Here is a 56,941-nt window from a genome sequence, read left to right as displayed (position 1 = left end):
ACCACGGTGCTGGCGCCGACCGGGAAGTCGCTGCCCCACGCCGCGAGCGGGCACAGTTCGAGGAACGGCGAGTCCGGGTCGAGGAGCAGTTCGATGCGCTCCCTGGCGAGGAGTTTGCCGCGCTTCTTGTGCCGCTCGGTGTACTTCTCGCCGCCGCCCGCGAGCGCCTTGGCGTGCTCGGTCTCGATCTCGGCGAGCTTTTCCGTCATGGTCCGGGCCGCCGCGGCGTACTCCTCCGAACCGGTGTCCAGGGCGGATTTCAACGTGGTCATGACTGATACCCCAATCGCTTGGCCGCGAGCCCCGTCAGGATCTCGGTGGTGCCGCCGCCGATCCCGAGGATGCGCATGTCGCGGTACTGCCGTTCCACTTCGCTCTCGCGCATGTAGCCGAGTCCGCCGAACAGCTGGACGGCCTGGTTGGCCACCCATTCGCCCGCCTCGACGGCGGTGTTCTTCGCGAAACAGACCTCGGCGATGAAGTCCTCGTTCGACACGAGCGACCGCTCCACCAGCGCCCTCGTGTAGACGCGGGCCACGTCCGTTCTGCGGGCCATCTCGGTGACCGTGTTCTGCACCGACTGCCTGCTGATCAGCGGGCGGCCGAACGTCTCCCGGTCGCGCACCCACGCCAGCGTGAGGTCGAGGCACCGCTGCGCGCTCGCATAGGCCTGCGCGGCGAGGGCGATGCGCTCGGTGAGGAAGGCCTGCGCGATCTGCGCGAACCCGCTGTTCTCCACGCCGACCAGGTTGGCCGCGGGCACCCGTGCGTCGGCGAACGACAGTTCGGCCGTGTCCGACGCGCGCCAGCCCATCTTGTCGAGTTTGCGTGCCACCTCGAATCCGGGTGTGCCCTTTTCGATCACGAGCAGGGAGACCCCGGACGCGCCGGGGCCGCCGGTGCGCACGGCGGTGACCACGAAGTCGGCGCGGACGGCGGACGTGATGAATGTCTTGGACCCGTTGACGACGAAGTGGTCGCCGTCGCGGACCGCGGTGGTCCGCAGGTGCCCGACATCGGAACCGCCGCCGGGTTCGGTGATGGCGAGCGAGCCGATGAGTTCCCCGCGCAGGGTGGGCCGAACCCACTTCTCGATCTGCTCGGGATCGCCCGCGGCGGCGAGGTGCGGCAACGCGATTCCCGACGTGAACAGCGACGCGAACACGCCACCCGACGCACCCGCCTGGTGGAATTCCTCGCAGATCAGGACCGCGTCGACGAGGTCGCCGCCCTCGCCGCCGACGGATTCGGGGAAGCCCGCGCCGAGCAGTCCCAGTTCGGCGGCCTCACGGTGGAGAGTGCGGGGCAGTTCGCCGTCGCGTTCCCACTCGTCCAGGTTGGGCAATATCTGCCGTTCGACGAAGCTGCGCACCGTCTTGCGCAGCTCCTGCCGCTCCGGTGTGTCCCACACGCTCACAACGTTGTCCCTTCGGGGAGGAGTGCTTTCGGTATGTCGAGGTGCCGGGATCTGAGCCATTCGCCGAGTCCCTTGGCCTGCGGGTCGAACCGGGCCTGGGACGCGACGCCCTGCCCGAGGATTCCCTCGATCACGAAGTTGACGGCGCGCAGTTGCGGCAGCACGTACCTCGTGACGGTGAGATCGGCGGCCTCGGGGAGCAGGCGCTTCACTTCGTCGACGGTCAGCGCATGGACCAGCCATCGCCACTGCTCGTCGGTGCGCACCCACACGCCGACGTTCGCGTTGCCGCCCTTGTCGCCGCTGCGCGCCCCGGCGATGCTGCCGAGCGCGACCCGGACCGTGGGTTCCGCCGCCCGCGGCTCCGGGAGCGCGGGCTCGTCGAGGTCCGCGAGTTCCCGGACGTCGGTGGCGGGTTCGATGTCGACGCGGGTGCCGTCGGGTAGCACCGCGACGTGCGGCACCTCCTTGGCGTACACGTAGCCAGGGGTGAACACGCCGTAAGGCTGCCCCTGCCCGGGTGGCGCCGTCAGCGTGAATCCGGGATAGCTGGCGAGCGCCATTTCGACTGCGACCGAGGAGAATCCGCGACCGACCGCGTTCGCGTCGGGGTCCCGGACCACGCAGCGCAGCAGCGCGCTGGCCGCCTCCTCGGTGTCGGCGTCCGGGTGGTCGGTGCGGGCGAGCGACCAGTCGAGCTCGGCGGGCCGGGTGGGCAGCCAGCCTTCGAGTTGCCGCTTCACCAGTGCCGCCTTGGCGTCGATGTCGAGGCCGGTGAGCACGAACACGGCCTCGTTGCGGAAACCGGCGAGGGTGTTCAGCGACACCTTGAGCTGCGGCGGCGGAGCCTCCCCGGTGACACCGCTGATCCGCACCCGGTCCGGGCCGTCCTGCGACAACGCGGCGGTGTCGATCCGCGCGGTCACGTCGGGTCCGGCGTACCGGCCGCCGGTGATCTCGTACAGCAACTGCGCGGTGACGGTGCCGACGGTGACGGCGCCGCCCGTGCCGGGGTGCTTGGTGATGACGGACGATCCGTCCGAGTCGATCTCGGCGATCGGGAACCCGGGGCGGTCGAGGTCGTCGATCTCGGTGAAGAACGCGTAGTTGCCGCCCGTCGCCTGGGTGCCGCACTCGATGACGTGTCCCGCGACCACGGCGCCGGCGAGCTGATCGACATCGTCTCGCTGCCAGCCGAAGTGCGCGGCCGCCGGGCCCACGATCACGGACGCGTCGGTGACGCGTCCGGTGACGACCACGTCGGCGCCGGCGTCCAGGCAGCGGACGATGCCCCACGCGCCGAGGTAGGCGTTGGCGGTGAGCGGGCTGCCCAGCCCCAGTTCGGCTGCCCTGCCGATCAGGTCGTCGCCTTCGACGTGGGCGATCTTCGCCTGCAGCCCCAGCTTGTCGTTCACCTCCCGCAACGCGTCCGCGAGACCGGCCGGGTTGAGCCCGCCCGCGTTCGCGACGATGCGCACACCACGGTCCAGGGCGAGCCCGAGGCAGTCCTCCGCCTGACGGAGGAATGTCTTGGCGTAACCGCGGTTCGGGTCCTTCATGCGATCGCGGCCGAGGATCAGCATGGTCAGTTCGGCAAGGTAGTCGCCGGTCAGGTAGTCGAGTTCGCCGCCCTCGAGCATCTCGCGCATCGCCGACAGGCGGTCGCCGTAGAAGCCGGAGCAGTTGCCGATCCGCACGGTCATCGGGTTCCCGCCTCGCGGCCGCCGCCCGCCGGGCCCGCGAAGGCCTGCGCGATGTTCAGCCACGCGTCGGCGTCCGCGCCGGTGGCTTCGAGGGCGAGGTCGGCACGGTTCGCGCGCTGGGTGACGAGGAGGCAGAAGTCTTCCGCGGGTCCGGTGACCTTCTGCGCGGCGTCCTCGGGACCCCACGTCCAGACGGACACTCCGTCGGGGGCGGTGAGTTCGACGCGGAATTCCTCGGCGGGCGGGGCGAGTTCGTTGACGGCGTAGGCGAAGTCGCGGGTGCGTACGCCGAGGTGGGCGATGCTCTTCACCCGTTCGGTGGGTTTGCGGGGCACTCCGAGTGCGTCGGCGACGTCCTGGCCGTGCGCCCAGGTTTCCATCAGCCGGGCGGTGGCCATGGACGCCGCCTTCATCGGCGGGCCGTACCAGAGGATCTTCTGCCCGGGCGGTACCGCCAGGAGTGCCTCCGCGAGCCGAGTCCGCGCCGAACGCCACGCCGCCAGGAGTTCCGCGGGCGCGCGCCGGGCGTGTTCGGCGGCGCCGGCGTCGACGAATCCTCCGGGGTTCGCGGCGGCGACGGTCAGTTGTGCGGTGAAGCCGTCGGGGTCGGTGATCGCGAGGAGGGCGGCCTCGTCGGTCCACAGCAGATGCCCGATCTGGTGGGCGATGGTCCAGCCCTCGGCCGGTGTCGGATCGGCCCAGCGGGTGTCGGGGAGGTCGGCGACGAGTGCGTCCAGGGAGTCGCTCTCGGCGCACAGATCATCGATGAACCTCTGCAGTTCAGCCATGCGACCAGCATCACACCGGCCCGATAAAAAAGCAAGCACGATTGATTGTTATTCGGCTGCAATTCGCTCGGCGAGCTGACATCCTGGTCACGTGATCCGACAGATGCTCACCCAGGCCGCGCTCAACCCACTCCCTACCCCGCGCACCCTGGCAGCCCGACTGGTCCCGGGAACCGGCCACACCGTCGCCGGGAAGCGGATCCTCGTCACCGGCGGTTCCTCGGGAGTCGGCGAAGCGGCCGCCCGCAGGCTCGCGACCCTCGGCGCGGAGGTCGTCCTCGTCGCCCGCGGCTCCGACGCCCTGGAGTCCGTACGCGACGACATCCTGCGATCGGGTTGCGACGCCCACGCCGTCCCGTGCGACCTCACCGACCCGGAGTCCGTCGACGCCCTCGTCGCACGGGTACTTGGGGAGATCGGACCCGTCGACGTCCTCGTCAACAACGCGGGACGGTCGATCCGGCGGACCGTGGAGGACTCGCTGGACCGCTTCCACGACTTCGAACGCACCATGGCCGTCAACTACTTCGGCTCGACGCGGCTGACCCTGAAGTTGCTCCCGTCGATGCTCGAGCGCGGCGGGGGGCACGTCATCAACGTCGCGACGTGGGGTGTGCCGGCCGGGGTCATGCCCAAGTTCTCCGCCTACCACGCGTCCAAGGCGGCCGTCGGCGCGTTCGGCCGGAGCCTCGGCGCCGAACTGCGCGACCGCGGGATCTCGGTGACCACCCTCGACTTCCCGTTGGTCCGGACGCCGATGATCGCGCCCACCACGGACTACGACGCGATGGCGGCACTGACTCCCGAACAGGCGGCGGAATGGTTCGTCACCGCTGTGCGCACCCGGCCGATCGAACTGCTCCCCGGTTACGCCGAACTGTTCCGGGTGCTCGGCACGTTCGCGCCGTCCGCCACCGACGCACTGGTGCGGCGCACCGGCATCTGAGCGCAATGACAGACTGGGACGGTCCCGAATCCGCGCTCACACCCGAGGGAGTCGTCCATGACCGACGCCGTGCTCACCACCCGCGAAGGCGACATCGTCACCTGGACGCTCAACCGCCCGGAGGCCCGCAATCCCATCTCCGAGCCGGACGTGATCGAGGCGCTCGAGAATGCGGTGGCCGACGTCAACGGTGATCCCAGTGTGCGCGCCGCGATCGTCACCGGTGCCGGCTCGGCGTTCTCCTCCGGCGGCAACGTCAAACACATGCGCGACCGCGCGGGAATGTTCGGCGGCTCCCCCGCCGACCTGCGTCAGGGCTACCGGCACGGCATCCAGCGGATCCCGCTCGCCCTCTACCACTGCGAGGTGCCGACCATCGCCGCCGTCAACGGACCCGCGATCGGCGCCGGCTGCGACCTGACGCTGATGTGCGACATGCGGATCGCCTCGACGGCCGCCGTGTTCGCCGAGAGCTTCGTCAAGGTCGGACTCGTTCCCGGCGACGGCGGCGCCTGGTTCCTTCCGCAGGCCGTCGGGATGGCCCGGGCCAGCGAGATGGCCTTCACCGGCGACGCGATCGACGCGGCGAAAGCCCTCGAATGGGGACTCGTCTCGCAGGTCGTCGAACCCGGGGAACTCCTCGACGCGGCGCGAGCGCTCGCCGACCGGGTGGCGGTCAACCCGCCGCAGGTCCTGCGGATGACCAAGAAACTGCTGCGCGAGGGCCGTCACCAGAGCCTCGAGAGCCTCCTCGAACTGTCGGCGGCCATGCAGTCGCTCGCCCACCACACCGAGGACCATCACGAGGCCGTCGGCGCGATGCTCGACCGCCGCACTCCGAACTTCACCGGCCGGTGACCCCGGGCAGCGCACACCCGTGACAGCCGAGCCGCGCAGTCAACTCCTGCCCGTCGTCTCGGTCCTCGGGTCGGTGCTGTCCGTCCAGTTCGGTGCCGCGTTCGCGAGCACCCTGTTCGACGCGGTCGGCGCAGGCGGCGCCGTGTCCCTGCGCCTGACGATCGCGGCGATCATCCTCGGGGTGATCGTGCGACCACGGTGGCGACGGTGGACACACTCGCAGCGGCAAGGTGTTCTCGCACTCGGACTGGCACTCGCCGTGATGAACTCGGCGTTCTACGAGGCCCTCGCGCGGCTCCCGCTCGGCACCGCGGTCACCATCGAATTCCTGGGTCCGCTCACCCTCGCCGCCGTGCTGTCGCGGCGACTGCAGGACGGCGTGTGGGTGCTCGCGGCGCTGATCGGCGTGGTTCTGCTCGGTCTGCGCGAGAACTCGGGCGCCGAGTCTCTCGACCTCGTGGGGGTGGGGTTCGCACTCGTCGCCGGTACGGCCTGGGCCGGCTACATCGTCGCCGGCTCCCACCTCGCCGCGAGGGTACCCAGCGCGGACGGCCTGGCCGGGGCGAGCATCGTCGCAGCGGTGCTGACGATTCCGCTCGGCGCGGTATCGGGCGGCACCGCACTGTTCGACCCCCGGACCCTGGCCGTCGGCGCGGCGGTGGCCCTGCTGTCCTCGGTGATTCCCTACTCGCTCGAACTGCGGGCGCTGCAGGTGATGAGCAAGAAGGTGTTCGCCGTTCTCATCGCGCTGGAACCCGCGGCCGCGACCCTCGCCGGGGTGATCGTGCTCGGGCAGGTCCTCGGACTGCAGTCGCTCGCCGCGATCGCGCTCGTCGTCGCGGCGGGCGTCGGATCCGTGCTGAGCAACCGGTAGCGGCACGGACGACGGGCCCGGCTGGCAGGATCGACCCGTGAGCACCGCGAACCTGACCCGAGCCGAAACCGCCGAACGTTCCCGCGCGATCGAGGTTCTCGGCTATCGAGTGGAACTGGACATCCTCGGCGCCGTCGATCCGGAGGTCGCGACGTTCGCGACCACGACCACCGTCGAGTTCACCGCGCGCACGTCCACGACCTGGCTCGACTTCCTCGGGGCCGGCGTGGAGTCGGTGACCGTCAACGGCGCGAGCGTCCCTGTCGACTACGACGGCGCCCGCATCGCGTTGACCGGGCTGCGGGAGTCGAACGTCGTGACCGTCGCCGCCCGGGGCGAGTACAGCCGTTCCGGTGAGGGACTGCACCGGTTCCTCGACCCGGCCGACGGCCGGACGTACCTCTACACACAGTACGAACCGGCGGACGCGCGGCGGGTGTTCGCGTGCTTCGAGCAGCCGGACCTGAAGGCGCCGTTCACGTGCGTCGTCACCGCGCCGCAGGAGTGGGAGGTGATCTCCAACCAGCAGGTCGCCGAGCGGGACGACACCGCAGGCGGGCAGGTCGTCACGTTCGCGCCGACCCTGCCGATCTCCACGTACATCACCGCGGTCGTGGCCGGGCCGTACCACCGGGTGGACTCGGAGTGGAGCGGCGGCGACCTCACGATCCCGCTGGGCGTCCTCTGCCGGGCGTCGCTCGCGCAGTATCTCGACGCCGACACGATCTTCGAGATCACCCGGCAGGGGCTGGGGTTCTTCGCCGAGGGCTTCGACTACCCGTACCCGTTCGGCAAGTACGACCAGGTGTTCGTCCCCGAGTACAACCTCGGGGCCATGGAGAACCCGGGCTGCGTGACGTTCACCGAGGCGTACGTGTTCCGCGGGGCCGCCACCGATTCCCAGTACGAGGGCCGGGCGAACACGATCCTGCACGAGATGGCCCACATGTGGTTCGGCGACCTCGTGACGATGGTGTGGTGGGACGACCTGTGGCTCAAGGAATCGTTTGCCGACTACATGGGCGCACTGGCGAACGCGGAGGCCACCCGGTGGACCGACGCGTGGGTGGCGTTCGCCAACCGCCGCAAGGCGTGGGCGTACCTGCAGGACCAGTTGCCGACGACGCATCCGATCGTCGCGGACATCGTCGACCTCGAGGCCGCGAAACTGAACTTCGACGGCATCACGTACGCGAAGGGCGCCAGCGTCCTCAAGCAACTCGTCGCGTACGCCGGACGGGACGCGTTCTTCGAGGGGGCGCGCCGCTACTTCCGTGCCCACGCGTTCGGGAACACCACCCTCACGGATCTGCTGACGGAACTGTCGGCGACGTCGGGCCGGGATCTGACGAGCTGGGCGCGCGCCTGGTTGCAGACCACCGGGGTGTCCGCGCTGAGCCTGGAACGGGACGCCGACGGCGGAGCCACGATCGTGCAGACCGATCCGCGCCCACATCGGCTCGGCGTGGGCCGCTACGACTTCGACGCGGCCGGCGATCTGGTGTGCGTGCAGCGGGTCGAGGTCGACCTCGCGGACGCCCGCACCCCGATCGACGTCGACGACGCACCGCTCATGGTGCTCAACGACGCCGACCTGACGTACGCGAAGGTGCGGCTGGACGAACGATCGCTGAGCACCGTCGAGCAGTCCCTCGACCGGGTGCGGGACCCGCTGACGCGCGGCCTGATCTGGTCGTCGCTGTGGAACACGACCCGCGACAGTGAACTCGGCGCGCAGCGGTACCTGTCGATGGCCCAGCGGTTCTCCCCGGCGGAGTCGCACCTGACCCTGCTCACCTCCGTGCTGGCCAACGCCCCGTACGCGATCGAGCACTACCTGCCCGAGGCCGCGCGCGGCGCCGCTCGCCGCGGGTGGCTCGACCACACGTGGCGTGCGTTGTGGGACGCGCCGCCTGCGTCGGGGAGCCAACTCGCCTGGGCACGCGCGGTGGCGGCCGCCGCCGAGGTGGACGACAGTCGCGCGGACGACATCCGGTCGCTGCTCGACACCGACGGCAAGGCGCCGGCCGGGTTGTCGCTCGACCCGGACCTTCGGTGGGCGCTGAGGGGCGCGCTGGCCACCACCGGGCACGCCGACATGGCGGACCTCGACGGTGAACTGCGCCGCGACGACACCGGTTCCGGCCGCACCGCGTACCTGCGTGCGACGTACTCGCGACCTGCCCCGGACGTGAAGGCGAAGGCCTGGGACGCGATCTTCCACGACCGCACCCTGTCCAACGACCACCTCGGCGCGATCATCGCCGGGTTCCGCGCAGGCGCCCGGCACGACCTCGTCGCGGGATACGCCGCCGACTACTTCGCGTCGATCCGCTCGGTGTGGGAGACGCGCAGCATCGAGATCGCGCGGCGGATCGTGGTCGGGCTGTTCCCCGCCGACACGAGCCTCGACGCGGCCGACGGATGGCGGGACGCCAACGCCGATGCGCCCGCCGCGCTGCACCGGTTGGTGCGCGAGCAGCGGGACCATCTCGCGCGGGACCTGCGGGCGCAGGCGTTCAACAGCCGGCCGGACGTCACGGGCTGACCGGCCCGGCCGAGGCCGCGGTGCGGGCGGTCCACCGGTCCAGGGCGCCGCGCCACAGTCCGGACGCGCTGTCGCCCGCCCACGCGATGTAGCCGTCGGGACGGACGAGCAGTGCCGGTCCGTCCGCGGTCCGGGTCACCGCGTGAATGCCGTCGGGAACGGGCGCCTCCGGCTCGGTGACCAGGACGAACCCGCCCGAGCGCAACACCTCGTAGAGTCGGCCGGCATCGGTGGGCAGGTCTTCGGCGCGCCGGCCCACCAGGGCGCTCTGGCCGGAATCATGGTCGTAGCCGATTCCGATGCCCGAGAACATCCGCGCCACCGTGTCGCCGATCGGCGGGAATCCGAGAAGCGCTGCCACCGCGCCGTTCCGGAGCTTCCGCAGAATCCACGGCCGCACGGTCATCATGCGCATCGTGGCACCGCTCGACCGCAGCACCAGCCGCCCCACCGGGTGCCGCTCGGAGTGGTAGGTGTCGAGCACGGTGTCGTCCGCGCCGCCCAGGACGGCCGCGAGTTTCCAGCCGAGATTCATCGCGTCCTGAATGCCGGTGTTCATTCCCTGGCCGCCCGCCGGTGAATGCACGTGGGCGGCATCGCCTGCGAGGAACACCCGGCCCGTCCGGTACTGCGGGACCTGCCGTTCGTCGCTGTGGAATCGCGACTGCCACCGCACGGCGCCGAGTCCATAGTCCGTGCCCATCGCGATCCGGATGGTGCTGCGCAGTTCCTCCCGGTCCACGGGGGCGCTGTCGTCCACCTGATGCCTTCGGTTCCACGCGATCACGCGAAACAGGTTGTCGCCGTACGGTGCGATGAAGGCGAATCCGTCGCGGACGGCATTGACGGTCACGAGGTTGTCCGGTGGGTTCTCGAGTTCGACGTCGGCGAGCATGATCGACCGCAGCACGGCCTTGCCGGGGAACGATTGCCCGATCATCGTCCGCACGACGCTGTGTGCGCCGTCCGCACCGACCGCATACGCCGCGTGGAACGTGCCGTCGCGTCCCGATCCGTCGTGGCCGTGCACGCGGACGCCGTCCCCGTCCTGCTCCACCCCGGTGACCGTGAATCCCCGGACGAAGTCGGCGCCGCGCTCCCGGGCGTGCGCCTCGAGGAGGGTGTCGACGTTCTGCTGCGGGGTGACGAGGACGTACGGGAAGCGGGACCGCAGGCGCCCGAGGTTCAGCGCCGCGCCGCGCCACAGTTTCAGACCGGGCGAGGGGGCGCCGGTGGCCACGAGACGGTCGGCGAGTCCGCGGGCATCGAGCAGTTCGAGAGTGCGGGCGTGGACGCCGAATGCGCGGCTGAGGGTCGACGGAGCGGCGCGTTTGTCGAGCACCGTCACGGATCGGCCCGCCGTCGCCAACTCGGCCCCGAGCATGCATCCGGTGGGTCCCGCGCCGATCACCACCACGTCGATGTGCTTCATGACGCCCGCCTCCGATCGAGGGATTCCCATCAAGTCAACAACTGTTGACTTCGACGGTAGACGCACCTCTGCGCCAGGTCAACAGTTGTTGACTACACTTCGGGAATGCCCGAACGCCGCGCCCGCTCCGCCGTCGCCACCCGCGCCGCGATCCTCGACGCGGCCCGTGCCCGATTCGGCACGAACGGCTACGACCGCACGACGATGCGCGCCGTCGCGTCGGACGTCGGCGTCGACCCCGCACTCGTGGTCCGGTACTTCACCAACAAGGAATCACTGTTCGCCGAGGCCGCCGAATTCGACCTGCACCTCCCCGATCTCCACGACGTTCCGGTGCAGGAACTCGCGACCGTGCTGATGCCGCGCTTCTTCGCGGTGTGGGAGAACGACGGCGCGTTCCTCCCCCTTCTCCGCGCGGCGGCCAGCAGCCCGCGGGCCGCCGAGGCGATGTTGCAGGTCTTCGCCCGCCAGGTGGCGCCCGCGCTCACAGCCGTCGCGGCCGATCACGCCGACGAGCGCGCGGCCCTCGTCGGCTCGCAGGTCCTCGGACTCGCCTTCTCCCGCTACGTACTTCGGGTGCCGCCCCTCGCGGACATGACGCACGAACAGCTGATGCGGTGGGTCGGGCCCGTGCTCGAGTACTACCTCACCACGGAACCGCAGTAGCCCCTACCGGTGATGCCTGCCGCCGTTCAGCATCCAGCGGGCGTCGAGTTCACTCGTGCTGCGGCGGTGCCGCCGGATGGTGAACGACGTGATCGGCAACCGCTCGACCACGCTCGCGTCGGCCCGCGGATCGCCCGCAATCCCCTGTTCGAGAACCGAATACGCGGTGTGGTTGACCGAATGGACGGCCAGGCGGAGGGCGTCGAGCGCCGTCGGCCTCGGCCCGAACGCGGCGAGCGTGTGACCGCCGTCCACCGCGGTCTCCACCACCGCGTAGAAATTCCAGTCTGCGCCCGAATCGCCAGTCATGTTGTGCCTCGCTCGATGTGCTTCTGTGAGCTGTGCCATGACCGTATCGCGAGGGTACGACACGTTTTCCGGCGGCGCGCCGTTCAGGCCACGGACCGGCGGCCGATCCCGAAAAGCTTCTGGGGTGCGTCGATACCCTCGAGCCGGTGACTGCCCGCCGGTTCGCCCCAGAACTCGTCGCTGTCCAGTTCGTCGTAGAACTCCCCCGTCACGACGACCTCCTGGGACGGCGCCACCGTGACGACGCGACCGGCCATGGCGACGGGCCTGCCGAACCAGTCGCCTGCACTCGGTACCGCCGTGCCCCAGGCGATCCCGGCCCGCAACTGCGGAAGCCCCTCGGCGCGCGCGGCCTGCACGAGGTCGAGCGCGACGTGGGCCAGCGCGTTGGGATCGGGCGAGACCATCATGACGGCGTCCCCGATCGTCTTCACCAGACGCACCGGGGGCGACACCAGATCGGTGGCCACCCGGTCGAGGCGCTCGGCCACCCGGCCCAGATCGGCGGGCTCCGCCTGCTCCCCGAGCAGCGTGAATCCGGCGAGGTCCGCGAAACAGACCCCGACCTCCTGCGCTCCCCGCACCTGGAGGTTCGAGTCGCCCGCGATCCCCACCGCATCGGACCGCAGTTGATGCCGCAGAGCGGTGGCGATGAGATGAGCCAGGATCTGCGCCTCGAAATCCACGATGCGGCGCATCTCCACCGCATACCGCAGGGCCACCTCGGGGTGCTCGCGCGTCGCCTCGAGTCTCTCCTGCAGGAGAGAGTCCGCGGCGCCGGCGACCGTCCAGAGGTTTCGGCCGAGGACCCGGGCCGCCGCGAAGATGGCGCTCTCGTCGAGCCCCAGATCCCGGTACTGCTCGAGTCCGCGCGCCAGGTCGAGGTCGCCGTCGTCGTAGAACGTGCCATCCGCCGACGCACCCCGGCCGATGGCCCGGAACCACCGGCGGGCGTCGTCGACGGTCACGCCCACCTTCCGGGCGATGTCGTCGATGCTGTACCTGCCTTTCGGCGACAGCGCGTGATCGAGCAGCAGGTGCGCGAGGCGATCGCCCCGCGCGGCGCCGCGTAGGTCGTCGATCGAGGCCCCGTCCTCGATGAGAGTGTTCAGCACCCCCATGCGCGCGGACCGGTCCGGCCCGCTGAGCCCGTCGAGGAGGCCGGCGCGCTCGAACTCGTGGAGCAGCGACGGCGGCGGACCGGGACGTCGCAGCGGGCGGGTCGGTGGGGACACCAGACGTCCCGTCCGGGGCGTGATCCGTCGGGGCTGTCGCGGAGTGCGCACGTCCTCATCGTCCCAGGAACGACGTCGCCCTTCGCCGGAATCCTCCGAACTCACTGTCCCCGCGACCGGGACCGAACTATATTCGGTATGTGCCGATTCAAAGTCTGTTGCTGGATGTGGCGGAGGGCCATTTCGCCCGCCGCGGCGTCCTCGGCACCCGGTTGGCGGACATCCGGCAGGAGGCCGGGGTCAGCGTGGGAGCCGTCTACCACCACTTCCCGAACAAGGAAGAGCTGTACCTGCAGGTCTGGTTGCGAGCGCTCGCCGACTACCAGGCCGGATTCCGGGCCGCACTCGCGGAATGCGCCGATGCCCGGTCCGGGGTGGAAGGTGCCGTCGTCCGCCACCTGCACTGGGTCTCCGGCAACCCACAGCGGGCCACCATCCTCGCCGCGCCCCGCCCCCCGGGCCTCGACGAGCGGGCCGACACCACCAATGCGGCGTTCTTCCGCGACGTCACCCACTGGTGGCGAGTCCACGAACACTACGGAACGGTCCGCCGGTTCGACTTCGACGTGCTCTATGCGTTGTGGCTCGGCCCGGCTCAGGAGTACTCGCGCCAATGGCTCGCGGGCGCCATGACCACCGATCCCACCGCGGTCGCGCCCGAACTGGCACGCGCCGCGTGGGACTCGCTACGGAATCAGGAGTAGAGGGATGACAGTCGACGTCGCACTCACCGCCGACACCGCGCAGGCCGTGCTGGAGGCCCAGCCGTTCAGCGTGCTCGTCGGCGCACGGATGACGCAGTTCGGCGAGGGCGGCACCACCCTCGAGATCCCCGTCCGGGACGAACTGCGGCAACAGAACGGCTTCGTGCACGGCGGTGTCCTGTCGTACGCGGCCGACAACGCCCTGACGTTCGCCGCAGGCACGGTCCTCGGCGCGAACATCATGACCGCGGGCTTCACGATCACCTACCTCCGGCCCGCCCAGGGCGTGCTGCTCCGGGCGGACGCCCGCGCCGACGCATCCACTCGCCGCCAGGCGCTGTGCCGGTGCGACATCTACGCGGTGCAGGAGGACGGCTCGGAGGTACTGTGCGCCGCCGCCCAGGGCACGGCAACCGTCAAGCAGCCGCGGTAGCCGCGGCCGCACGGGATGAAACGATGACACCATGGCTGACTCCGTCGATCGCGCATCCGTGGACAGGGCGCGTGAGCGCATCACCGGCCTGATCCGCAGAACACCCACATTCCGCACCACCGTGCCCACCGTCCACGGCGCCGTGCCGGTGATCTTCAAACTCGAATTCCTGCAGTACGGCGGCTCGTTCAAGGTGCGCGGCAGTCTCAACGCGCTGCTGCATGCCGAGGAGGACGGACGCCTCGACGACGCAGGCGTCGTCATCGCGTCCGGCGGGAACGCCGCCATCGGCGCGGCCTGGGCGTCGCGGCTCCGGGGTGTGAAGTGCACCGTCGTCGTCCCGGTCACGGCACCCGACGTCAAGATCGACAAGCTGATCGCACTGGGCGCGGACGTGCGCAAGGTCGGCGACCGGTACGCCGAGGCGGCCGAGTACGCGAAGGAACTCGCGTCGTCCGCGAATGCCCTTGCCCTGCACGCCTACGATCTCCCCGACATCGTCGCCGGGGCGGGCACCATCGCACTCGAGATCCAGGACGACGTCGCCGAGCCGCTGTCCTACGTGATCGCCGTCGGCGGCGGCGGACTGCTGTCCGGTGTCATCGCCGGCAGCGGCGAGGACGACCTCATCTTCGGCGTGGAACCGAGCGGAGCGGCGACGCTGCACTCCGCGGTCGCCGCCCGGCAACCCGCGGACATCGACATCGACAGCATCGCCGGCGACTCCCTCGGCGCCACCCGGATCGGGTCCATCGCCTGGGAAACGGTCCGGTCGCGGCCCGTCTCCAGCCTGATCGTCGACGACGACGCCCTGATCGACGCGAGAACGCTGCTGTGGGAGGAGTTCCGGATCGTCGTCGAGCACGGCACCGCAGCGGCGCTCGCCGCGATCGTCACCGGACAGCTCCGCCCCACCGGCGACAAGCCGCTCTGTGTAGTGCTGTGCGGCGCCAACACGTCGCTGACCAGCTACTGATCCGGCCGGGGCCTCTCAGCCGCGCGGTTTCAGGCGGCTGTTCGGCAGTTCCGGGGCGGGCAGCGGATCGCCGTCGTAGCCCTCGACCGTGCCGAACCGGGGGTCGGCGGGCGCCGCGCCCCGGAGTTCGGACTGCCACTCGCGGCGGTAGCCGACGATGTCCTCGTGGCTGCGGCCCAGGAAGTTCCACCACATGATCACCTGCTCGCCGAGCGGCTCGCCGCCGAGCACCAGCAGCCGCGCCCGGGTTCCGCCCGTGTTGCGCAGCACCACCAGCGCCTCGCCGGGCGGCTGATAGCCGAGTTCCGCCCACTTCAGCGTGGTCCCGCGCAGCTGCACCTCGCCCTCGTCCACGAGCACCCCCACCTCGAAGCCGCGCTCGATGTCGAGGGTGATGTCGGCACCCGGCTCCAGCAGGATTTCCGCACCGAGCAGCGGCGTGAACGTGCGCACCGGCGACGTGGAGCCCACCGTGCTTCCGAGGAACACCCGCACGGTTGCCCCGCCCCGGACGACCGGGTCGGGCGCGTACGTCTCGAACGCCGGCTCCGCATCCTGCGCCGACGCCGGCAACGCCACCCACAGTTGCGCGCCGTGCAGGATCCGCGTCTGCGGTGTCGAGACCTCGGAGTGCGCGATCCCCCGGCCCGCAGTCATCAGGTTGACCTCACCGGGACGCACCATCGCGTGCGAGCCGATGCTGTCGCGGTGTTCGATCTCGCCGGTGAACAGCCAGCTCACCGTCTGCAGTCCGGTGTGCGGGTGCGGCGGCACGTTCATCCCGCCCGTCTTAGCGACGTCGTCCGGACCGTAGTGGTCGGCGAAGCACCAGGCTCCGATCAGCGAACGGTCCCGCTGCGGGAGGGTGCGCCGGACCGGCATCGCGCGGGGGCCGCCGAGCGGGACCTCGCGCGCGCCGAGCACCTGGATGCCGCCGCCGTCGGGGTGCGACTCGCACCGCTCTTCCACCGTGTTCGTCTCCAGATTGCTCACTGCTCCATCGTGCCTTTCGTCAGTCCTGTGCGCCGCGCAGTTTCGCGCAGAGTTCGGTGAGCGTGTCGAGTTCGTCCTCGGACAGTGCCGGGCCGACGTGCCGCCGAATGCTCGCCGCATGCCTGCGTCCGACGGACTTCTGCACCCGCGCACCCTCCGCGGTCAGTGCGACGACGGTCCCGCGGCGGTCGCCGGGATCGCCCTCCCTGGTGACGTACCCGGAGCCGGCCAGCCGCTCGACGAGCCTGCTCAGCGACGGCTGACTGAGCAGGATCTCCCGATTGAGGTCGTGCAGGCGCAGTCGGCGTCCGGGCGCCCGGCCGAGCGTGAACAGCACGTCGTATTCGCGCATGCTCAGCTCGTCCCACACGTCGTCGGCGGCGAGGTTCCGCATCACCGCGACCTGTGCGCGGAACAGCGCCTCCCACGCCTCGGCCGCCCGCTCGGTCCTACTGACGGGCGGCATCGACCGGCTCACGATCGGACTTCAACGACGCGTGCGTCGGCGGGTTGTCCGGCACCCCGGCAGGCCGCCGGGCGGCGAACTCCTTGCGCAGCACGGGCACGACCTCGCCGCCTAGCAGGTCCAACTGCTCCAGCACCGTCTTCAGGGGAAGTCCCGCGTGGTCGACGAGGAACAACTGCCGCTGGTAGTCGCCGAAGAAGTCGGCGAACGTCAGGGTCTTCTCGATCACCTGCTCCGGGGTGCCGACGGTCAACGGGGTCTGGTCGGTGAAGTCCTCGAGGCTCGGCCCGTGGCCGTAGACCGGGGCGTTGTCGAAGTAGGGCCGGAACTCGTCGACGGCGTCCTTGGCGTTGCGGCGCATGAACACCTGCCCGCCCAATCCGACGATCGCCTGGTCCGCGCGGCCGTGGCCGTAGTGCTCGTACCGCTCGCGGTAGAGGTTGATCAGGGCGATGTAGTGCTCCTTGGGCCAGAAGATGTTGTTGGCGAAGAAGCCGTCGCCGTGAAATGCCGCGATCTCGGCGATCTCCGGGCTGCGGATCGACCCGTGCCAGACGAACGGCGGGATGCCGTCGAGCGGGCGCGGCGTGGACGTGAATCCCTGCAGCGGGGTGCGGAACTGCCCCTGCCAGTCCACGACGTCCTCGTCCCACAGCCTGCGCAGCAACCGGTAGTGCTCGAGCGCCAGCGGGATGCCCTGCCGGATGTCCTGGCCGAACCACGGGTAGACGGGCGCCGTGTTTCCGCGGCCCATCATCAGATCCACCCGGCCGTCCGCGAGGTGCTGCAGCATCGCGTAGTCCTCGGCGATCTTCACCGGGTCGTTGGTGGTGATCAGCGTCGTGGACGTGGACAGGATGATCTTCTCGGTCTGCGCGGCGAGGTAGCCCAGCATGGTGGTGGGTGACGACGGCACGAACGGCGGGTTGTGGTGCTCGCCGGTGGCGAACACGTCGAGCCCGACGTCCTCGGCGTGCTTGGCGATGGTCGTCATCGCCTTGATGCGTTCGTGCTCGGTGGGGGTGCGGCCGGTGGTGGGATCGGCCGTGACGTCGCCGACGGTGAAGATTCCGAACTGCATAGCTGTTCCTCTCGCGTCAGAACTCCATGCATTTGCATGAACCTATTGCAACATTCAACCACTTCTGCCTATTCCGGAAACGGCCGAGGGCGGCAAGCGCAGTGCGCTTGCCGCCCTCGGCAACGTTCGGACCGGACGAATCCGATCAGTGCATCATGACCGTCGGGGCACCCTCGGCCTCGAGATGCGGGTTGACCGACTTCTTCCGCGGCAGCATGAACGCCGGGATGAGCGTCAAAGCGATCAGCACGGTGGCGACCAGGAACGTGTTGCCGAACGCGTCGGCGGCCTGGCTCAGGACCTGGTCCACCATTCCGGGAGGCTCCTGTGCGGCGACCTCCGGCACGTGCTGCATCGCGACCGTCTGGCTGTCGAGACCGCGATCGAGCAACTGGTTGGTGAGGACCACCGACATGACGGCGGTACCGATCGAACCCGAGGTCTGCTGGACGATGTTCATCAGCGTGGAACCACGCGCGACCTGATCGTTGGACAGCGTCACGATCGCCGCGGTCATCAGCGGCATCATGGTGCAGCCCATGCCCATGCCCATCACGAACAGCGCACCCATCAGCAGCCACGTCGGCGAATCCGACGCCACCTGCGTGAAGACGCCCAGGCCGATGAGGATCAGCGGCAGACCCGTCAGCACGATCTTGCCGGGGCCCATCTTGTCGACGAGACGTCCGGCCACCGGCATCGTCAGCATCGCGCCGATACCCTGCGGAGCCATCAGCAGACCGGCCGCGAGTGTGGTGTGCCCGCCGACCTGGATGAAGTAGCTCGGGAACAGCAGACCGGCACCCATGAACGCGACGATGAACAACGAAGTCGTGATGACCGCGACCGACAACTGCCGGTTCTTGAACAGGTGCAGATCGATCAGCGGGTGGTCCTTGCGCAGCGCGTGGAAGATGAACGCGACGATCAGGACCAGGCCGACCACACCGGGCACGAGCACGCGGGCCGAGGCGACGGTGCCCACCTCCGGGATGGACGACACACCGAACAGGAACAGCGCCAGACCCGGCGAGAGCAGCAGCATGCCGAGGAAGTCGAAGGACTCGGACGGCGAGGCCTGGTCGGTCGGCAGGATGATGAACGCGGCGGCCAGGGCGATGATGCCGATGGGCACGTTGATCAGGAAGATCCAGTGCCAGCTCGCCGCCTCGATCAGCCAGCCACCGAGGATCGGGCCACCGATGGGCCCGAGCAGCATGGGGATACCGAGAACCGCCATGACCCGGCCGACGCGGTCGGGGCCTGCCGCCTTCGTCATGATCGTCATGCCGAGCGGCATCAACATGCCGCCGCCGAGCCCCTGCAGGACGCGGAAGCCGATCAGCGACGTGATGTCCCACGCGAAACTACACAACACCGAGCCGAGCACGAACAGCACGAGGGCCGTCATGTAGAGGCGTTTGGTGCCGAAGCGGTCGGCCGCCCACCCGGTGACGGGGATGACGGTCGCCAGGGCGAGGGTGTACGCGGTCATCGTCCATGCGACCGTGGCGTACGTGGTGTCGAACTCGGTGGCGAACGTCGGCAGCGCGACGCTGACGACGGTCACGTCGAGGATCGACATGATGGCACCGAGCACCACCACGGACGCGATCTTGAGGACCGTGCCGTCGAGCTTGTCGGGCGCCGCGTTCGCGGCGGTCGGCGATGTCATCCGAATATCTCCTGGTTGAGTTCTCGCAGGGACTCCCCCGCGAGGATCGGTTGTAGTGCCTCGATCAGTCGAGTCCGCTCGCTCTCCGGAACCCGCCATGCGAACCGTCGCAACTGATCACGCTTGCAATCGATGTGCTGGTTGGTGACCTTATGTCCAGCCTCCGACAGAGAGACCCGTTTGACCCGCCGGTCGCGCTCGTCCTCCCGGCGGACGACCAGACCCAGCTTCACGAGTTGATCGACATTTCGACCCGCCGCGGCAACCGAGAGCCGCAACCGCTCGGCCACTTCGTTGATCGGAAGTGGCTCACCGTGCTGGCCCAGTGCGAAGAGCATGCGCACCTGCGAAAACGTGAGGTCCAGCTCGATGAGGTTGTCCATCGACTCCGACTCCCCCGCACTCAACAGTTGGGTGAAGAAATCGTTGAGTAGTTCGAAGAGAAGATCAGGAGAATTGTCGGGCACCCTGCAATGCTAACGCTCATGCAACTATTGCCCAAGAGCAACTAAGGCGCAACCGAATAAATGGTGTCAGGTATCACATTCCCCAGAAGAGCTCACTACCTGCGGGTTCAGTCATGGACGAGCACCGCCTTGCCCTGCACGAGACCGGCGTCGAGATCGCGCAGCGCATCCGCGGCCTGCTCCAGCGGGTACCGGGACGTGACCACCGGGCGCAGTCCGCGCTCCACGTGCCGGATCAGCGCGGCGTGCACCTCTTCCAGCGCATTCACCACGGGAATCGACCGCCGGCGAAACCGATCACCAGACGCCCTTCCGGGGCCAGCACCCAGACGGCCTCGTCGAATGCGTCGCCGCCGGCTCGAACCATTGGACGCGCGAGGGTGGCGGGTGGCGTCAACGAGCGAACAGCCGCTTCCGCCTGCGGGCGACGGTCACCATCTCGGCCTTGTCGGTCATCTTCACGCGCGGCCGTGCCGATCCCGCGGCGCGGGACGTCTCCGCCTTGTCGATGGCGCGCCAGCCGGCGAAGCCGATCTGCTCCGGTTGGCGCCGCTCGACGAGCTTCTTCACGTCCTTGCGGGTGCCGACCGTGCCGAGGAGTTTGCCGGCCTCGAAATCCGCGAGCAGCGAGGAGACTGTTTCCTTGGCACACGCCTTGTTGGTGCCGATGACCCCGCTGGGACCGCGCTTGATCCACCCCGTGACGTACACCCGGTCGGTGACCCGGCCGTGCTCGTTGGGGATCACGCCGCGCTTGTCGTCGAAGGCGACGCCGCCGACGGGATTGCCGCGGTACCCGATGGAGCGCAGCACGAGCGAAGCGTTCAGCGAGCCCTCGTCGCCGCGGGCCCGGGCGGACAGCGCGCCGGATTCGTCGACCACCAGTTCGTTGCGCCCGTAGCGCAGGGCCTCGGCCTTGCCGGTGCCGGTGACCTCGATCGGCGACGTCAGGTAGCGGAACACGATGCGCTTGTGACCGGGGCGGGGCGCGCGCTGCGCGAACTCCCGCGCCAGCCGGACCTTCATCGCGGTCGCCGGATCGTCGAGCAGGGCCGCGCTGGCCGGGTCGAGGGCCAGGTCCGCGTCGTCGATGACGAGGTCCACGTTCTCGAGGTCGCCGAGCGCCAGGAACTCCGGATTGCTGTACGCGGCCTGCGCCGGCCCGCGACGGCCGAGGAGCACGACCTCCTCGATGTTGCTGCGCCGCAGCGCGGCGAGGGCGTGATCGGCGATGTCCGTCCGCTCCAACTCTTCGACGTTCATCGTGAGGATGCGGGCCACGTCGAGCGCGACGTTGCCGTTGCCGACGATCACCGCGCGCTTCGCGGACAGGTCGAACGTGCGCCCTGCGTAGTCCGGGTGGCCGTTGTACCAGGCCACGAACTCCGTGGCAGCGTGCACGCCGGGGAGATCCTCGCCCGGGATTCCCAGCCGCCGGTCGCTCGACGCGCCGACTGCGTAGATGACGGCGTGGTGGTTCTCGAGCAGTTCGTCGTGGGTGACGTGCTTGCCGACCTCGACGTTGAGGTGGAACTCGAAGTTCGGCCGGTCGAGGCTCCATTCGAACATCCGGGTCACCTCCTTGGTGCCGGGATGGTCGGGCGCGACACCGGCGCGAACGAGTCCCCACGGCGTCGGCAGCTTTTCGAACATCTCGACCTCGACGTCCGAACGCTCGAGCAGTTCACCCGCGGCGTAGCAGGCGGCCGGGCCGGCGCCCACGACGGCGACCCGGAGCGTGCCCAGGTCGCGCCGCGGCGGGGTCGCGGGTGTGAGCGGGATCCACCCGGTCGGCATGGGGTTGGTCGTGTAGTACTCGGCGTTGATGTCCTTGTAGCGGGTGAGTGAGCCGAGGAGCTTGTCTTCGGGGAAGATCGCGTCGACCGGACAGGCATCGACGCAGGCCCCGCAGTCGATGCACGTTTCCGGGTCGATGTGCAGCATCTCGGTCTGCGCGAATTCCCGCTCCTCCGGCGTCGGGTGGATGCAGTTCACGGGGCATGCGGAGACGCAGCTCGCGTCGTTGCAGCACGCCTGGGTGATGACATATGCCATTGCGGTTTCCTCACACCTGTCCGGACCATCGAACTCATTTGTGTTACACGTAGTAACAGTTATATGAACTGTACTGAGAATCGCGTCCGCAAACAAGCACCGGCGCCGGATGGGAGAATCAGGGCCCCCGTCCACGAGCGAAGGAACCGCATCTTGGCACTCGACCGACCCCTCGCCGCTCCGCCCTCACGCGGCCGCTTCTTCGAGACCTCCTGGCCGGTCCGCACCGGCGACATCGACGCCGCCAAACGACTCCGCCTCGACGGCATCGCGCGCTACCTGCAGGACGCCGGTCTGGACAACCTCGACGCGGTCGACGCCGCCGACAGCCACCCCCTGTGGATCGTCCGGCGCACCGTCATCGACGTCCTGCGGCCCGCCGTGTGGCCCGAACGCGTCCACCTCCGACGCTGGTGTTCGGCTCTCTCGACGCGCTGGACGAACATGCGCGTGCAGATCCAGGGCGAAGGGGGCGCGCTGATCGAGACCGAAGGGTTCTGGATCCACATCAGCGGCGAAACGGGCATGCCCACCCGCATCGACGACGGGTTCATCGAACGCCTCGGGGAATCCGCGGAGGAACACCGGCTGAAGTGGAAACGGTGGCTCGTCGAGAACGCGCCTGCCGCCGACGAGGACGGGATCGAGGACAGCGAATTCGTCTTGCGCCGCACCGACATCGACCCGTTCGACCACGTCAACAACGCCGTCTACTGGCAGGCGGTCGAGGAACTGCTCGCCGACCACGAGCATCCCGGCGGCGGCCGCCTCGTCGACAACCCGCACCGCGCGGTGCTCGAATACCTTGCCCCCATCGTGTCGACCGACAAGATCACCCTGCGCAGGCGCCGGGACGACACGTCGCTGACCGTGTGGTTCCTGGTCGACGACGCGCTCCGGGCGGTGGCCCACGTCGGGCCGCTCACCACCTGATCACACCATCTGCTGGGTGCCGATCACCCGCAGCAGGTCGAGCTTGGCCCGCGCATCCGAGCCCGGCTGCGGCATGTACACGAGCAGGTGCTGATAGGCGCCCTGCGTCAGCAACGTCTCGCACACGAGGTCGATGCGCCCGACCTCGCCGTGGAGCACGCTCTTGGTGTCGGATCGGCGGACGGCCACGTCGTGCCGGTCCCAGAGCGCCGCGAACTCGGTGCTCGTCTCGTACAGCCGGGCGACGAGTTCGGCGACGTCGGCGTCGCCCGCGCGCCGGGCGGCAGTCGCCCGCAGATCCGCGACGTGCTGTCCGGCGAGGCGATCGTGATCGTCAGCCGGGAACATTCCGCGCTCGGCGGGGTGCGCGAACCACCGCCACGTGATGTACCGGTCGAGTCCCGCATACCGGGTCGCGTCGCCGAACAGGATCACGTGCATCCGGTTCTGGATCAGCACTTCCCCGAGGTCCGAGATGACGCAGCCGGGGGTGTCGTCGAGTTTGTCGAGCAGATGCAGCAACCCCGGCCCGACGTGCTTGTTGCCCGCGGCCCGCATGGGCGGCACCTGCCCGGACAGCAGATACAGGTGATCGCGCTGATCGTCGGTGAGCCGCAGAGCCCGCGCCATCGACGCCAGGACCTGCGTCGACGGGTGCGGACCGCGCGCCTGCTCGAGCCGCGTGTAGTAGTCGGTGGACATTCCCGCGAGCAGCGCCACCTCGTCACGCCGCAGTCCCGGCGTCCGCCGCCGCACTCCCGGCGCCAGGCCGACGTCCGCAGGCACCAGCTGTTCCCTGCGGCGGCGGAGGAAGTCGGCCAGCTCGGAGCGGTCCATGAATCAACTGTGCCGGACCGGCCGGGTCGCTGCCAGGGATCGCCGGTCCCCCGATGAACGGTCTCTGGTTGCCGGGCCCGCCGACGGCGACGCTGGTGTCGGTCAGGAACACACAGCGATCATCGGAGCAGAACATGATCAGCACCACCGCACTCGGAACCACCGGTCCCGCCGTCGGCCGGCTCGGCCTCGGCGCCATGGGAATGTCCGGGACGTACGGCAGGTCGGACGACGCGGAGTCCGTCGCCACGATCCACGCGGCCCTCGACGCCAGGATCGACCTCGTCGACACCGGCGACTTCTACGGGTCGGGCCACAACGAGTCCCTGATCGGCAGGGCCCTGCACGGCCGTCGACGGGAGGACGTGATCCTCAGCGTCAAGTTCGGCGGGCTGCGCGGACCCGGCGGCACGTGGGCCGGTGTCGACACGCGACCCGAGTCGATCCGGAATTTCCTCGCGTACTCACTGCAGCGGCTCGGCGTCGACTACATCGATATCTATCGCCCCGCCCGCCTCGACCCCGACGTGCCGATCGAGGACACCGTCGGCACGATCGGCGAACTCGTCGAGGCCGGGTACGTGCGTCACATCGGCCTGTCCGAGGTGGGTCCCGAGACCCTGCGCCGAGCGGCGGCGGTGCACCCGATCACGGACCTGCAGATCGAGTACTCGCTCGTCTCCAGGGGCATCGAGGCCGAGATCCTGCCGCTCTGCCGGGAACTCGGCATCGGCGTCACGGCCTACGGCGTGCTCTCCCGCGGTCTGCTCAGCGATTCGCTGCGCACGGGTCAAGCGCTCGCGGCCGACGACTTCCGGGCGCACAGTCCCAGGTTCCAGGGTGAGAACCTCCGGCAGAATCTCACCCTCGTCGACTCACTCGCCGCCGTCGCCGCGCAGCACGGGGTGAGCGCCGCGCAGCTGGCGATCGCGTGGGTTCTCGCCCAGGGCGACGACATCGTGCCCGTGATCGGAGCGCGTACCGTGGCCCGGCTCGCGGAGACACTCGGCGCGCTCGACGTCCGTCTCGGTGCCGGCGACCTCGCGGCGATCGCCGCGGCGGTCCCCGACACCGCTGTCGCCGGGGAGCGCTACGCGCCCGCGCAGATGGCCCAGCTCGACAGTGAACGCGCCGGCGTGGGGAGCTAACGTCTAGGCCATGGCCTCGCACCGCCCGTCGCGGACTCGCACTCTGATCCTCATGCGCCACGGCAAGTCGGCGTACCCGGAGGGGGTCGCGGATCACGAGCGGCCACTGGCGCCGCGTGGGCGCACGCAGGCGGGCCTTGCCGGCGAGTGGCTGCGGTCCACTCAGCCGCCGATCGACGCGGTGCTGTGCTCGACGTCGCGGCGGACCCGGGAAACGCTGGAGGCGACACGGGTCGGTGCTCCCGCCCGGTTCGCCGAGGAATCTACGGCGCGTACCCGTCGGAGGTGCTGACGGAGATCGTGCGGATCGAACCGTCGGTGCGCACCCTGCTGGTGGTCGGGCACGCCCCCGGCATGCCGTCCACGGCGCTGGATCTGTCGGGCAACCCCGACACCGGGGACGCCAACCGGATGCGGGAGAAGTTCCCGACGTCGGCGCTCGCCGTCCTCACGGTGCCGTGCGACTGGGACGAACTCACGTCGAGCGCGGCGTCACTCGCCGCGTTCCACGTTCCGCGGTAGCGGCCTCAGAACAGCTTGCGGCCGACGACGGCGACGACACCGAGGATCAGGACCAGCACCAGCGCGGACCAGAATCCGAACAGCCACCAGACCACGCCGAAGACGACCAGTGCCGGCGCGACGGTGATGAGTGCGATCGTCGGGCTTTCCCGCACGACTTCGAGTGCCGACTCGGCCTTGACGCGATCGATCTTCTTCTCGGACATCTCGTCTCCGTTCAGCGAACCACGCATATCGGACAGGTGTGGTCGAGGATAGTCGTCACCGGAGAGTGCCGGTTCGTGCTCGGGGCGACGCTCCTCGGCTAGCTGCCGGGGAACGTCACGACGTCGAGGTACAGCGGCATCTCGTCGGAACGCGATCCGGTCTGCGTCCCCGCCTCGTCGACGACCGGGGCGCCTGCGGTCGCTGCGGCCTCGAGGCTCTCCCCCGTCACCCGACCGTCGAGGTCGAAGTTCTCGAACTCGAACGGAATGCCGTTCGACGCCAGGAAGTCCGGCCCGTCCATCACATGGAAATGCAGGTGCGGCGCGTCGGTGTTTCCGCTGTTGCCGAGTAAACCGATCTGCTCGCCCGCGCGCAGGTTCTGGCCGACGCTGATGTTGTCCACACTGCCGGGCTGCAGGTGCGCGTAGAACGCGAACCGCCCGTCCCCGATCGCCTGGACGACGTGGTTTCCGCCGTACTGGTCGAGCGGCAGTCCCTGCGGGCTGGCCCCCGGAACCTGTTCCGACAGATTGCCCACGACGGCGATGATCTCGCCGTCCGACACGGCGCGGACCGGTGCGCCGTAGTACTCGTAGCTCGACAGCTGCTTTTGGTCGCCGGTGTAGATGCGCCCCTGCTCGTCGAGCTGGACGAAATCGATCGCGAAACGCTCGGCGGACAGCATCCGGCCGTTGATCGGCAGCACGGCGGCGCGGTGGGAGGTGACCGTGCAGCAGCCGGTGCCGTCCAGCCAACGCGGACCGTCGAGGGGTGAGCGGATCCGGACGGCCTCGCGGGTGTCGACGTTCGTGTCCGCCACGTTCTCGGCGAGTTGCTTCGGCACGAGCGATGTCGCCTGCGGGAAGTCGACGTTCACGACGTGGTCGAGGCTGCGCGGCACGTCGTCGGGACTGTCGAGGGTCGCGTCGATCCACACCAGCCCCTGCTGTCCCGGGGCGAGGACGTTGCCGGCCTTCGGGCCGCCGCCGAGGGCCTGGAACCACGGGGTCAGCGCATCGCCGCTCAGATCCACCAGTGTGCGGCCGTCACCCTTCACCTGCAGCGACGTGATCGTCGCCGGCTGCGATCCGGTGTTCGTCAGTCGCAGTTCGTAGGCCAGGTGCACACGGCCGTCGCTGCCCGTCACCGGGATCGGAGGGGCCACCACGTCCGCGACCACCGGGGTGATCACCGCGGGGGTCCTGGACGAGGCCGGCGCCGCAGACGACGTCGCCTCACTCTGCTGTGTGTCCGAGGCCGTGCAGGAGGTCGCGACCCCCACGACGGCGGCGAGTGCGAGCGCGACGGCGAACCTCGACCGGGCCATCATTCGACGCTAGCAACGGCGAACATCCGGCGACAAGGCTCGACACAGGTGGAGGCACCGAAAACAGATGAAGGCCCCACCCCCGAAGAGAGAGGGGTGGGGCCTTCGTCCGTTGGTGAGTGCTCGGCGAGTCCGGAGACTCGTCAATCACTCACAGGCGCGGAGCGCCTACCGGTAATCGTTGCTGAAACCGTAATCGTCCAGCGGCACGGCGGCACCGGTGTTCTGGCCGAAGCCGTCCGGGCTGTAGTACTGGTCGTCGTACGACGGAACCGCGTACGCAGCAGCGCGGGCCTCTTCGGTCGGCTGAACCTGGATGTTGCGGTAACGGTTGATACCGGTACCGGCAGGGATCAGCTTTCCGATGATCACGTTTTCCTTCAGACCGATCAGCTTGTCGCTGCGGCAGTTGATCGCCGCATCGGTCAGCACGCGAGTGGTCTCCTGGAACGACGCCGCAGACAGCCACGAGTCGGTCGCCAGCGATGCCTTGGTGATACCCATCAGCACCGGACGTCCGGCTGCCGGCTCGCGACCCTCGGCGACGACCCGGCGGTTGGCCGCCTCGAAGTCGGCACGCTCGGTCAGCGAACCGGGCAGGAACTCCGTCGCACCCGAGTCGATGATCGTGACGCGACGCAGCATCTGGCGCACGATGACCTCGATGTGCTTGTCGTGGATCGACACACCCTGGCTCCGGTACACCTCCTGGACCTCGTTGACGAGGTGGATCTGCACCTGGCGGGGGCCCATGACACGCAGCACCTCGTGCGGATCGGCAGCACCTTCCATGAGCTGCTGACCGACCTCGACGTGGTCACCGTCGGCCAGAAGGCGTTCGGAGCCGTCGTCGTGCTTGAAGACACGCAGACGCTGACGCTTCGAGAGCTTGTCGTAGACAACCTCTTCGCCACCGTCGTCCGGGACGATGGTGATCTTGTAGAAGCGGTCGCCGTCCTCGAGCTGCACACGGCCGCTGACGTCGGCGATCGGGGCCTTGCCCTTGGGGACGCGGGCCTCGAACAGCTCCTGAACACGCGGCAGACCACCGGTGATGTCGTCTCCGGCGACACCACCCTGGTGGAACGTACGCATGGTCAGCTGGGTACCGGGCTCACCGATGGACTGCGCGGCGACGATACCGACGGCCTCACCGATGTCGACGAGCTTGCCGGTGGCCATGGAACGGCCGTAGCAGGTGGCGCAGACGCCGGTGCCGGTGGTGCAGGTGAGCACCGAACGGACCTTGACCTGCGTGATGCCTGCTTCGAGCAGCGCGTCGATGGCCGGGTCGCCCAGGTCGTGTCCACGCTCGACGATGACGTTGCCGTTCTCGTCGACCGCGTCGGCGGCCAGGGTGCGGGCGTACGTGCTCGTCTCCACGTGGGCGTCGCGGATCATCGATCCGTCGGCCTGCTTCTCGGCGATCGTGGTGACGATGCCGCGCTCGGTTCCACAGTCGACCTCGCGGACGATGACGTCCTGCGAGACGTCCACCAGACGACGGGTCAGGTAACCCGAGTCGGCGGTGCGGAGCGCGGTGTCGGCCAGACCCTTACGGGCACCGTGCGTGTTGATGAAGTACTCGAGAACGGTCAGGCCTTCCTTGAAGGAAGACTTGATCGGACGCGGGATGAACTCACCCTTCGGGTTGGTCACCAGACCCTTCATGCCGGCGAGCGAGCGAACCTGAGTCATGTTGCCGGCGGCGCCGGACTTCACGATCATCGGGATCGGGTTGTCGTCGGGGAAGTGGGCCTCCATGGCCTTACCGACCTCGTCGGTGGCCTCGGACCAGATCTTGACCAGGGCGCTGTTGCGCTCGGTCTTGTTCAGAGCACCACGCTGGTACTTCTTCTCGATCTGATCGGCCTGAGCCTCGAAGGACTCCATGATCTGAGCCTTCTCCGGCGGCACGAGGACGTCGGAGATCGAGACCGTGACACCCGAACGCGTGGCCCAGTAGAAGCCGGCGTCCTTCAGCTTGTCGACGGTCTGCGCGACCACGATCATGGGGTAACGCTCGGCGAGATCGTTGATGATCGTCGCCTGACGCTTCTTCGGCATCTGCTCGTTGACGAACGGGTAGTCCGCGGGGAGCAGCTCGTTGAAGAGCACGCGACCCAGCGTCGTCTCCGCCGTCCAGCCGTCACCGTAGTTCCAGCCCTCGGGGAACAGGTCCGCCTCGATGTCACGGGGCGGGCGCTGCTGCGTGAGCCGCACCTTGATCTTCGCCTGCACGACGAGCGCACCACGATCGACGGCCATCTGAGCCTCGGCGGGCGAGGAGTACACGCCCTGCTCCGCCTCGTCGTTCGTCGACGCTGCGAGCTCGCCGGTGGCACCCGCGTCCAACCGGGTCAGGTGGTACAGACCGGTGACCATGTCCAGACGGGGCATGGCGAGCGGTCGACCCGACGCGGGCGACAGGATGTTGTTCGACGACAGCATCAGGATGCGTGCCTCGGCCTGCGCCTCCGCGGACAGCGGAAGGTGCACGGCCATCTGGTCACCGTCGAAGTCGGCGTTGAAGGCCTCACACACCAGCGGGTGGAGCTGAATGGCCTTGCCCTCGACCAGCTGCGGCTCGAAGGCCTGGATGCCCAGACGGTGCAGCGTCGGTGCACGGTTCAGCAGCACGGGGTGCTCGGCGATGACCTCTTCGAGGACGTCCCACACCTGTGCGCGCTGACGTTCCACCATGCGCTTGGCGGACTTGATGTTCTGCGCGTGGTTCAGGTCGACCAGGCGCTTCATCACGAACGGCTTGAACAGCTCGAGAGCCATCAGCTTCGGCAGACCGCACTGGTGCAGCTTGAGCTGCGGGCCGACGACGATGACGGAACGACCCGAGTAGTCGACGCGCTTACCGAGCAGGTTCTGGCGGAAACGACCCTGCTTGCCCTTGAGCAGGTCGCTCAGCGACTTCAGCGGGCGGTTACCGGGACCCGTGACGGGACGGCCGCGACGGCCGTTGTCGAACAGCGCGTCCACGGACTCCTGCAGCATCCGCTTCTCGTTGTTGACGATGATCTCGGGGGCACCGAGGTCGATCAGTCGCTTGAGGCGGTTGTTGCGGTTGATGACGCGGCGGTACAGGTCGTTCAGGTCGGAGGTGGCGAAGCGGCCACCGTCGAGCTGAACCATCGGACGCAGCTCCGGCGGGATCACCGGGACGGCGTTGAGAACCATGCCCATGGGCGAGTTCTGGTTGACCTGGAAGGCGGCGACGACCTTGAGACGCTTCAGCGCGCGGAGCTTCTTCTGCCCCTTGCCGCTGCGGATGGTCTCGCGGAGGTTCTCGGCCTCTGCGTCGATGTCGAAGCTCTCCATGAGCTTCTGGATCGACTCGGCGCCCATCGCGCCCGTGAAGTACTCGCCGTAGCGGTCGACGAGCTCGCGGTACAGCAGTTCGTCGACGATGAGCTGCTTGACGCTGAGCTTGGTGAACGTGGTCCAGATCTCGTCGAGACGATCCAGCTCACGCTGCGCGCGGTCACGGAGCTGACGCATCTCGCGCTCGCCGCCGTCCTTGACCTTGCGGCGGACGTCGGACTTGGCGCCCTCCGCCTCCAGCTCGGCGATGTCGGCTTCGAGCTTCTGAGCGCGGGCCTCGAGGTCGGCGTCGCGCTGATCGGCGACGGTCTTCTTCTCGACCTGCATCTCGGCTTCGAGCGTGGACAGCTCGTTGTGACGCAGTTCCTCGTCGACACCGACGATGACGTACGCGGCGAAGTAGATGATCTTCTCGAGATCCTTCGGCGCCAGGTCGAGCAGGTAGCCGAGACGGCTGGGCACGCCCTTGAAGTACCAGATGTGGGTGACCGGGGCAGCCAGTTCGATGTGGCCCATGCGCTCACGGCGAACCTTGGCGCGGGTCACCTCGACGCCGCAGCGTTCACAGATGATGCCCTTGAAGCGGACACGCTTGTACTTGCCGCAGTAGCACTCCCAGTCCCGGGTGGGGCCGAAGATCTTCTCGCAGAAGAGGCCGTCCTTCTCGGGCTTCAGCGTGCGGTAGTTGATGGTCTCCGGCTTCTTGACCTCGCCGTAGGACCAATTGCGGATGTCCTCTGCACTGGCGAGGCCAATGCGGAGTTCATCGAAGAAGTTGACGTCGAGCACGTAACTTCCTTTCCCCAGAGGGATTGTGGATCAACGGTCACCCGCCGATTCCTGACTGCCAATTCAAATGTGAACTACGCCCCCGGGTCACGGATTTCCGCGACCCGGGGACCGAAAACTAGTTCGCGAGGTCGTCGACCGTCGCCGCCTCGTTCCGGGACAAGTTGATGCCCAGGTTCGCTGCGGCCCGCTCCAGGTCCTCGTCGTCGCCGTCCGCCATCGCGATGGCCGCGCCGTCCGAGGACAGCACCTCCACGTTGAGGCAGAGCGACTGGAGCTCCTTCAGGAGCACCTTGAACGACTCGGGGATACCCGGCTCGGGGATGTTCTCGCCCTTGACGATGGCCTCGTACACCTTGACTCGACCCACCACGTCGTCCGACTTGATGGTGAGCAGTTCCTGCAGCGTGTATGCCGCGCCGTAGGCCTGCATCGCCCAGCACTCCATCTCACCGAAGCGCTGGCCACCGAACTGGGCCTTACCGCCGAGCGGCTGCTGGGTGATCATCGAGTACGGACCGGTCGACCGAGCGTGGATCTTGTCGTCGACCAGGTGGTGCAGCTTGATGATGTACATGTAGCCGACCGAGACCGGGTACGGGAACGGCTCGCCGGAACGGCCGTCGAACAACGTGGCCTTTCCGTCGGACGCGACCATGACCTCGCCGTCGCGGTTCGGCAGCGTCGAACCGAGGAGACCGGTGAGCTCGTCTTCCTTGGCGCCGTCGAACACGGGGGTGGCGATGTTGGAGTCGGCAGGCGCCGACAGCATCTCCTCCGGCAGCGACTCCGCCCAATCGGGACGGGAGCCGTCGCCGGCGACCTGAACGTTCCAGCCGGTCTTGCCGATCCACCCGAGGTGGGTCTCCAAGATCTGACCGATGTTCATACGACGCGGAACACCGTGGGTGTTCAGGATGATGTCGACCGGGGTGCCGTCGGGCAGGAACGGCATGTCCTCCTGCGGGAGGATCTTGCCGATGACACCCTTGTTGCCGTGGCGGCCGGCGAGCTTGTCGCCGTCCTGGATCTTGCGCTTCTGTGCCACGTACACGCGGACCAGCTCGTTGACACCGGGGGGCAGATCGTCGTCGTCATCACGCGAGAACACGCGGATGCCGATGACCTTGCCGGTCTCACCGTGGGGAACCTTCAGCGACGTGTCGCGAACCTCGCGCGCCTTCTCACCGAAGATGGCGCGCAGCAGGCGCTCCTCGGGGGTCAGCTCGGTCTCGCCCTTCGGCGTGACCTTTCCGACCAGCACGTCGCCGTCACGAACCTCGGCACCGATACGGATGATGCCGCGCTCGTCGAGGTCGGCGAGGACCTCGTCGGAGACGTTCGGGATGTCGCGAGTGATCTCCTCGGCACCGAGCTTGGTGTCGCGGGCATCGATCTCGTGCTCCTCGATGTGGATCGAGGTGAGGACGTCCTCTTCCACGAGGCGCTGCGACAGGATGATCGCGTCCTCGTAGTTGTGGCCTTCCCACGGCATGATCGCGACGAGCAGGTTCTTGCCGAGCGCCATCTCACCGTTCTCGGTGCAGGGGCCGTCGGCGAGGACCTGTCCGGACTCGACACGCTGTCCCTCGTCCACGATCGGACGCTGGTTGGCGCAGGTGCCCTGGTTGGAACGCGCGAACTTGCGCATCCGGTAGGTCTTGCGGCTGCCGTCGTCGGCCATGACCGTGACGTAGTCGGCGGAGACCTCTTCGACGACACCGGTCTTCTCGGTGACGATGACGTCGCCCGCGTCGACGGCGGCACGCAACTCCATGCCGGTACCGACCAGCGGGGCCTCGCTGCGAACGAGCGGCACCGCCTGACGCTGCATGTTCGCGCCCATCAGGGCACGGTTGGCGTCGTCGTGCTCGAGGAACGGGATCATCGCGGTCGCGACGGACACCATCTGCCGCGGCGAGACGTCCATGTAGTCGATCTCGGCGGACGAGACGAACTCGACCTCGCCGCCCTTACGGCGGACCAGAATGCGATCGTCGGTGAAGTGACCGTTGGCGTCGACGGCCGAGTTGGCCTGTGCGACGACGTGGCGGTCCTCTTCGTCCGCGGTCAGGTAGTCGACCTGGTCGGTGACCTGGCCGCCCTCGACCTTGCGGTACGGCGTCTCGATGAAACCGAACGGGTTGACCCGTGCGTACACCGACAGCGAACCGATCAGACCGATGTTCGGACCTTCGGGGGTCTCGATCGGGCACATGCGGCCGTAGTGCGACGGGTGAACGTCTCGCACCTCGAGGCCGGCACGCTCACGGGACAGACCACCCGGGCCGAGGGCGGACAGACGACGCTTGTGCGTCAGCCCCGACAGCGGGTTGTTCTGGTCCATGAACTGCGACAGCTGGGACGTTCCGAAGAACTCCTTGATCGCAGCCACGACGGGCCGGATGTTGATCAGCGTCTGCGGCGTGATCGCCTCGACGTCCTGGGTGGTCATGCGCTCACGAACCACGCGCTCCATGCGGGACAGGCCCACGCGGATCTGGTTCTGGATGAGCTCACCGACCGTGCGCAGGCGACGGTTGCCGAAGTGGTCGATGTCGTCGACCTCGACGGGCACCGCGACGCCGCCGGGGGCGGTCATCTCGGTGTCGCCGGCGTGCAGGCGCACCAGGTACTCGATGGTCGCGACGATGTCTTCCTCGGTGAGGGTCGACGCGACGATCGGCTGCCCGGTGTTCAGGCCCAGCTTCTTGTTGATCTTGTAGCGGCCCACGCGAGCCAGGTCGTAGCGCTTGTCCTTGAAGAACAGGTTCTCCAGGAGCGTCTGCGCGCTCTCCTTGGTCGGCGGCTCGCCCGGACGCAGCTTGCGGTAGATGTCGAGCAGCGCCTCGTCGGTGCCTGCGGTGTTGTCCTTCTCGAGGGTCGCCATGAGGATCTCCGAGAAGCCGAAGCGCTCGGCGATCTGCTCGGTGGTCCAGCCGAGGGCCTTCAGCAGCACGGTGACGGGCTGGCGGCGCTTGCGGTCGATGCGGACGCCGACCGTGTCGCGCTTGTCCACGTCGAACTCGAGCCATGCACCACGGCCCGGGATGACCTTGACGCTGTGCAGGTCCTTCTCGGTGCCCTTGTCGACGGAGTGGTCGAAGTAGACGCCGGGGGAACGCACCAGCTGCGAGACCACGACACGCTCGGTGCCGTTGATGATGAACGTGCCCTTGTCGGTCATCATCGGGAAGTCGCCCATGAAGACCGTCTGGCTCTTGATCTCACCGGTGTTGTTGTTGATGAACTCCGCGGTGACGAACAAAGGCGCCGCGTAGGTCATGTCCTTGTCTTTGCACTCGTCCGTCGAGGCCTTCACCTCGTCGAAGCGCGGGTCCGAGAAGGACAGAGACATCGAGCCCGAGAAATCCTCGATCGGGGAAAGCTCCGCGAGAATGTCCTCGAGACCGCCGGAGATTGCGCTGTCGCCACGAGCGGCGGCGCGTTCGCGCCAGCTCTGCGCACCGATCAACCACTCGAACGAATCGGTTTGTAGATCAAGAAGCCCGGGAACTTCGAGGGGTTCGCGAATCTTTGCGAACGAAACCCTCTTCGGGGCTCCGGGGATTCCGGAAACTGCCTTGGTCTGGCTAGAGACTGCCAAGATGCGTCCTTCCAGCACCTCACGCGGGCCGCTCTTGCTGTTGCGACCGCCGCTGTATCTGCTTCGAATTTCGCTGGTCACAACCCGAACGAAACTCGTCACAGTTGCTGAAGAGTGAATCACTTCGCAGCGGTACGGACGAGAGGTGGACAGGAGGCAGCCAGCGCAACGTCCAAAAGTACACCCAAACTCAGTAGATGTCGAGTCGGGCACCCGAAACAGCACCCAGCCGGGCGCTCGGCCACGCGTCACTGCGCATGTTCACGCATCAGAGTGACGCGTGATCATCGCGGCGTCAAGAGTCTGAGGGCGTGTCGTGTCGTTTCGCGAGGCCCGCGCCCCCTTCCCGGCGCCCCTTCCCAGCTGCGCACGGGCGGTGAACAATATGCCCACGCGATCGCCGTCGATTTCTCGAGGGAAGCAGAGCCGTGACGCGCTGGAGTTCGTTCGTCGTCGCCCGACCGAAGCTGGTTCTCACCGCCACGGTGCTGCTGGTGCTGCTCGGCGGGGCGTGGGGTTCGGGGGTGTTCGACCGGCTCAGCCTCGGCGGGTACACCGACCCGGGCAGCGAGTCCGCGCGTGTCGAGCGCCTGATCGAGGGGGCGTTCGGCAGGCAGACCCCCGATCTGGCGGTGACCTACCACGCGCGCCCGGGTTCGACGATCGACGATCTCGGGCCCGAAGTGGCCGCCCACCTCGCGCGCATCGACCCCGGCGTGCTCGCCGTCACTCCCCTGTCGTACTGGTCCGCGCCGCCGCAGGCAAAGGAGTTCCTGCGGTCCACCGACGGCACCGAGGGACTTGTGGTGATGTCGCTGAGCGGCGACGAGAACAGTCGAATCTCCGCGTACCACGACCTCCGGCCGCTGCTCGTCATCGACGGCACGGACGCGGAGTTCAGCGGTTTCAGCGCGGCCGCCAACGCCTTCAACGAGGTGTCCGAGAGCGACCTGCTGCGGGCCGAGGCGGTGTCGTTCCCGATCCTGCTGCTCCTGCTCCTCGTCATCTTCGGCGGCCTCGTCGGCGCGGCCGTACCGCTGTGCGTCGGCGGTCTCGCGATCCTCGGCGCCCTCGGTGCCCTGCGGGTGATCTCGTACTTCACCGAGGTCAGCGCATTCTCGGTGAACATCGCGAGTCTCGTCGGACTGGGCATGTCGATCGACTACGGACTGTTCGTGGTGACCCGGTTCCGTGAGGAGCTGCGGTCCGGCGCCGCCACCGACGACGCCGTCCGCCGGACGCTCGCCACCGCCGGCCGGACCGTGGGGTTCTCCGCACTCCTCCTGGTGTGCGGTTTCGTAGGCATGCTCGTGTTTCCCCAGGCCATCGTCCGGTCCTTCGCCTACGGCGGGATGGCGGCCATCGCGATCGCAGCGGTGCTGACGCTGTCGGCACTGCCCGCCGCCCTCGCCCTGCTCGGGCCGCGCATCAACTCGCTGACCTGGAGACGGGGAGTGGTCGAACGCGGCGAGGACCGGGCACACCGGTTCTGGGGCGGTGTCGCCGAACGGGTGATGCGGCGGCCCGTCCCGATCGCGACCGGGATCGTCGCGGGACTGCTCGTACTCGCCGCACCCCTGGCAGGCGCGTCGCTGGGTGATCTCGATCACACGGGGCTGCCGGTGGGACACCCCCTCCGGGTCGCCGTCGACGATCTCGCCACAGATTTTCCGCTCGCCAACAACGGGGCGACGCTCGTGCTGCAGGGCAGCGACGGCAAGGCGCCGCCGCCGGCCGCCACGGCAGAGTTCTTCGCCGCGACGGCTGCGGTCGACGGCGTCCAACGGGTGGTCCCGGTCGGCGCCACCGACACGTTCGTCGCCATCCGGGCGGTCTTCGACGACGCGGACCGGACGGCGGGGGCGATGGCGACGGCCGCCACCCTGCGCGACCTCCCCACCCCGGAAGGCACCGAGAAGATGCTGGGTGGGTTGAACGCCCTGACCGCCGACGGACTGGACGCGATGGGCGCCCGGTTGCCGTGGATGATCGGGATCATGGTGGCCGTCACCTTCGTGCTGATGCTGCTCGCGTTCCGGTCCGTGGTGCTCCCCCTGAAGGCGATCGCCATGGCCACCCTCAGCCTCGCCGCCTCGTTCGGTGTGCTCACGTGGATCTTCGAGGACGGTCACGGCGCGGATTTCCTCGGCGTGACGCCGGGGCCCCTGCCCGCGACGATGGTGGTCCTCATCATCGCGGTGGTGTTCGGACTCTCCACCGACTACGAGATCTTCCTCATGTCCCGGATGGTCGAAGCCCACGACGCGGGCGCGTCGACCGAGGAGGCCGTGCGGATCGGCACGGCGCACACGGGGCGCATCGTGACGGCCGCCGCCGCGCTGCTGATCGTCGTCACCGGAGCGTTCACACTCTCGGAACTGACGATGATGCGGTTCATCGGTCTCGGCATGATCGTCGCGCTGATCATCGACGCCACCGTCATCCGCATGATGCTGGTGCCCGCACTGGTGAAGTTGATGGGCGAGGCCAACTGGTGGGCGCCGGGATTCCTCGCACGGAAGCCGGCCGGGCCCGGACCGTCGGACAGTTCGAAACCGTCACCACAGCAAGAGATTCCCATTCAAACGTGAAAACGATCCCTTTTCAGGGATCGATTCACTCTGCCGGAGAACTCAATTCAGGCGTGCCGCCGGCCGGCCGGTCGAATCTCGTTCCGCTTCACTCTTTTCCGGGAGCCGATCACCCTTCACTGTCGGAGATGTCGGACAGCACCCATTTGCCGTCGATCTTCTCCATCTTGATCGACAGCGGCGTGGCGGCGCTGCCCTGAGCGACGGCGTCACCCGTCGCGCTGACATTCATGTGCGCGAGGAGTTCTGCGCGGTCGCCGTCGAGCACCGTGACCCCGATGTCGGTGACGGACGCCTGGGTGGCCGTCTTGGTCTGGATGGCAGCCTGCTTGGTGATGTCGGCGGTCGAGTCGAACTCTTGCCGCTTGGCGTCATTGAGGTAGCCGCGCGCCTTGTCGAAGTCCTGATCGATCGTCTCGTAGCTGTAGGTGTACAGCGTCTCGATCGCCTCGGTGCCCGCCTTGGTCACCTCGGCGGTTGCTCCCGCGTCGACCCACGCGGTGTTCGTGATGTCCGCTCCGGGCTTGAACGCCGCGACCACCGCGAACACACCGAGCACCACCGCGACGGCTCCGAGGATCCCGACGAGCTTCCAGGTGATGCGACCGGTCCCGCTGCCGGCGGCGGGCGCAGCCTCGGCGACAGCGGGCGCCTGTTGCTTGCTGATGCGCGGTTGAAGGTTCGGGACCTTCGCCTTCCCCGCCGACGCAGCCTTCGCCGTCGACACGCTCTTGGCCATGGACACGGTCGTGTCCGTGTCGGCAGTTTTGGTCGTCTCGGGAGCCTTCGCGGTGTCTGTGGAGACCGCGGCGGCCGCGGTCGCCACCGCGGTCGTCTCGGCCTTCTCGACCGGTTCCACCTTCTTCGCGAAATCCGGCGTTTTCGCCGTGTCCGGCTTCTTCACCGGTTCCGCCTTCTTCACCGTGTCCGGCTTGTCGACCGGGGTGTCCGATCGGGGAGGCTTCGGCGTTGCCTGACGGGTCCCCGCCACGCGCGGACGCCTGCCCTTTGCAGCGCTGTCCGGCACGTTGTTTCGGCGCTTGGGGGACATAGTTCACCACTTTCTCATTGCACGACGAACTGTCGTCGAGGTGGACACCGCAGCAGCACGCCGCCGCGGCACATCAGGACTACTGTCCGCCGCTGTCGCCCTCGGGGGCGGGCGCCTGCTCGGCCGGCGCCGGTTCGGCGGGGGCCGGGGCGGGGGCCGCGCCGTCGGCGGGCACCGGACCGCTCTCGAGCGGAATACGTCCGCCCACCGGTTCGACCGACGAGGCCTTCCAGACCCCGTCCACATCCTGGACATCCATCCGCATCGTCACCTTGGCCTTGTCGAAGCGGTCCGGCCACGTGGTGGTGACGGCCACGACGACCAGCGCCTTCGCGGTGCCGTCGTCCGTGTTCAGTTCCGTGAGCGTGCCCTGGATCAGTTCGGCCTTGCTCGCCGCACCCGATTGGCGCATCTGGTCGGTGAACCCGTCCATCGTCGCCTGGAGGTCCTGGTTCATCTTGTCGCCCGTGATCGACGACTTCATGTTCTCGAAGGATCCGTCGAGGTCCGCGGAATCGACCGAGTTGAGGTTGATCGCGGCCTGCTGGGCGCCCGTCAACGCGGAATCGCGTGCGTCGGCGATCGGCTTGTCCACGAAGAGCGCTCGCGCCCACCCGAAGCCGAACCATCCGGCTGCGACAACCGCGATCACCACCAGTGCGGTCACCGCAGCAAACGAGGCCTTCAGAGTTCTGTCCTTCCCCGGAGCCGATTGTCCCGACTCCGGGGGCGTGGTAATTCGCGTCACACCAATACCCTACTGATTGTTTTCTTCAACTCGCCCTCGGCCGGAACCGAATGCTACTTGGGAGTAACCCCGAGGAGCGGCGCGAGCTGCGTTGCGATGGGATTCAAGTTGAGAGTGTCAGGCATGACCTTCGGCTTGAAATCCCACGGCTGGATCGTGTCCGGATCGGCGAACACGATGCGGTCTGCACTTCGCACACCCGTCACGCTTCCCTGGGGAGCGTCGCAATTGGCCTTCGTGTTGAACGGGAAGTCCTGCTGGGTGTCGTCGAAGTTCGGGTCCTGCCGCTTCATCTCGGCCAGGATCTCCTGCGTCCCTTCGTAACCGAGTGTGCACGACGGCGGATTGTTGGTTTCCAGGACGATGCCCTGATGCACCGTGCCGTCGCCGGGGGCCACGGTCGACGCGGACGCCGCGATGGCGGGCAGGAACATCAGGATCGGCCGCAGCGCGATCGCCTGCGGAGCCAGCTTATCCCCGACCGCGGCGAGATTCGTCAGGTCGGTGGTGAGACTCGGGCCGATCTGGTTCACCAGCAGACCGACCTCGTCGCTCGCCGGAATTCCCTTGTCGATGATCGCCCGGAGATCGGGGTCGCTGGTCCGCAGCTGTGCCGCGACCGCGTCGAGGTCCGAACTGAACTGGACGATCGCGGACGACTGATCGGACTGCGTCGCGAGCACCGTCTGACTGTCCCGGACGAGCGCCAGCGTCTGGGGCAGGACGTCGAGTCCGTCCTTCGTCAGCGTCGACAGCGAATCCGCGAGTGTCTGCAGATCCTCACCCTTGCCGTTGAACGCGGTTCCCAGCTGGGTCACGACGGTGCGCAGCGAATCGACCGGAACCGACCGGACCAGACCGTCGGTGGCCATCAGCACCTGCTCCACCGGAACGGGTGTCGACGTGTCGGCCTCGACGATCACGGAGCCGTTTTCGAGGTACGGTCCCTGGTCGCTGTCTGGCTGAAGGTCCACGTACTGCTCACCGATCGCGGACCGGTTGGCGACGACGGCCTTGGCCGACGCCGGGATGTCCGGCCCGCCCGAGGAGATCTTCAACTGGACGTTGATGCCGTCCGCGGTCAGCGAGAGGTCGCCGACGCGGCCGACGGGAACTCCGCGGTACGTGACCTCGGCGTTGGTGAAGATGCCGCCGGAGTCCTTGAACTGCGCGTTTACGTCGAACTCACCGAACCCGAGCAGATTGTCGAGGCGGACGTACTTGGCGCCGACGTAGACCAGCCCGAGCATCGCCACGATGGCGAACGCGACGAGCTGGATCCTGACCAGTCGTGACCTCACTGTCCACCCCCGATTCCGAACTGCTCCAGCAGTCCCCCGAGCGGGTTCTGCGGCGGCGGTGCCGCGCCGTTCCCTGCGCCACCGTTGCCGGCGGGCGCGGTGCCGGGGAGCCCCGGGATCCGCAGGCCGGTCGGGGCGGGGACGATCGGCGGAATCGGCAGCAGGGACACCGTCGGCCACCCCGGCTTCGGACCGTTGCCGTTGTAGTACGGGTTCGACGGATCGACGATCGGCTTGGGCTCACCGAACTTCGGCGGCACGTACACCGGGTCGCCTTGTCCGACGCCGAGTGCGCTCAGCGCATCGCCGATCTGCAGGTCGACCGAGAGGAACAGGTTGACCGATCCGCCGAGCGCGATCTTCTCGACGCCGTCCGGGAACGGGACGGTGGGAATGAACGCGAGCGAATTGGGCAGGTTGTCGCCCGAATCGGCGAGTGCCTTCAGAGTCGGCCGCAGCGCGAGGAGATCCGCGATCAGGTTGTCCTTCGACCGGTTGATCACGTCGGTGCCGACGGTGCCGAGCCGGTCCAATTGGGTGAGCATCTGGGTGAGCTGCGGGCGCTGCTCGTTGAGCACTTCCGCCGCGATCGGCAACTCGTCGAGGATCAGTCCGATCTTCTCGTTCTGTTCGTCCACGCGCGTCGTCAGCGCGTCGAGACCGTCCAGGGCGCGGGTGATGTCGTCGCGCTGCTGGTTGAGACCGTCGATGAGCGTATTCGTCTGCTCCAGAAGACTCCGGACCCGATCCTCACGCCCATCGAGGGCGGTTGTCAGTTCGTGCACGATCGGCTGCAACTGGCCGACGCCGCCGCCGTTGAGCAGCAGCGACAGCGCGCCGAGAACCTGCTCGATCTCCGTGGCGTGACGGGTGCGATCCAGGGGGATCGTGTCGCCGTCCTCGAGCCGCGCGGGATCCTTGTCCTCCGGCGGCTGGGACAGCTGGACGAACTTCTCACCGAGCAGGTTCGTCTGCTCGATGGCGGCGACCGCGTTGGCAGCGAGATCGACCGACGAGTCGAGAACGACCTCCACGTCCGCCGTCCAGCCGTCCGGTGCCACCTTGATCGTTTCGACCCGGCCCACCGGGACACCGTCGACCTTGACCGCGGACTGCGGGACGAGGTCGAGGACGTCGTCGAACTGGATCGTCAGATGCATGGGGTGGTCGCCGACATCGGGACCGCCAGGCAGCGGAACCCCGTAGATCCCCTCCGACGAGCAGGACGTCACTGCGATGGCGACGGCGCACGCACCGGCGCCGAGGATTACCGACCGCTTCATTCGCCCCCACCTCCCGTTGCGCCTTCGAATCGCGGCGACACGACACCGGGCACCGTGCCGGGTGTGACCGTCCGCTGAATGTTGTCTGCACTCATGATTCCGAACGGAAGCACGAGCGACGGAGACTTCGCCGATTGCGTGATCTGCGACGTGATATTGGAGCAGTTGTCGATCAGCGGCTGCATCTGACGTCCGAGCTGCTCGAATCGCGGATCGCCGGGAACCAGCTTGCCGAGGTCGATCAACTTGCAGGCGACGCCGGCCGGGTCCTGCAGGTCCGGGAACGCCAGGCGCGAGGCCAGGTTTCCGGATTCCGCGTCGTAGGAATTGGCCAGGTTGCTGATCGCCAGGGGCAGAAGGGTCAGCGAGTTGACCAGTGACTCCCGGTTGTCCGCAAGGGTCTGCGTCACCGGAACCAGATTGTCCACGTTCTCGGCGAGGATCTCGCGGTTGTCGGCCACGAACTTCGAGACGTCGCCGAGGGCGATCGCCAGCTGGTTCAGGGCGGCACCGAGGTTCTCCCGCTCCCCCGCCAGGAATCCGGACAGGTCGGAGAGTTGCGAGTTGAAGTCGCGGACCTGCTGATCGTTGGCCGCCAGCGCGCCCACGAAGACCTGGAGGTTCTTGACGGTGTCGAAGAGGTCGCCGCGACTCTCGTTGAGAGTGCGGGCAGCGTCGGACAGCTGGGTGATGCTCTGCCCCAGCGCTTCACCGTTGCCGTCGAGGTTGGCGGCGCCGGTCTCGACGAACTGCGACAGAGCGCCGTCCTTGTTCGCCCCGTTCGGGCCGAGCGCGGTGGAGAGTTCCTCGATGCTCGCGTACAACTGGTCGACCTCGACGGGGGTCGCGGTGCGGTCCCGGGAGATCACCGCGCCGCTCGCCATCCTCTCGCCGCCCGTATAGGCGGGCGCGAGCTGGATGTAGCGGTCGGACACCACGGACGGCGTGACCTGCGCGGCTTTCGCGTCGGCGGGAATGTCGACGCCGCGATCGACGCGCATGTCGACCTTCACCTGATCGCCCAGCGGCTCGACACCGTCGACCGATCCGACCTTCACACCGAGGACCCGCACATCCGAGCCTTCGTAGATACCCACCGACTTGTCGAAGTACGCGGTGATCTTGGTGGTGCCCGCGCGGGTGAACACCCACCACAGGGCGCCGGCGATCACCAGCGCGACGATGACGATTCCCGCGATGAGGGCGACCCCGCCGCGTCCTCCGCGGTCGGCTCCGTTGTCGACGTCTGCCATCAGTTACCCCCCAACGTGCGGACGGGTTCGCGCGGACCGGGAATGTCGGGCAGCCCCGGCGGCAGGAGGTTCACCACGACCTGGTCGAACCAGCGACCGTTGCCGACCACGTTCGTGTACAGGCGGACGAACGGCTCGTACAGTTTCATCGCCTTGTCCAGGTTCTCGTTGTTGGCCTTCAGGATCTCGACGACACCGTTGAGCTGTTCGAGCGCGGGACCGATGGCGGCCTCGTTGTCGCGCACGAGTCCGGTCAATTGCTGCGACAGCCGCTGAGTTCCGGTGAGCAGCTTGGAAATCGACTGCTGCCGGCTGTTGAGTTCGCCGAGCAGCAGACCGGCGTCGCTGATCAATCGGTTGAACTCGGCGTTGCGGTCGGCGAGGACCTTGGTGGTCTTGCCGGTCGCGTCGAACAGTTTCTGCAGTTCCTGATCGCGGGTGGCGATGGTCTGCGACAGCCTGCTGACACCGTCCAGGGACGCGCGGATCTCCGTGGGTGTCCCCTCGAACGCCTGCGAGAGCGTCACCATGCTCTGTGCGAGCTGATCGGAGTCGATGTCACCCACCGTCTGCGCGGCGGCCGAGAACGCCTCGATCACGTCGTACGGAGACGTGGTGCGGTCCAACGGGATCGTGTCACTCGGGTTCAACGTGTCCGAGCCGCGGGGGTCGAGGGCCAAATACTTCTGGCCCAGGATCGTCTTGATCTGGATGGACGCGGACGTTTCGTTGCCGACCCACGCATCCGACACCTTGAAGGCGACGTCCACGTGGTCGCCGTCGAGTTCGACGGACGTGACCTTGCCGACTTTCACGCCCGCGATCCGCACCTCGTTGGAGGGCTTGAGACCGGCCGCCTCCGTGAACTGGGCGTGGTAGGTCGACCCGGCGCCGATGAACGGCAGCGAATCGAGGAAGAAAGCCGACAGGGTGGCCAGCAGCACCACGAGGATGCCGAGGGCGCCGGCCACTGCCGGGCTGCGACGTCTGCTCATCGTGTCTGCAACTCCTGTAGGCCGTCCTGCGTGCACCGTTTCGCCGAGTTCGTATAGATCGGCTGGTTGACGGTGGGCAAGCCCGTGGGCAGGTTCAGTTGGGGCGCGGTACCTGGTCCTGCGACGATGTCGACTCCACAGAGGTAGAACTGGAACCAGGATCCGTAACTGGCTGCCCGGCCGAGCTTCTCGAGCTTCACCGGGAGCGTCTGGAGAACGCTGTTGACCGTGTCGGAGTTTCGGTTCAGCGTCGTCGCCAGCGTGTTCAGCGACGTGATGGATTCCTGGATGGACGGTCGGGTGGGTTCGAGCAGATCGGCTGTCGCGTCGGTGAGTCCCGCGAGCGACGTCACCGCCGAACCGACGGTTCCTCGCTCGTTCGCCAAGCCCGTGACGAGTTGCTGGGTGTTGACGATCAGCGAATCGAGTTGATCGTCACGCTGATTCACCGTGGCCAGCACGGAGTTGAGGTTGTTGATCACCGCACCGATCACGCGATCCTTGTCGGCGACGGTGTTGGTGAGGCTTGCCGTGTTCTTGACGAGTTCCGTGATGGTTCCCGACTCACCCTGGAACACCTGGATGATCTGGTACGACAGCTTGTTGACGTCCTCGGCGCTGAGGGTCTGGAACAGCGGGCGGAAGCCGTCGAACAGGGTGGTGAGGTTGACGGCAGGCTTGGTCCGTTCCATCGGAATGGTGTCGCCGCCGTTCATCTTCATGCCCTGCTGGCCCTCGCCCTGTTCGAGCGCGATGTAGCGCTGCCCCACGAGGTTCCGGAAGCGGATGGTCGCGGTGGTGCTGGCGGGCAGCCAGTCCCGTTCTGCCACGGTGAACTGGACTTCCGCCTCACGGTCGTCGTGGATCGCGATCTTTTCGACCTGCCCCACGCGCACACCGGCGATTCGGACCTCGTCGCCCTCGTTGAGCGAGGTGACGTCCGAGAAGATCGCGTTGTACTTGGTGCCACCGCCGCCACCGAGGTTGGCGATGGTGGCGGCCAGCAGACCGGTCGCCAGGATGGTGACCACGGCGAACACGATCAGCTTGACCAATGGTGCGGTCAGGCCCCTCACTTGAAGCTCACCTCAGTCCCCCTCATGGTCGGCGCGCCGACGAGTGTCGTCCAACTCGGCACGTCCTCCGGTGCCATGCCCCCGGCCTCGCCGTAGACGACGTCCAACGTGTCCTGTTCCATCTTCGAACCCGCGTAGCTTGCGGGCGTGACCTGGGCTCCGTACCCGGGGACCTGGTCGGGGACGCCGGCGGGCGCCGGGAAGAAGTCGATGGTCGACGGTCCGGGATTCCTCGAAGGCACCTGGTAGGCACCGTCGTTGTAGGACGAGCCGCCCGGGTACTGCGGGAACTTCCCACCGGGTGCGGTGACGTTGTCGTAGCAAGCCGGTCCGCGGTTGTCGAGCAGGCGCGGCTCGTCCTGGTTGGGCACGTAGCGGCCCTTCGGGTTGACGAACTGCACGCTGGCACGCACGCCCGGGTACGGATCGTCCGGCGCCAGTAGTTCACGGGCAACGGGAGCGGACTTCGCGAAGCCCGCGAACGTGCACTCGAAGCTCGGCGAGTAGCGGCCGAGAATCTGCAGCGCCTCACGTGAATCGGCGGCGATGCTGACGATCGACTCGGCGTTGGTCTGCAGGAGATCCGCGGTGCTCGACGCGGTTGCGGTCAGCGACACGAGCAGCGTGGAGATCTCATTCTGCTTCTCCACCACGGTGTTTCCGGTGGTCCGCAGGTTGTCGAGGGCGTTGACCAGATCGGGCGCCGCCTCGGAGTACGTCTGCGAGAAGTCCGCCAGGCCGCGCAGATCCTCCTGGATGGCGGGAAGTTCGGTGTTCAGCCCACCGAAGATCTCCTCGAGACGGTCGAGCGTCAGCCCGAGTTCGGCGCCGCGGCCGCTCAGACCCTGGGACAGCGCGCCGAGCGTGTTCGCCAGGTCCTGCGGCGGAATGGCCTGCAGGAGCGGCAGCAGACCGTCCAGCACCTCGCCGACCTCGACGGCGTTGCCGCTCTTGTCCTGGCGCAGCGTGTCACCGGCCTGGATCGGCGGAGCCGTATCGCCCTCCGGGACGATCAGCGACACATAGCGTTCACCGAACAGCGTCTTGGGCAGCAGCCGTGCCGTCGCGTTGGACGGGATCAGCGGTGCCTTGTCGGGCTGGATCGCGAGAGCGAGCGTGACCTCACCTTCCTGGGAGGATGCCGAGCGCACCTCGCCGACGATCAGGCCACGGACCTTCACGTCAGCATTGGGCGGCAGGGCGTTTCCTGCGGTATCGGTGAGGAGATCGATCTTGACGACCTTGGTGAAGGTCTTGTTGAACATGCCGATGGTAAAGGCCAGGAACAGCGCGAGGACGAGGAAGAACACCAACCCCAGCACCCGTCGTCCCACAACAGATGTCGTGTTGCTCATCCGGCCACCCTCACTGTGGTCGTCGTGCCCCAGATGGCGAGGCTCAGGAAGAAGTCGAGAACGGCGATGGTGACGATCGCGGTGCGGACCGCCCGGCCCACGGCCACACCCACACCGGCGGGACCACCCGACGCGTGATAGCCGTAGTAGCAATGGATCAGGATCAGCACGAACGCGAAGATCAGCACTTTCGCGAACGAGTAGAGGACGTCCTGCGGTGGCAGGAACAGGTTGAAGTAGTGGTCGTACGACCCGGTCGACTGGCCGTTGAACACGGTGCTGATGATGCGGGAGGCGAGATAGGCCGCGAGCAGACCGACGATGTACAGCGGGATGACGGCGACGAATCCCGCGATCATGCGGGTGGTGACGAGGAACGGCACACTCGGCACCGCCATGACCTCGAGCGCGTCGATCTCCTCCGAGATCCGCATGGCGCCGAGCTGCGCGGTGAAACCACAGCCGACGGTGGCCGAGAGTGCGAGTGCCGCAACGATCGGCGCGATCTCACGGGTGTTGACATAGGCGGACAGGAAGCCGGTGAGGACCGAGCTGCCCAGCTGCTCGAGCGCGGCGAAACCCTGCAGTCCGACGACGACGCCGGTGAAGCCGGACATCATCGCGATGACGCCGATGGTGCCGCCGATGACGGCGAGCGCGCCGCTGCCGAAGGTGACCTCGGCGAGCAGCCGGAGCACCTCCTTGCGGTAGTGCACGAGAGTGTGGGGTGACCAGGCGATTGCCCTGGCGTAGAACGACATCTGCTCGCCGGCCCGGTCGAGCACGTTGAGCGGCGCACGACCGACCCGGCGTGCTGCCATCAGCGTCCGGTCACCGCGTCCCTTGGCGATTGTCATCGGATCACGATCCCTTCGCCGGAACGATCTGGAGGTACACCATGGTCAGGATCAGGTTCGCGAAGAACAACAGCAGGAACGTGATCACCACCGACTGGTTCACCGCGTCACCGACGCCCTTGGGTCCGCCCTTCGGATGGAGCCCCTTGTATGCGGCGATGACACCGGCGATGACACCGAAGACGGCCGCCTTGAGCTCGCCGACCCAGATGTCGGGAAGCTGCGCGAAGGCCGAGAACGATGCCAGGTACGCACCGGGATTACCCCCTTGGAGAATGACGTTGAAGAAGTAGCCACCCGCGATGCCGACGACGGACACCAGGCCGTTGAGCAGGATCGCGACGAGCACCATGGCGAGCACCCGGGGCACGACGAGCCGCTGAATCGGGTTGATGCCCAGCACTTCCATGGCGTCGATCTCTTCGCGGATCGTCCGCGCACCGAGATCCGCCGTAACAGCCGAGCCCGCAGCTCCGGCCACCAGTAGTGCCGTCACCAGCGGGGAACCCTGCTGGATGACGGCGAGCACGCTGGCCGCTCCCGTGAACGACTCTGCACCGAGCTGTTTGATGAGCGATCCGGTCTGCAGTGACACCACTGCGCCGAACGGAATCGCGACCATGGCCGTGGGCAGGATCGTGACGCTGGCGATGAACCAGGCCTGTTCGATGAACTCGCGGAATTGGAACGGCCGTTTGAACGTGTTTCGTGCGACGTCGACGAAGAGCTCGACGATGTTTCCGGCCTGCGTCAGCGCACCGTTGACCGGCCGCAAGACCGAGCTGCGGGTAACCCCCATCCGATATGCCTACCCTTGCCCGTGAGTGGTGTTTTCGTATCCTTCGCCCCGGTATGCGGGGATGACCTGTGTGTCTTCCTGGCTGTATGCGTAGTCGTAACCGCCGCCGCCGTTTCCGCCGGAGGTCTCGTCGAGGCTTTCCTGGATCGCGATCTGGGCGTTCTCCGGCAACGTGTGCATGATGTGCCGGACCCGTTCCTGACGGCGGGCCACGGCCTGCCGGAACGGCATCCCCGGCGTCGCCTTCATCTGCGGAACGATGCCCTCTACGTCGTCGACACCACCAGCATGGTGCCCGGCGTCGACCATCGCCTGCTCCTGCGCCATCTGCGCCTCGTCCTTCTCCTCCGACATCCCGATCGGACCGATCATCGTGCCGCCCAGGAACTGCTTGACCACCGGCTCCTCACTGGTCAGCAGCACCTCCCGCGGACCGAACATCACCAGATGGCGGCGGAACAACATCCCGATGTTGTCCGGCACCGTGCGGGCGAGGTTGATGTTGTGCGACACGATCAGAATCGTCGCATCGATCTCCGCGTTGATATCGATCAACGTCTGCGAAATGTAGGTGGTGCGCACCGGATCCAGACCCGAGTCCGGCTCGTCGACGAGAATGATCTGCGGATCCAGCACCAGCGCCCGCGCCAGCCCGGCACGCTTGCGCATACCGCCGGAAATCTCGCCGGGCAGCTTGTCCTCGGCCCCGAGCAGGCCGACGAGTTCCATCTTCTCCATCACGATCTTGCGGATCTCGGACTCGGACTTCTTGGTGTGCTCGCGCAACGGGAACGCCACGTTGTCGAACAGGTTCATCGACCCGAACAACGCACCGTCCTGGAACAGCACCCCGAACAGCTTCCGGATCTCGTACAGCTCCTTCGAGGAGCACTCCAGAATGTTGGTGCCGTCGATCACGATCGACCCCTGCTCCGGACGGAGCAGACCGATCAGCGACTTCAGGAACACCGACTTACCCGTGCCCGACGGCCCGAGCAACGCACTGACCTCACCGGCCGGAAGGGTCAGCGTGACGTCCTGCCAGATCCTCTGCGAGCCGAAGGACTTGGTCAGTCCCTCGACGGATACCTCGACTCCCACCATTACCTCCGCGACCGTTCGATGCACTCACCCCGTGTGGGTTGGGTCACTCTATCGCATCGACGTGTTACCTGTGACAAGGGATGCTACTCATGAGTAAGGAAGCATGCCAACTGCGGGTCCCACTATGCAAAACAACGCGTCTGAACTGGGATAACGGTAGCGAAATTTTTGATCGCGCGTCCAGCTTTCGGCCAGGAATCTCGACACTCCGAAGCCCCCCGAGGACGCAAAAAGAGGGCCACTCCCCACGGATGGGGAGTGGCCCTCTTCGTCTGCTCGGTGAGCAGCGCGGGTGAGACCGTCTTACTTGACGGTGATCTTCGCGCCGGCAGCCTCGAGCTTCTCCTTGGCGGCGTCGGCCGCGTCCTTGGCAACCTTCTCCAGGATGGCCTTCGGAGCACCCTCGACGAGGTCCTTGGCTTCCTTCAGGCCGAGGCCGGAAACGACCTCACGGACGACCTTGATGACCTGGATCTTCTTGTCGCCGGCCGACTCGAGGACGACGTCGAACTCGTCCTGCTCTTCAGCAGCCTCGGCGGCAGCCGGTGCTCCGCCTGCAGCGGCAACGGCGACCGGGGCAGCGGCGGTGACCTCGAAGGTCTCCTCGAATGCCTTCACGAACTCCGAGAGCTCGAGGAGGGTGAGCTCCTTGAACTGGTCCAACAACTCTTCGGTGCTGAGCTTCGCCATTGTGGCGGTCCTTCCTGTAAGTCCCATGTCGCTGATCCGCGACCGGGCGGGGTTATAGCAGTGATGCGCGGGTGCGGATCAGCTTTCGGCTGCAGCCTCGGCGGGAGCTTCGGCAGCTCCGCCTTCTGCGGCCTTCTTTTCCTGCAGAGCAGCGGCCAGACGGGCCACCTGCGAAGCAGGAGCGTTGAACAGGCCTGCGGCCTTTGCCAAGTTGCCCTTCATCGCGCCGGCAAGCTTGGCCAACAGGATCTCGCGGGACTCGAGGTCCGCGATCTTGTTGACCTCGTCCACGGACAGCGCAGCGCCGTCCATGTAGCCGCCCTTGATGACGAGCGCCTTGTTGTCCTTAGCGAAGTTCTTCAGAGCCTTCGCAGCATCGACGGGCTCGCCCTTGATGAATGCAATGGCGGTCGGACCGACGAAAAGGTCATCAAGGCCCTCGACGCCCGCCTCAGCAGCGGCACGCTTGACCAGGGTGTTCTTGGCGACGGAGTAGGTGGCACCTTCTCCGAGAGCGCGTCGCAGTGTCGTGATGTTGCCCACCGTCAGACCACGGTATTCCGTGATCACAGCAGCGGTCGAACCCTTGAACTGCTCGGTGATCTCCGCAACTGCGGAAACCTTCTCAGGCTTTGCCATACTTCGCCTCCTCTCATGACAGTCGTTATCCCACTTCGGAACCGCTGCGCACCGCCGGGTATCCCGGAGCACACAATCCACGACATGCAAAACGCCCCGGTGCAGGGCACACGGGGCGTGAAAGGAAGCCATTCGGCGAGGGCGCGAGCCCACGACCGATACGCATCCCCCTACCTCGTCCTCCTGCGTGGGCCGCCGGACATTCCCGGACTTTCAATCACACCCTTGCGGGAGCGATCACCAACGGTCTTGGGTAGAACATGATTTGGGGTGAAGCTCGAATAGTGCATCGAACTCCGCAGGACAGATTACGGCATGTCCTGCTCAACCGCCAAATCGCGGCCGGACCCAAGCGTCGGGCCGTGAACGGCATCACTTCCGGTGCGGAGCTGTGACCCATCAGACCGAGGCTGTGGACAATTACCTGTTACGTCACGTAACAGATATGAGTTAGCTTTTTCTCATGACAATCCTCGAAGCCCGAGCCCTCGTGGCCGGGTCCCGGACGCGCCGCTTCCTCGCGCTCGCCGTGATCTGCCTGGCCGAACTGCTGGTGGTGCTCGACAACACCATCGTCAACGTCGCCCTCCCCTCGATCGGCGTCGAACTCCGCACCAGCGTCAGCGGCCTGCAATGGGTCGTCGACGCCTACACATTGACGTTCGCCGGCCTGCTCCTGGCGTGCGGCAACCTCGGCGACCGCTACGGGCGGCGCCGCGTCATGATCATCGGCCTGATCGGCGTCGCCATCATGTCGATCGCCGGCGCCAACGCCGAGAGTCTGGGTCAGGTCATCGCGGCCCGCGCCGCGATGGGTGTCTTCGCCGCCGCGGTCTTCCCCGCGACCCTCGCCCTCGTCATCAACATCTTCACCGACGTGCGGGAACGAGCGCTGGCCATCGCCGCCTGGACCGCGATGGCCGGCTTTGCGATCGCCATCGGCCCGATGGCCGGTGGGTGGCTGCTCGAGCACTTCAGCTGGCACTCCGTCTTCTGGATCAATGTGCCGATCGCCGTAGTGGCGGCGATTGCAACGCTCATGCTGGTGCCGGAATCACGTGCCTCCGTCATTGGGCGCATGGACCTACTCGGCATCGCCGCCTCGATCACCGGCATCACCGTCCTCGTGTGGGCGATCATCGAAGCCCCACACAACGGGTGGACGTCGACTGTCACGGTTGGCGCCGTCGCCGTGTCGATCGCGGTGCTGACCGGATTCGTCCTCTGGGAGTTGCGTACCGAACACCCCATCCTCGACCTACGGCTGTTCCGCAACCGGCGCTTCTCCCTGCCCGCCCTGGCCATCGCCATCGGGTACTTCTCGATGTTCGGCTTCCTGTTCCTCATTACGCAGTACTTCCAGGGTGTCCGCGAGTACACGCCGCTCGAGTTCGGTGTCGCGTCGCTGCCGTTCGCGGTGTCGGTGGCGGTCGGCGCCCCGGTCGCCACACTGCTGGCGCAGCGGATCGGGACGACCCCGGTGATCGTGTTCGGTCTTCTCCTGACCGGGGTCGGCCTATACCTCGGGGGTCAGGTTGCCGTCGACAGCAGTTACCTGACGGACGTGCTCCCGTCGATGGTGTCGATGGCACTGGGCCTGGCCATCGTGCAGGGGCCGGCAACCGAGTCGATCATGGCGTCGCTCCCCCTCGACGAGGCCGGAGCGGGGTCGGCCGTGAACGACACGACCAGGGAAATCGGAGGAACGCTCGGGGTCGCCGTGCTCGGATCGATCGTCGCGTCGTACTACGCGACGACGATGAGTCCGCTGCTCGACCGCATTCCGGCCACATTGATGAACGACGACGAGAAGGGCTTCGCCCGCGCCACGGTCCTGAGTGTGCTCGAGATCCGCAAGCGCGAGATCCCGCCGTTCCTCGAGCAGCAGCGTGAGAATCTCATTTTCACCATGAAGACGACGGTCCTGCAGGGTTCGCACACCGCGTCGCTCGTCGCGGCAGGCGCCGTGGTGGTCTGCGCGGTCGTCGTCGCGATCTTCATGCCCTGGGCGCCGGCCCACACGGATTCCGTGATGCTGGCATGGCGGAAGAAGACCGAACCGGGCACCGTCGACAAGGACTGAACCCGAAAAAGCAGTTCGGCCGGTACGGAAGATTTCCGTACCGGCCGAACTGTGTGTAGCGAGACTTACGCGTCGGCTTCCTCGAGAAGGTTGCGGGTGCGGTTCGGGTCCACCGGGATGCCCGGGCCGGTGGTGGTCGAAACGGTGACCTTCTTGACGTAGCGGCCCTTCGCGGAGGACGGCTTCGCACGCAGGATCTCGTCCAGCGCGGCGCCGTAGTTCTCCACCAGCTTGGCGTCGTCGAACGATGCCTTGCCGATCACGAAGTGCAGGTTGGCCTGCTTGTCGACGCGGAAGTTGATCTTTCCGCCCTTGATGTCCGCGACGGCCTTCGTGACATCAGCCGTCACGGTGCCGGTCTTCGGGTTCGGCATCAGGCCACGCGGTCCGAGGACGCGGGCGATGCGGCCGACCTTGGCCATCTGATCGGGAGTCGCGATGGCGGCGTCGAAATCGAGCCATCCGCCCTGGATCCGCTCGATGAGGTCCTCGGCGCCGACGGCGTCGGCTCCAGCTGCCTCGGCCTCGGCGGCCTTTTCGCCGACTGCGAACACGATGACGCGGGCGGTCTTACCGGTGCCGTGCGGCAGGTTGACCGTGCCGCGGACCATCTGGTCCGCCTTGCGGGGGTCGACGCCCAGACGAACTGCAACCTCGACGGTCGCGTCCATCTTGCTCGACGACGTCTCCTTCGCCAGCTTCGCAGCCTGCAGCGGGCTGTACAGCTTGTCGAAGTCGATCTTCTCAGCGGCGGCGAGATACGCCTTGCTGCGCTTTGCCATTTCTTCTGTCCTAACTTCTCACCGCAGTGTGTGTCTCGTCTGCGGTGGTGAATGGTTCAGTAGTGGTCTGGGCCTGGCCGGCCCTCCCACGCTTTCTTCGACGGCGGTGCCGCCGATCGATCGCGACGGCGGTGCCGTCAGTCGATCTGGCTGACTCAGCCGTCGACCGTGATACCCATCGAGCGTGCGGTGCCGGCGATGATCTTCGCGGCCTGCTCGATGTCGTTCGCGTTGAGGTCTTCCTGCTTGGTCTTCGCGATTTCGCGCACCTGATCCATGGTCACGGAAGCGACCTTGGTCTTGTGCGGCTCGCCGGAGCCCTTCTGCACGCCTGCAGCCTTGAGCAGCAGCTTGGCAGCCGGAGGGGTCTTCAGCTTGAAATCGAAGGTCCGGTCTTCGTAGACCGAGATCTCGACCGGCACCACGTTGCCGCGCTGGGACTCAGTCGCCGCGTTGTAGGCCTTGCAGAACTCCATGATGTTCACGCCGTGCTGACCAAGCGCGGGACCCACGGGCGGTGCAGGGTTAGCCTGACCGGCCTGGATCTGAAGCTTGATGAGCCCTGCGAGCTTCTTCTTCTTGGGGGGCATCTCGATTTCCTAATTCTTGCTGGGTGTGTTTCTTGCTACTGCAGTGCAAGTATGTGGCGCTAGATCTTCGCGACCTGCGTGAAGGACAACTCGACCGGGGTCTCGCGACCGAAGATCGAGACCAGGACCTTGAGCTTCTGCTGTTCGGCGTTGACCTCGCTGATGCTGGCGGGCAGCGTGGCGAACGGGCCGTCCATGACGGTGACCGACTCGCCGACCTCGAAGTCGACCTCGATGAGCGGCTTCGCGAAGCTTTCTCCGCCGGTCTCACCGGCCGCAACGGTTGCCGCGGCAGCCTGCTTCTTCTGCTCCTGCTGCGGGAGCAGGAACTTGATCACCTCGTTGAGGGTCAGCGGGGACGGACGCGAAGTCGCACCGACGAACCCGGTGACACCGGGCGTGTTGCGCACGGCTCCCCAGGACTCGTCGTTGAGTTCCATGCGGACCAGGATGTAGCCGGGCAGAACCTTGCGGTTGACCTGCTTGCGCTGTCCGTTCTTGATCTCGGTGACCTCTTCGGTGGGAACTTCCACCTGGAAGATGTAGTCGCCGACGTCGAGGTTCTGGACACGGGTCTCGAGGTTGGCCTTGACCTTGTTCTCGTAGCCCGCGTAGGAGTGAATGACGTACCAGTCACCGGGTGCGCGACGCAGAGCGGCCTTCAGTTCCGCAACGGGATCCTCGGGCTCTTCAGCGGCAGCAGCCTCTTCGCCGTCAACAGCCTCGTCGGCGTCGACAGCCTCTTCGGCAGGCGCCTCGTCCTCGATGATCTCGTCGGCCGGGGCTTCGTCGGCGACGTCGTCACCGAAGATTTCCGCGGCTTCGGTGCCCTCGTCGGCAGCCTCGACATCCACTTCGGCTGCCGCCTCGGCAGAAACACGCTCTTCGGCCAAGGCCTCATTCGTGTCGTTCTCGGGGGTGCTCACTGGGGCACTCGCTTCCTCTCGTCACTCACATACTTCGGATCCACCGGGGCGGATTCCGTCAACCGAACAACCAGGTGACGCCTTTGATGACCGCCAGATCCAACACGCCGATGAACGTCACCATGAACACCACGAATGCCAGGACGACGCTGGTGTAGGTGATCATCTGCTTGCGATTGGGCCAGATGACCTTGCGCAGCTCGGCGATGACCTCGCGGAAGAACCGGCGCAGGCGCTTGAAGATGTTTTCCTTGCGCGGCTTGTCGGCGCGATCCTTTTTCGCCGGCTTGACCTTGGTCGTCGTGTCCGACTTCGACTGTTCCGGTGCCTTCACGGAACTCGCGGCGACCTCGGTGCCTGCCGGAGAGCGACGGCCCTGGCGCTTACCGCTGGGCTTTCCCGAGGGAGTGGCGGAACGCGTGGTGGTGGCGTCGGCCGCGGTGTCGTCGGCACCGTCCGGGCGCGTAGACCCTGAAGTGTCGCCGTCGCGCTTGGCGCGCTCCTCGCTCACGTCGTTCCTCTCAGTCGCTGGCATCCGGGGGCAGGGGCGACAGGACTTGAACCTGCAACCTGCGGTTTTGGAGACCGCTGCTCTGCCAGTTGAGCTACGCCCCTTTGGTCGGGAGACCTGGTCCGAATCTAGCCTCGGACCAATTCTTGACCGACCTCTCTGTGATTACATGACACGCGCGCCACCCTTGCCGGCCGTACAGCACCGTAGGGCAGCGCGCAGCGCTGAGTAATCCCAGAAATCTCAGTGTACTTCAAAGCCCCGGAACAAACCCAATCCACCCGGCTGTCAGGCCAGACGGACCGTTGCGGTGGCGCGACCGAAGATCTTCTTTCCCTCGGAGCGCGCCACGATCGCGACTACTGCTGTCTTGCTTTCCTCGTCGAGCGACTTCACCTTACCGGTGTACTCGACCTGCGCGGCCTCGTCCTCGCGGACGTAGACCGAGCTCGTGAAACGAACGTTGTATTCCTTGACCGCACCCGGATCGCCGAGCCACGACGTGACGAAACCGCCGCCGAGACCCATAGTGAGCATTCCGTGCGCGATCACATTGTCGAGACCGGCGAGCTTGACGACCTCGTCGCTCCAGTGGATCGGGTTCGGATCGCCGGACACGCCCGCGTAGTTGACCAGGTCGCCACGCGTGAGCTTCACGATGCGCTCGGGAAGTTCCTCACCCACCGAGACGTCCTCGAACTTACGAAGCGCCATGCATGATCACGTCCTTGACTGCGTGAGCGATGTTCTCGTCGACCTCGCCACCGGTGCGCGCGACAAGCGTCGTCCACGTGGTCTGGACGAGTTCGTCGTACTGATCGGTGACGATGTTCTTGGTGACGATGATGTCGCTGCCACCCATCTGCCGGAACGACTCCAGGTAGACGTCGCAGACCAGCCGGTCGCCGACCTTGATCGGCTTGTGGAACTCGAGCCGCTGGTCGGTCTGGAGGATCTGGCTCGGGTCGTAGCCGGTGACGATCTCCTTGAAGAGGCGTCCCTGGGCGATGATGCCGACGAGCGAGATGAACGTCAGAGGAGCGAGGAGACCGTCGTAGCCGAGGCCCTTGGCGGCTTCCTCGTCGTGGTGAGCGGGGTGCCAGTCCTGCACGGCACGCGCGTACTCGCGCACCTTCTCGCGTCCGACCTCGTAGAAATCGTCGACGCGGTAGTGGTGCCCGACCATCGCCAGTGCGTGCGCGGCAGGATCAGCAGGAACAGCCGCGGGCACGTATGCCTCTGTCTCTGTCACAGTGTCAGTCACGCGAAAGAACCTCTTCTACCCTTGACGTCAGCGCGTGAGGGCAGCCTAGAGGACTCCCTTCGCGAACGCAGTCCTTGTCCGGACCGTGTTACTTGGACTCGCGATGCGACTGGTGAGTTCCGCAGTTCGGGCAGAACTTCTTGATCTCCAGGCGATCGGGGTCGTTACGCCGATTCTTCTTGGTGATGTAGTTGCGGTGCTTGCATACCTCGCAGGCCAAAGTGATCTTGGGCCGAACGTCAGTCGAGGAGGCCACGGGATGCCTTCTTTCGGGTGAATCTGATTACGAACAATCAGGGTGGATCATGCATATTGTGTAGCGGTGACCGGACTTGAACCGGCGACGCAACGATTATGAGTCGTTTGCTCTACCAACTGAGCTACACCGCCTCGGTGTCGAGTGTCGCGCACCAGGCGCTCCACTTCAATCCAGCGAGCCCCCTAACGGAATCGAACCGTTGACCTTTTCCTTACCATGGAAACGCTCTGCCGACTGAGCTAAGGGGGCGTGCTTCGCTCGCACATCGCTGCGCGCTGAAGCCTTGACGAGATTACACAGAAGTTCCGACCAGAAACAAATTGGCTGGTCAGCGGCTTTCGTACGCCGCTGCACCCGACACTACGCGTCTCCGGCCCGCTCCGGGCCGGGTCGGCAGGCCGGCGCCGGCCTCCCCCACGAACGACAGAACCCCGGTGAGCTGTCGCTCACCG

General features: G+C 67.1%; 52 protein-coding genes, 3 tRNA genes and 1 pseudogene (1 of these 56 cut by a window edge). 14 read left to right on the top strand and 42 right to left on the bottom strand.

Annotated features, from left to right (window positions below; genetic code table 11):
• The 4 genes in view from MLGJGCBP_RS24405 to MLGJGCBP_RS24390 are tightly spaced (each overlapping or abutting the next) and all read right to left on the bottom strand, a layout consistent with a single transcriptional unit that may run on beyond the window.
• On the bottom strand, positions 1–272 hold the beginning of the coding sequence (locus tag MLGJGCBP_RS24405; RefSeq protein WP_160098696.1) for an acyl-CoA carboxylase subunit beta. It extends 1,327 nt beyond the left edge of the window; 272 of the gene's 1,599 nt are visible here — the first part of the coding sequence; the start codon lies at positions 270–272; the stop codon falls past the left edge of the window.
• A complete protein-coding gene (locus tag MLGJGCBP_RS24400; RefSeq protein WP_160098694.1) occupies positions 269–1,417 on the bottom strand; it encodes an acyl-CoA dehydrogenase family protein in 1,149 nt (382 codons plus the stop codon). The genes MLGJGCBP_RS24405 and MLGJGCBP_RS24400 overlap by 4 nt, the downstream gene beginning before the upstream one ends.
• Positions 1,414–3,120 carry an acyclic terpene utilization AtuA family protein gene (locus MLGJGCBP_RS24395; RefSeq protein WP_160098692.1) on the bottom strand — a complete coding sequence of 569 codons (1,707 nt, stop codon included), beginning with the start codon at positions 3,118–3,120 and terminating at the stop codon, positions 1,414–1,416. Before MLGJGCBP_RS24395 ends, MLGJGCBP_RS24400 begins: the two co-directional genes overlap by 4 nt.
• Positions 3,117–3,908 (bottom strand): TIGR03084 family metal-binding protein, encoded by a 792-nt coding sequence (locus tag MLGJGCBP_RS24390; protein ID WP_160098690.1) that lies wholly within the window; start codon positions 3,906–3,908, stop codon positions 3,117–3,119. Before MLGJGCBP_RS24390 ends, MLGJGCBP_RS24395 begins: the two co-directional genes overlap by 4 nt.
• A 91-nt stretch (positions 3,909–3,999) precedes the next feature.
• Here MLGJGCBP_RS24390 and MLGJGCBP_RS24385 point away from each other — a divergent pair, with 91 nt between their 5' ends.
• The 4 genes from MLGJGCBP_RS24385 to pepN are packed head-to-tail and all read left to right on the top strand — an operon-like array spanning position 4,000 to position 9,134.
• Positions 4,000–4,854, top strand: coding sequence for an SDR family oxidoreductase (locus tag MLGJGCBP_RS24385; RefSeq protein WP_268960773.1), 855 nt, complete (start codon positions 4,000–4,002; stop codon positions 4,852–4,854).
• Positions 4,855–4,911: 57 nt separating this feature from the next.
• A complete protein-coding gene (locus MLGJGCBP_RS24380) occupies positions 4,912–5,712 on the top strand; it encodes a crotonase/enoyl-CoA hydratase family protein (RefSeq protein ID WP_160098686.1) in 801 nt (266 codons plus the stop codon).
• A 19-nt stretch (positions 5,713–5,731) separates the two neighbouring features.
• The gene (locus tag MLGJGCBP_RS24375; protein WP_160098684.1) at positions 5,732–6,586 is read left to right on the top strand and encodes an EamA family transporter; all 855 of its coding nucleotides are present in this window, start codon (positions 5,732–5,734) and stop codon (positions 6,584–6,586) included.
• 37 nt (positions 6,587–6,623) lie between these two features.
• Complete coding sequence (gene pepN, locus MLGJGCBP_RS24370) at positions 6,624–9,134, top strand: aminopeptidase N (RefSeq protein ID WP_160098682.1); 2,511 nt, start codon at positions 6,624–6,626, stop codon at positions 9,132–9,134.
• Here the strand turns inward: pepN and MLGJGCBP_RS24365 are convergent.
• On the bottom strand, positions 9,124–10,566 hold the full coding sequence (locus MLGJGCBP_RS24365; RefSeq protein WP_160098680.1) for an FAD-dependent oxidoreductase: 1,443 nt from the start codon (positions 10,564–10,566) through the stop codon (positions 9,124–9,126). The genes pepN and MLGJGCBP_RS24365 overlap by 11 nt on opposite strands.
• Before the next feature lie 105 nt (positions 10,567–10,671).
• Between MLGJGCBP_RS24365 and MLGJGCBP_RS24360 the strand changes: the two genes are divergently transcribed.
• Positions 10,672–11,232, top strand: coding sequence for a TetR/AcrR family transcriptional regulator (locus MLGJGCBP_RS24360; protein WP_160098678.1), 561 nt, complete (start codon positions 10,672–10,674; stop codon positions 11,230–11,232).
• A gap of 3 nt (positions 11,233–11,235) precedes the next feature.
• On the opposite strand, the gene MLGJGCBP_RS24355 is transcribed toward MLGJGCBP_RS24360, so the two are convergent.
• On the bottom strand, positions 11,236–11,541 hold the full coding sequence (locus MLGJGCBP_RS24355) for a hypothetical protein (protein WP_087557069.1): 306 nt from the start codon (positions 11,539–11,541) through the stop codon (positions 11,236–11,238).
• Positions 11,542–11,624: 83 nt separating this feature from the next.
• Positions 11,625–12,827 carry an adenylate/guanylate cyclase domain-containing protein gene (locus MLGJGCBP_RS24350; RefSeq protein ID WP_087557068.1) on the bottom strand — a complete coding sequence of 401 codons (1,203 nt, stop codon included), beginning with the start codon at positions 12,825–12,827 and terminating at the stop codon, positions 11,625–11,627.
• An 89-nt stretch (positions 12,828–12,916) separates the two neighbouring features.
• Between MLGJGCBP_RS24350 and MLGJGCBP_RS24345 the strand changes: the two genes are divergently transcribed.
• The 3 genes from MLGJGCBP_RS24345 to MLGJGCBP_RS24335 are packed head-to-tail and all read left to right on the top strand — an operon-like array spanning position 12,917 to position 14,889.
• The gene (locus MLGJGCBP_RS24345) at positions 12,917–13,480 is read left to right on the top strand and encodes a TetR/AcrR family transcriptional regulator (RefSeq protein WP_160098676.1); all 564 of its coding nucleotides are present in this window, start codon (positions 12,917–12,919) and stop codon (positions 13,478–13,480) included.
• Positions 13,481–13,484: 4 nt separating this feature from the next.
• Positions 13,485–13,913, top strand: coding sequence for a PaaI family thioesterase (locus MLGJGCBP_RS24340; RefSeq protein ID WP_072940095.1), 429 nt, complete (start codon positions 13,485–13,487; stop codon positions 13,911–13,913).
• 31 nt (positions 13,914–13,944) lie between these two features.
• Positions 13,945–14,889 (top strand): serine/threonine dehydratase, encoded by a 945-nt coding sequence (locus tag MLGJGCBP_RS24335; protein WP_160098674.1) that lies wholly within the window; start codon positions 13,945–13,947, stop codon positions 14,887–14,889.
• Between the two features lie 15 nt (positions 14,890–14,904).
• On the opposite strand, the gene MLGJGCBP_RS24330 is transcribed toward MLGJGCBP_RS24335, so the two are convergent.
• The 7 genes from MLGJGCBP_RS24330 to MLGJGCBP_RS24300 form a co-directional block, all read right to left on the bottom strand.
• The gene (locus MLGJGCBP_RS24330; RefSeq protein ID WP_087557064.1) at positions 14,905–15,882 is read right to left on the bottom strand and encodes a pirin family protein; all 978 of its coding nucleotides are present in this window, start codon (positions 15,880–15,882) and stop codon (positions 14,905–14,907) included.
• Between the two features lie 19 nt (positions 15,883–15,901).
• Entirely contained in the window at positions 15,902–16,348 is a 447-nt protein-coding gene (locus MLGJGCBP_RS24325; protein ID WP_087557063.1) for a MarR family winged helix-turn-helix transcriptional regulator, read from the bottom strand.
• Positions 16,332–17,429, bottom strand: a complete 1,098-nt coding sequence (locus MLGJGCBP_RS24320) for an LLM class flavin-dependent oxidoreductase (protein WP_087557062.1) — start codon at positions 17,427–17,429, stop codon at positions 16,332–16,334. Before MLGJGCBP_RS24320 ends, MLGJGCBP_RS24325 begins: the two co-directional genes overlap by 17 nt.
• Positions 17,430–17,574: 145 nt before the next feature.
• Positions 17,575–19,104 carry a DHA2 family efflux MFS transporter permease subunit gene (locus MLGJGCBP_RS24315; RefSeq protein ID WP_160098672.1) on the bottom strand — a complete coding sequence of 510 codons (1,530 nt, stop codon included), beginning with the start codon at positions 19,102–19,104 and terminating at the stop codon, positions 17,575–17,577.
• The gene (locus MLGJGCBP_RS24310) at positions 19,101–19,571 is read right to left on the bottom strand and encodes a MarR family winged helix-turn-helix transcriptional regulator (protein ID WP_087557060.1); all 471 of its coding nucleotides are present in this window, start codon (positions 19,569–19,571) and stop codon (positions 19,101–19,103) included. The genes MLGJGCBP_RS24315 and MLGJGCBP_RS24310 overlap by 4 nt, the downstream gene beginning before the upstream one ends.
• 107 nt (positions 19,572–19,678) lie before the next feature.
• Complete coding sequence (locus tag MLGJGCBP_RS24305) at positions 19,679–19,840, bottom strand: zinc-binding dehydrogenase (RefSeq protein ID WP_236581340.1); 162 nt, start codon at positions 19,838–19,840, stop codon at positions 19,679–19,681.
• 124 nt (positions 19,841–19,964) lie between these two features.
• Positions 19,965–21,626: an FAD-dependent oxidoreductase gene (locus MLGJGCBP_RS24300; protein ID WP_160098670.1), complete on the bottom strand. Its 1,662-nt coding sequence runs from the start codon at positions 21,624–21,626 to the stop codon at positions 19,965–19,967.
• 153 nt (positions 21,627–21,779) lie between these two features.
• On the opposite strand from MLGJGCBP_RS24300, the gene MLGJGCBP_RS24295 reads away from it, so the two are divergent.
• Entirely contained in the window at positions 21,780–22,559 is a 780-nt protein-coding gene (locus tag MLGJGCBP_RS24295) for an acyl-[acyl-carrier-protein] thioesterase (protein WP_160098668.1), read from the top strand.
• On the opposite strand, the gene MLGJGCBP_RS24290 is transcribed toward MLGJGCBP_RS24295, so the two are convergent.
• On the bottom strand, positions 22,560–23,396 hold the full coding sequence (locus tag MLGJGCBP_RS24290) for a helix-turn-helix transcriptional regulator (RefSeq protein ID WP_087557057.1): 837 nt from the start codon (positions 23,394–23,396) through the stop codon (positions 22,560–22,562).
• A gap of 134 nt (positions 23,397–23,530) precedes the next feature.
• Between MLGJGCBP_RS24290 and MLGJGCBP_RS24285 the strand changes: the two genes are divergently transcribed.
• Positions 23,531–24,544 carry an aldo/keto reductase gene (locus MLGJGCBP_RS24285; RefSeq protein WP_160098666.1) on the top strand — a complete coding sequence of 338 codons (1,014 nt, stop codon included), beginning with the start codon at positions 23,531–23,533 and terminating at the stop codon, positions 24,542–24,544.
• Between the two features lie 10 nt (positions 24,545–24,554).
• Positions 24,555–25,066: pseudogene (locus tag MLGJGCBP_RS24280) on the top strand (SixA phosphatase family protein).
• Positions 25,067–25,071: 5 nt separating this feature from the next.
• On the opposite strand, the gene MLGJGCBP_RS24275 reads toward MLGJGCBP_RS24280, so the two are convergent.
• Together MLGJGCBP_RS24275 and MLGJGCBP_RS24270 are read right to left on the bottom strand one after the other, a co-directional pair.
• The gene (locus MLGJGCBP_RS24275) at positions 25,072–25,272 is read right to left on the bottom strand and encodes a hypothetical protein (RefSeq protein ID WP_043826362.1); all 201 of its coding nucleotides are present in this window, start codon (positions 25,270–25,272) and stop codon (positions 25,072–25,074) included.
• A gap of 98 nt (positions 25,273–25,370) precedes the next feature.
• The gene (locus tag MLGJGCBP_RS24270) at positions 25,371–26,465 is read right to left on the bottom strand and encodes a M23 family metallopeptidase (RefSeq protein ID WP_236581339.1); all 1,095 of its coding nucleotides are present in this window, start codon (positions 26,463–26,465) and stop codon (positions 25,371–25,373) included.
• Between MLGJGCBP_RS24270 and MLGJGCBP_RS52015 the strand changes: the two genes are divergently transcribed.
• The gene (locus MLGJGCBP_RS52015) at positions 26,458–26,613 is read left to right on the top strand and encodes a hypothetical protein (RefSeq protein ID WP_236581338.1); all 156 of its coding nucleotides are present in this window, start codon (positions 26,458–26,460) and stop codon (positions 26,611–26,613) included. The genes MLGJGCBP_RS24270 and MLGJGCBP_RS52015 overlap by 8 nt on opposite strands.
• Positions 26,614–26,768: 155 nt before the next feature.
• Here MLGJGCBP_RS52015 and MLGJGCBP_RS24265 read toward each other — a convergent pair whose 3' ends face one another.
• Together MLGJGCBP_RS24265 and rpoB are read right to left on the bottom strand one after the other, a co-directional pair.
• Positions 26,769–30,725: a DNA-directed RNA polymerase subunit beta' gene (locus tag MLGJGCBP_RS24265; protein WP_087557054.1), complete on the bottom strand. Its 3,957-nt coding sequence runs from the start codon at positions 30,723–30,725 to the stop codon at positions 26,769–26,771.
• A 118-nt stretch (positions 30,726–30,843) separates the two neighbouring features.
• The gene (rpoB, locus tag MLGJGCBP_RS24260; RefSeq protein ID WP_087557291.1) at positions 30,844–34,350 is read right to left on the bottom strand and encodes a DNA-directed RNA polymerase subunit beta; all 3,507 of its coding nucleotides are present in this window, start codon (positions 34,348–34,350) and stop codon (positions 30,844–30,846) included.
• 410 nt (positions 34,351–34,760) lie between these two features.
• Here rpoB and MLGJGCBP_RS24255 point away from each other — a divergent pair, with 410 nt between their 5' ends.
• Complete coding sequence (locus MLGJGCBP_RS24255) at positions 34,761–36,923, top strand: MMPL family transporter (RefSeq protein WP_160098662.1); 2,163 nt, start codon at positions 34,761–34,763, stop codon at positions 36,921–36,923.
• A gap of 109 nt (positions 36,924–37,032) precedes the next feature.
• On the opposite strand, the gene MLGJGCBP_RS24250 is transcribed toward MLGJGCBP_RS24255, so the two are convergent.
• The 13 genes from MLGJGCBP_RS24250 to rplJ form a co-directional block, all read right to left on the bottom strand.
• The gene (locus MLGJGCBP_RS24250; protein ID WP_160098660.1) at positions 37,033–37,974 is read right to left on the bottom strand and encodes a hypothetical protein; all 942 of its coding nucleotides are present in this window, start codon (positions 37,972–37,974) and stop codon (positions 37,033–37,035) included.
• 79 nt (positions 37,975–38,053) lie between these two features.
• Positions 38,054–38,641 carry a hypothetical protein gene (locus MLGJGCBP_RS24245; RefSeq protein ID WP_087557051.1) on the bottom strand — a complete coding sequence of 196 codons (588 nt, stop codon included), beginning with the start codon at positions 38,639–38,641 and terminating at the stop codon, positions 38,054–38,056.
• A 134-nt stretch (positions 38,642–38,775) separates the two neighbouring features.
• Entirely contained in the window at positions 38,776–40,023 is a 1,248-nt protein-coding gene (locus MLGJGCBP_RS24240; RefSeq protein WP_160098658.1) for an MCE family protein, read from the bottom strand.
• Positions 40,020–41,306, bottom strand: coding sequence for an MCE family protein (locus tag MLGJGCBP_RS24235; protein WP_087557049.1), 1,287 nt, complete (start codon positions 41,304–41,306; stop codon positions 40,020–40,022). The genes MLGJGCBP_RS24240 and MLGJGCBP_RS24235 overlap by 4 nt, the downstream gene beginning before the upstream one ends.
• Positions 41,303–42,559 carry an MCE family protein gene (locus MLGJGCBP_RS24230; RefSeq protein ID WP_087557048.1) on the bottom strand — a complete coding sequence of 419 codons (1,257 nt, stop codon included), beginning with the start codon at positions 42,557–42,559 and terminating at the stop codon, positions 41,303–41,305. The genes MLGJGCBP_RS24235 and MLGJGCBP_RS24230 overlap by 4 nt, the downstream gene beginning before the upstream one ends.
• Positions 42,559–43,554 (bottom strand): MCE family protein, encoded by a 996-nt coding sequence (locus MLGJGCBP_RS24225; protein WP_160098656.1) that lies wholly within the window; start codon positions 43,552–43,554, stop codon positions 42,559–42,561. Before MLGJGCBP_RS24225 ends, MLGJGCBP_RS24230 begins: the two co-directional genes overlap by 1 nt.
• Entirely contained in the window at positions 43,551–44,630 is a 1,080-nt protein-coding gene (locus MLGJGCBP_RS24220) for an MCE family protein (protein WP_087557046.1), read from the bottom strand. Before MLGJGCBP_RS24220 ends, MLGJGCBP_RS24225 begins: the two co-directional genes overlap by 4 nt.
• Positions 44,627–45,985 carry an MCE family protein gene (locus tag MLGJGCBP_RS24215; protein WP_087557045.1) on the bottom strand — a complete coding sequence of 453 codons (1,359 nt, stop codon included), beginning with the start codon at positions 45,983–45,985 and terminating at the stop codon, positions 44,627–44,629. The genes MLGJGCBP_RS24220 and MLGJGCBP_RS24215 overlap by 4 nt, the downstream gene beginning before the upstream one ends.
• Positions 45,982–46,842 carry an MlaE family ABC transporter permease gene (locus tag MLGJGCBP_RS24210; RefSeq protein WP_025433123.1) on the bottom strand — a complete coding sequence of 287 codons (861 nt, stop codon included), beginning with the start codon at positions 46,840–46,842 and terminating at the stop codon, positions 45,982–45,984. The genes MLGJGCBP_RS24215 and MLGJGCBP_RS24210 overlap by 4 nt, the downstream gene beginning before the upstream one ends.
• A 4-nt stretch (positions 46,843–46,846) precedes the next feature.
• The gene (locus MLGJGCBP_RS24205) at positions 46,847–47,641 is read right to left on the bottom strand and encodes an MlaE family ABC transporter permease (RefSeq protein ID WP_005252107.1); all 795 of its coding nucleotides are present in this window, start codon (positions 47,639–47,641) and stop codon (positions 46,847–46,849) included.
• A gap of 9 nt (positions 47,642–47,650) precedes the next feature.
• Positions 47,651–48,745 carry an ABC transporter ATP-binding protein gene (locus MLGJGCBP_RS24200; RefSeq protein WP_160098654.1) on the bottom strand — a complete coding sequence of 365 codons (1,095 nt, stop codon included), beginning with the start codon at positions 48,743–48,745 and terminating at the stop codon, positions 47,651–47,653.
• Between the two features lie 303 nt (positions 48,746–49,048).
• Positions 49,049–49,435, bottom strand: a complete 387-nt coding sequence (rplL, locus tag MLGJGCBP_RS24195; protein ID WP_005252104.1) for a 50S ribosomal protein L7/L12 — start codon at positions 49,433–49,435, stop codon at positions 49,049–49,051.
• A 78-nt stretch (positions 49,436–49,513) separates the two neighbouring features.
• Positions 49,514–50,074 (bottom strand): 50S ribosomal protein L10, encoded by a 561-nt coding sequence (gene rplJ, locus MLGJGCBP_RS24190; protein ID WP_087561602.1) that lies wholly within the window; start codon positions 50,072–50,074, stop codon positions 49,514–49,516.
• Positions 50,075–50,537: 463 nt separating this feature from the next.
• On the opposite strand from rplJ, the gene MLGJGCBP_RS24185 reads away from it, so the two are divergent.
• A complete protein-coding gene (locus MLGJGCBP_RS24185; protein ID WP_160098652.1) occupies positions 50,538–52,157 on the top strand; it encodes an MFS transporter in 1,620 nt (539 codons plus the stop codon).
• 65 nt (positions 52,158–52,222) lie between these two features.
• On the opposite strand, the gene rplA is transcribed toward MLGJGCBP_RS24185, so the two are convergent.
• The 10 genes from rplA to MLGJGCBP_RS24135 form a co-directional block, all read right to left on the bottom strand.
• Positions 52,223–52,939 (bottom strand): 50S ribosomal protein L1, encoded by a 717-nt coding sequence (rplA, locus tag MLGJGCBP_RS24180; RefSeq protein WP_087561603.1) that lies wholly within the window; start codon positions 52,937–52,939, stop codon positions 52,223–52,225.
• Positions 52,940–53,094: 155 nt separating this feature from the next.
• Positions 53,095–53,529, bottom strand: a complete 435-nt coding sequence (gene rplK, locus MLGJGCBP_RS24175; protein ID WP_005252095.1) for a 50S ribosomal protein L11 — start codon at positions 53,527–53,529, stop codon at positions 53,095–53,097.
• Between the two features lie 59 nt (positions 53,530–53,588).
• Positions 53,589–54,455, bottom strand: a complete 867-nt coding sequence (nusG, locus tag MLGJGCBP_RS24170) for a transcription termination/antitermination protein NusG (protein ID WP_160098650.1) — start codon at positions 54,453–54,455, stop codon at positions 53,589–53,591.
• Between the two features lie 58 nt (positions 54,456–54,513).
• Positions 54,514–54,966 carry a preprotein translocase subunit SecE gene (gene secE / locus MLGJGCBP_RS24165; RefSeq protein ID WP_072940020.1) on the bottom strand — a complete coding sequence of 151 codons (453 nt, stop codon included), beginning with the start codon at positions 54,964–54,966 and terminating at the stop codon, positions 54,514–54,516.
• Positions 54,967–54,997: 31 nt separating this feature from the next.
• Positions 54,998–55,070: transfer RNA gene (locus MLGJGCBP_RS24160), tRNA-Trp, on the bottom strand.
• Positions 55,071–55,254: 184 nt separating this feature from the next.
• Complete coding sequence (gene hadB / locus MLGJGCBP_RS24155; protein ID WP_005252091.1) at positions 55,255–55,680, bottom strand: (3R)-hydroxyacyl-ACP dehydratase subunit HadB; 426 nt, start codon at positions 55,678–55,680, stop codon at positions 55,255–55,257.
• Positions 55,667–56,230 carry a (3R)-hydroxyacyl-ACP dehydratase subunit HadA gene (gene hadA, locus MLGJGCBP_RS24150; RefSeq protein WP_043824409.1) on the bottom strand — a complete coding sequence of 188 codons (564 nt, stop codon included), beginning with the start codon at positions 56,228–56,230 and terminating at the stop codon, positions 55,667–55,669. Before hadA ends, hadB begins: the two co-directional genes overlap by 14 nt.
• A gap of 88 nt (positions 56,231–56,318) precedes the next feature.
• Positions 56,319–56,486 carry a 50S ribosomal protein L33 gene (rpmG, locus tag MLGJGCBP_RS24145; RefSeq protein ID WP_005252089.1) on the bottom strand — a complete coding sequence of 56 codons (168 nt, stop codon included), beginning with the start codon at positions 56,484–56,486 and terminating at the stop codon, positions 56,319–56,321.
• 61 nt (positions 56,487–56,547) lie between these two features.
• Positions 56,548–56,620: transfer RNA gene (locus MLGJGCBP_RS24140), tRNA-Met, on the bottom strand.
• 45 nt (positions 56,621–56,665) lie between these two features.
• Positions 56,666–56,738: transfer RNA gene (locus MLGJGCBP_RS24135), tRNA-Thr, on the bottom strand.
• Positions 56,739–56,941: the final 203 nt, after the last annotated feature.

Source organism: Rhodococcus sp. T7 (genome assembly GCF_009872365.1).
Taxonomy (GTDB): Bacteria; Actinomycetota; Actinomycetes; order Mycobacteriales; family Mycobacteriaceae; genus Rhodococcus_F.
The sequence above is the reverse complement of the archived record's forward strand: the minus strand, read 5'-3'. Positions and strand labels throughout refer to the sequence as shown.

Bases quoted from the DNA above. Each gene is read 5' to 3' on its own strand.
- MLGJGCBP_RS24235 (WP_087557049.1), bottom strand. From the start codon at position 41,306: ATGAAGCGGTCGGTAATCCTCGGCGCCGGTGCGTGCGCCGTCGCCATC.
- MLGJGCBP_RS24185 (WP_160098652.1), top strand. From the start codon at position 50,538: ATGACAATCCTCGAAGCCCGAGCCCTCGTGGCCGGGTCCCGGACGCGC.
- MLGJGCBP_RS24290 (WP_087557057.1), bottom strand. From the start codon at position 23,396: ATGGACCGCTCCGAGCTGGCCGACTTCCTCCGCCGCCGCAGGGAACAG.
- MLGJGCBP_RS24230 (WP_087557048.1), bottom strand. From the start codon at position 42,559: ATGGCAGACGTCGACAACGGAGCCGACCGCGGAGGACGCGGCGGGGTC.
- MLGJGCBP_RS24390 (WP_160098690.1), bottom strand. From the start codon at position 3,908: ATGGCTGAACTGCAGAGGTTCATCGATGATCTGTGCGCCGAGAGCGAC.
- hadB (WP_005252091.1), bottom strand. From the start codon at position 55,680: ATGGCGCTTCGTAAGTTCGAGGACGTCTCGGTGGGTGAGGAACTTCCC.
- MLGJGCBP_RS24355 (WP_087557069.1), bottom strand. From the start codon at position 11,541: ATGACTGGCGATTCGGGCGCAGACTGGAATTTCTACGCGGTGGTGGAG.
- MLGJGCBP_RS24365 (WP_160098680.1), bottom strand. From the start codon at position 10,566: ATGAAGCACATCGACGTGGTGGTGATCGGCGCGGGACCCACCGGATGC.
- MLGJGCBP_RS24200 (WP_160098654.1), bottom strand. From the start codon at position 48,745: ATGGTGGGAGTCGAGGTATCCGTCGAGGGACTGACCAAGTCCTTCGGC.
- MLGJGCBP_RS24215 (WP_087557045.1), bottom strand. From the start codon at position 45,985: ATGAGCAACACGACATCTGTTGTGGGACGACGGGTGCTGGGGTTGGTG.
- MLGJGCBP_RS24320 (WP_087557062.1), bottom strand. From the start codon at position 17,429: ATGCAGTTCGGAATCTTCACCGTCGGCGACGTCACGGCCGATCCCACC.
- MLGJGCBP_RS24395 (WP_160098692.1), bottom strand. From the start codon at position 3,120: ATGACCGTGCGGATCGGCAACTGCTCCGGCTTCTACGGCGACCGCCTG.
- MLGJGCBP_RS24205 (WP_005252107.1), bottom strand. From the start codon at position 47,641: ATGGGGGTTACCCGCAGCTCGGTCTTGCGGCCGGTCAACGGTGCGCTG.
- rplL (WP_005252104.1), bottom strand. From the start codon at position 49,435: ATGGCGAAGCTCAGCACCGAAGAGTTGTTGGACCAGTTCAAGGAGCTC.
- MLGJGCBP_RS24325 (WP_087557063.1), bottom strand. From the start codon at position 16,348: ATGCCGCCCGTCAGTAGGACCGAGCGGGCGGCCGAGGCGTGGGAGGCG.
- MLGJGCBP_RS24210 (WP_025433123.1), bottom strand. From the start codon at position 46,842: ATGACAATCGCCAAGGGACGCGGTGACCGGACGCTGATGGCAGCACGC.
- MLGJGCBP_RS24225 (WP_160098656.1), bottom strand. From the start codon at position 43,554: ATGAGCAGACGTCGCAGCCCGGCAGTGGCCGGCGCCCTCGGCATCCTC.
- MLGJGCBP_RS24285 (WP_160098666.1), top strand. From the start codon at position 23,531: ATGATCAGCACCACCGCACTCGGAACCACCGGTCCCGCCGTCGGCCGG.
- MLGJGCBP_RS24335 (WP_160098674.1), top strand. From the start codon at position 13,945: ATGGCTGACTCCGTCGATCGCGCATCCGTGGACAGGGCGCGTGAGCGC.
- MLGJGCBP_RS24360 (WP_160098678.1), top strand. From the start codon at position 10,672: ATGCCCGAACGCCGCGCCCGCTCCGCCGTCGCCACCCGCGCCGCGATC.
- MLGJGCBP_RS24250 (WP_160098660.1), bottom strand. From the start codon at position 37,974: ATGTCCCCCAAGCGCCGAAACAACGTGCCGGACAGCGCTGCAAAGGGC.
- rplK (WP_005252095.1), bottom strand. From the start codon at position 53,529: ATGCCCCCCAAGAAGAAGAAGCTCGCAGGGCTCATCAAGCTTCAGATC.
- rplJ (WP_087561602.1), bottom strand. From the start codon at position 50,074: ATGGCAAAGCCTGAGAAGGTTTCCGCAGTTGCGGAGATCACCGAGCAG.
- rplA (WP_087561603.1), bottom strand. From the start codon at position 52,939: ATGGCAAAGCGCAGCAAGGCGTATCTCGCCGCCGCTGAGAAGATCGAC.
- MLGJGCBP_RS24275 (WP_043826362.1), bottom strand. From the start codon at position 25,272: ATGTCCGAGAAGAAGATCGATCGCGTCAAGGCCGAGTCGGCACTCGAA.
- MLGJGCBP_RS24300 (WP_160098670.1), bottom strand. From the start codon at position 21,626: ATGGCATATGTCATCACCCAGGCGTGCTGCAACGACGCGAGCTGCGTC.
- MLGJGCBP_RS24380 (WP_160098686.1), top strand. From the start codon at position 4,912: ATGACCGACGCCGTGCTCACCACCCGCGAAGGCGACATCGTCACCTGG.
- MLGJGCBP_RS24340 (WP_072940095.1), top strand. From the start codon at position 13,485: ATGACAGTCGACGTCGCACTCACCGCCGACACCGCGCAGGCCGTGCTG.
- MLGJGCBP_RS24315 (WP_160098672.1), bottom strand. From the start codon at position 19,104: ATGACATCGCCGACCGCCGCGAACGCGGCGCCCGACAAGCTCGACGGC.